Origin of the sequence: Enterococcus pernyi (genome assembly GCF_045371165.1) — a bacterium.
In the GTDB taxonomy this organism is placed as follows: Bacteria; Bacillota; Bacilli; order Lactobacillales; family Enterococcaceae; genus Enterococcus_B; species Enterococcus_B pernyi.
This window is the reverse complement of the sequence record NZ_JBIQDM010000001.1, coordinates 172,640-230,310: the sequence shown is the minus strand read 5'-3', so window position 1 is coordinate 230,310 and position 57,671 is coordinate 172,640. Positions and strand designations below refer to the sequence as shown.

The following is a 57,671-nucleotide window of genomic DNA, read 5'->3' as shown; positions in this document are numbered from 1 at the left end:
CATCCATTCTTAGCCCCTGTGGCACCACCGAAAAATCACTTTGCGAAGTTTAGGCATTAGAAAAGCCAAACGGGTCGCGTTCAGCTTTATCATTGTTATGACATCTGGCTTTCGCATTTCATCATCAAGCCAGTCCAATTTCTCTTCATCTTTCGGCAATAGGTTATTCTAGCATAATTTATTGTTTTCTGCAAGTTTACAGTTTTTATTTCATTTCTTGTAGTCGTTCGACCACTTCAATCAAGCCCATACTATTACTACCTTTTAGTACAATCGTGTCATCTGGCTGGATCTCAGCAATCACCGCTGCAATCAATTGCTCTTTATTTTCTTCGGTATAATAAACCGGCAAATCAGGATATTTCTGAGCCAAAGCATCTTTTAACGCCTGCATTTCTTTTCCATACAAAAAGATCATCGAGAAGATGTCTGAAGAAATATGTTCACTCATTGAAGCATGCATGAGAGGCGAGTCTACTCCTAGCTCCAACATATCGGCTAAAACGGCAAGTTTTCGTCCCGCTGCTGGGAGGCTTGCTACAGTATCTAAGACTAATCCCATGGCTGTAGGATTGGCATTATAAACATCACTTAAGATCGCTGCCCCATTTCCAGCAGTCAGCCATTCTGTTCGATTTTGTGTCACTGAGACAGTTGCTAGACCTCGTCGGATTTCCGACAGAGACAACCCGAAAAACTGCCCGATCGCATAAGCAATCAGCGCGTTCGTCACATTATACTTACCAGGTAAAGGGATCGTGAATGATTCGCCTTCAACGATAAATGTCGTTTGTTGCTTTTCTTCGATGATTTGTTGTGCAGAAATATCGCCTTGTTCGATTCCAAACGTCTTGATTTTTTGAGACAATGGAGCAACCAACGGTTCTAACAATGGTTCATTATTCGGTACGATCAATAATCCGTCTGGTAGCAACCCGTCAGCAATTTCCATTTTTGCTTTGGCGATACCTTCTCGTGACCCTAAATTCTCGATATGAGCCTCACCGATCATCGTGATTGCTGCAACTTTTGGTTGTGCCAGCAACGAGAGTTCCGTAATTTCATTGGCATGATCCATTCCCATTTCTAAAACGATTTTTTCAGTATCCTGAGGCATATGCAAGATCGTATAAGGCATGCCAATATTATTATTGTAATTTCCTTGTGTTTTATAAGTTTTATATCCTTGCGCTAAGACAGAAGCTGTTAGATCCTTTGTGGTCGTCTTCCCATTACTACCGGTAACAGCCACTACATCCGCCCCAACTTTTTTTAAATAATACTGCGCCAACTCTTGCATTGCTTTTAAAGGATCAGAAACTGGTATGATCTCGATCCCCTCTGGTGCCTTTTCGGCTGCCCAACTCCAAAAAGAAGCAACTGCCCCATTTGCGATAGCTTGTTCAATAAATTCATGCCCATCTCTTGTGCCAGCTAAAGGAACGAACAAATCGCCTTCTTTGATTTTGCGGCTATCAAATTCTACTCCTGTGATTGATTGGGTTGACTCACGATGACTGCCAACTGCTTGAGCAATTTCTTGTATTGTTATGTTCATCCATTCTCTGTCCTTTCGATTTAGACCAGTAGTCCTATAGGAATAGGAACAAAAAAGGTGGTGAAAATCGCCAATACTGATAGCGTCGAATAGTAAAAATCTTTCGCTTTCAATCAGTACCAGATGATCATCCACAACCTTTATTTTGCTATACATACTACTTCGACACATTCATACTTGTGCTGATTACGTTTCAATTAGTCAAAGAAACTTTGTCTTTGATTATGACGGTTCAAGCCTAATTGGATCAACTCTTCAATCAAGTCACCGTATTTCAAGCCCATATTTTCCCATAGCAAGGGGTACATGCTGAATGCTGTAAATCCAGGCATTGAATTTAATTCATTAAGGAATAATTCATTTTTATTCGTCAAGAAGAAATCACAACGGCTCAAGCCACTTCCACCTAACATCGTATACGCTAATTTTGCGTACTCTTGTGCTTTTTGATGGACTTCTTCTGGTACTTCTGCTGGAATCTGCATCTCGATGCGATTATTGATGTACTTCGCATCATAATCGTAAAATGCCACGTCTTTTACCACTTCACCAGGCAAGGTCGTGCGGACGTCTTCATTCCCTAAAACAGCGACTTCGATCTCCCGTGCTTCGATTCCTTGTTCAACGATGGCACGTGAATCGTATTGGTAAGCTGTTGCTAAGGCATTCTGTAATTCTTCTCGATTTTCAGCCTTAGTGATCCCCACGCTTGATCCCATATTTGCTGGCTTCACGAACATCGGATAAAGCAATGAGCCTTCACATTGGTCAAATACCTTTTTAGGATTTTCTTTCCATTGATTCTTCAAAACTGGAACATAAGGTACTTGCGGTACACCGGCTGCTTGTAAAATATATTTTGTCATGATCTTATCCATGGCACAAGCACTTGTCAGTACACCCGCACCGACGTAAGGCATATTCAAGGTTTCTAAGAATCCTTGGATCGTGCCATCCTCGCCATTTGGACCGTGAAGAACTGGGAAGACGATGTTTCCTTCTTCTTTGATCTCTCCTGGATTGATGACAGTACCCGTAAATCCTTCTGTCATTTTCCCACTTGGGTCCCACGTCAAGTGCAATTCTTCTTCACTTGTAGGTTTTTCAGTCAACAACGGGCCTTTGACCCATTGTCCGTCTTTACTAATAAATACGAGCTGTACTTGATAATAAGCATAATAAATAGCATTTAAAACGGAAAACGCTGAAAGAATCGAAACTTCGTGTTCCGCACTGCGTCCACCATATAATAAAGTAATCTTCAAAAGATTTTCCTCCTGTATTCGATATCATTCATTTTTACTTCATATTTTAGCACAAAAACAAAAGATGCAAACAGCTTATTTGAAAAAAGGTGAGGTACATGTCATTTTATTCAAAAAACAGCGGAATAGTTGTCGCTTTTTTTCTTTATCGTTATGATAAGAGAAAGGAGGCATAGTTATGACCAAAACTACTTCTCGAAGCCGGTTAACAGAAATCATTCACGTATTCATCAAAGAAAATGTTCTGCCTAATCTGATCCAACAAAAAAATCCTGAACAAGTAAAAAAAGCCTTTGAAGAACTTGGCTCAACCTTTATAAAAATTGGGCAAATGCTTTCTGTCCGTGATGACTTACTCTCTGCTGAGTTTACTAAGACATTCAAAACATTGCAAGACAATGTACCAAGTGATCCCTTTGTCACGACGAAAAAAACGATTGAACAGGAATTAGACGCATCCTTAGAAACGATTTTTACTAGCTTCAATAAAGCACCTTTCGCTTCTGCCTCTATGGGTCAAGCGCATCGTGCAACGTTAAAGAATGGCGATGCAGTCGTTGTAAAAGTCCAACATCCAAATATTGCGAAGGAAATCATGATGGACTTACAGTTATTCGAACGGGCGATTCCTTTGATCAAATATATTCCTGAAACAAGCGTCATCGATTTAAAAGGCGTGTTGCAAGAAGTCAAACGTTCATTGACAAACGAATTGGACTTCTACAAAGAAAGTCAAAATGGTGCACGTTTCTATAATCTAAACAACCATTGGTATGAAATTAGATCCCCTAAAATCTATGAGGCACTTTGCACAAAAAAAGTTATTGTGATGGAAGAAATGTCTGGAAAGAACTTCAACCAATTGATGAATCTTGAAGAAACGGATGAACGCCTCATTGAGACACTTACGAATACTCAATTGAAACAACAAGTGGCTAAACGATTGATCGAACATTTTATGAAGCAAATCTTTGACGATGGCTTTTTTCATGCCGATCCACATCCTGGGAATTTATTGTTCCATCCTTTAAGCGTTGAAGAACTTTCAGAAAATGTAACGACAGACACAAAAGAACACCAAAAACAACTAGGCTCGATTTCTTTCAAAACGACTGCTACTGTCACTGAACCATTGCAACCATATACAATCAGTTATATTGATTTCGGTATGATGGGTAGTCTCTCCGCTTCGCTAAGACAAAAGCTGATGGAAATCGTTTTAGCGATTTATACACGAGATATTTACCGTATTGAAAAAGCCGTCATCAACTTATGTCAACAAGAAGGGCCTTTTGATGAAAGTGAATTCCATCAACAACTCGCTAGCTTTTTGACGCAATATTTAGACCTCCCCATTGAAGAAATCGACTTGCAAGAAGTCTTTGCGCAGATCGTCTCGATTTGCCACCAGAACAACTTACAAATCGATCGTGATATCACGTTATTGCTTAAAGCGTTTAGCACATTAGAAGGAGTGATTCGTGTCCTTGATCCTGAAGTATCTTTGATGGAAGTCGCTACGCCCATTGCACAACGATATTTCTTAGCACATCTCTCTGTCGAAGATACCTTGAAGCAAGCGGGCTTAGATATACTCGATGGTATCAAAACCGTACCGAAAATCCCGCAACAAGTCTATCACCTTCTAGAAACTTGGCGTTCTGGACAAGGAAAAATCAATTTGGAACTAAAAAAACAAGACCAACTGATGAACCGGATCGAAAGTATGGTGAACCGTTTAGTATTTGGTGTGATACTCGCCGCATTGATCGTCGGCTCTTCGTTGCTTGTCCAAGCTGCACCAGACGATCAAATCAATTTTATTACACTATTAGGTATATTCACGTATACGATCGCAGCTGTGGTCATTCTCTTTTTAGCCATTGATACACTGATCAACTATTATAAAAAAAGACGAAAATAAACGAAAACATCCCAAAATATGAAACTATTTTCGGATGTTCTCGTTTATTTTTTTAGCTGTGTACTTTTGACACAACCTCATTGCTTGATGATTAGAGTTGCGGATACGACTATTCCTGTTTTTTAGTCTGTAGCCTTTTACTCGCTATCTATTTGATAATTTTAGCTTTTTTGGTTTGATTATTTCATTTTTCGTTCATCTGGTACGATTCTTTGCGAGAGCAACCACTTATGGAAGAACCATTCAGCGATCCCGATCAATACCGCCGGTACTAAAACCTTCATCCAAATATCCGTCATATCGTTCATAAAATAAAGATATAACCATAGAATGGCTGCAGCTGAACCAGCATCTGCAATTGTAGCCGCGATATTTCCTACTTTTCGTAAAATCAATAAATCACCTAATACATAGATCATGACAACAATGATTACTCCGACAATCGTTGAATCCATGAAACTAACACCATACAGTCCCGTTAAAACGATCCACAAAATTGCCCAAATCATGATTGCTTTTACCACCAACGCCTTCACATGTTTCATTTTCTGCACTCCCTTCTTTTTTGGTTAAAAATATATGATTATATAATTAAATAATCTTCATAATTATATCTTTTGTTATAGAATCAATCAAAGATATCGTACTTTTTTAGTAATAAAAAAGAGGAACACCGCTTCTGTTTAGTTAGAAACAATGTTCACCTATTTTATATTCTATTCAAATTTCTGCAAGCGCTCGGATCAACGCTTTTTTGAACCTTTGGTGATCTTCATGAGTGAAAGGCTTCGGCCCTTTCGTCCGAATGCCCGCTTTTCTCAACTTACTGCTTTGATAACGTTGTTCTAATAATCCATCAATGTTCGTGGTATCAAATTCCTTCCCCGATTGATGAAAGACTCGAACACCTTTAGGTAAGACCAATGAAGCTAAGCCATAATCTTGAGTGATCAAAAAATCACCTTTTTTGATCAGCCCGACGATTTTATAATCTGCACTGTCTGCCCCTTTATCGACGTATACAAACTGTACATAGCTTGGATACTCTTTATTGGTATAGTGATCGACACTTGTCACGATCATCACCTCTAATTGAAAAGATGCCGCAATTTCAATCACGTCATTTTTCACTGGGGAGCCGTCACCATCAATGAATATTTTTTGCATGTTCTTTCCTCCATAAAAGATAAACAGCGATTACTCCCAGGATCAATACACTGACATTTATCCATTTTACGTAAACTAACAATTGGATCATCGCTTTTGGTACGCTCAGACTACCAGTCAATTGGAGCAATACACTCACAGGTTCGTCCAACCATCGTGCCGTCACCAACAGCAATGACATCAATAAAAATTGATGGGTCACACTTCCTTTGTTTTGTGTCGTAAACTTTTTGATCACACGATTATCCATCGGTATTTCTGTATCGATCTCATAATACGTACGATTCAACCAACTACCTACTACCGCGTGCCAAAAACTTAATAAGAATAAACCAACCACAAAGCCGATTTGTGGAAGTAACAGAACCATCAACGAACTAAATAATCCAGCTAATTGAATGAGGACTGGTTCGATCGTGGGAATCTGGATTGCTTGATTGCCAATGATTTTGGCTAACACCATGCCTGCAATATAAGGTAAATACATATATACGCCTAAATAGTCGAAACCATAGACACGGCCGATATAAAGTGTCCCGAATAAAAAAAGAAAATTACCTAACATGCCATTCAGAAAAGTAAAACTATTTAACCAAGTAGGTAATTTCCACTGCTTTCTAGCCCTTCCAAGATAAAAAGCTGCAAATAGAAACAACAGCATAAATCCATAGATTGCTACGTCAAATAATGCAGGATCAATCAACAAACGAGCATTTCTCAAAAGAAACAACAAAACGAAAAAGCCGATAAATAAAAGCAACTCTTTGGTCACTACCACATTCGACTTCATCTCTTTAAAATCCAATTCATAGCGAGGATAATGACTGATCGTATGGTATGCCATAATGTAGAACAATGTATATAACGCTAACGTCATCACGACTTGCGTCGACCCGGGAAGCTCGATCACCCGAAACAAAACAAGCAACAACAGGATCGCAAATGGAAATTTATTTGCTGACATGTTCGTGAATCCCTGTTGTTTTTCATGGTAATTCACTGTGATATTTGTGGGGATCAGCCATGCCGCACTTAGTCCTAAAAGTACACTTGACAGATAATACAGCGGGAAATAAAGGACGCCAAAAATCCCGATCAACGAACCTGCGCCACCCATCAATAAAGAAATCATCAACAAGGTATAACTATCCAGACCAAAGCGAATACTACTAACTAAAAACAGACCTGTCATTCGAAAGGTATAGAACAAAGTGAAGGGTAAAATCGACAACCATTGGTTCCCATCACTCAAACTTAAAAATAAAAGATACGGCACCAAGATAACCGTATTACTCAAAATAAAAGGTGTCGTCTGGGTAAAGTTCCGCCCAAATCGTTTGATATTATCAATCATATAAAAACTCCTTACGTGTTAAACATGAGTTACTTGTCATGTCAACGCATCATCTCTATAGGCATACCCATATGTCTGTAGGTACAAAACTGATTATACCATAGGAGCAAAGCAGCCAACACCCTATAGAGGTTGTGAAAGCAGCCCACTGATCCGCAGCCAACCGATAGACAAAAAAGCAGGAACTCCACAAAATTTGACTAGCAAATTTGGGAATCCCTGCTTATTTTTGAGTGCTGAACATTTCTGTTCGCCACTCACTGGTGCCTGAAAGAATCAGACAGACAAGTCCTTCTCCACAAAAGTCTTGTCCAGCACGCCTACATCCGGTAGGTGATCCGTGGATCATGTGCCGCCAAAATCAATTAGACCTCTAACGTTCAGAGATCTTCTCGACCCGTCGCATAACGTATACTTTAACACAAGCTACCATTTTATGCGAGTCTTTTTTTCATTTTATAATCAACCATTTGAAATCCTTCGCCGATATCGCTGATCAATTCTCCCTCAATGACAAATCCCTGATGTTGATAGACTGCGATTGCTTGTTGATTTCCTTGATTGACACGCAAGAAAATCTCCTGTGCTTCTGTTTCTTTTGCTAATTGTTCGTACCAACGAAAGACTTCTGAGGTCAAACCTTTCCCTCGTACGTCTCGAAGAATATAGAGTTTACTTAAATAGATCGAAGAACCCATCTTTTCATAAGCAGTATAGCCAATCGTTTTTCCCTCTAACTTCAATAAGAAATAGTTGACCCCTGCTGCACATTCTTTTCCGATCTGTTCTTTCGATTGATACGTCTCCAACATATAAGCGACTTGCTTTTGACCGATAATCGGCGTAAAGGCTTCGGGCCATACTTCATGGATAACTGTCACGAGTTCATCGAGTTCTTTCTCAGTTACTACTACTTTCTCCAACATTTTACTTCCTCCATTCAATGAACTAAAAATGCCCTTGTGCTTGCTGGAATAAAAACAACATGATCATACTATATACAGCGACCGACCAAGGTTTTAAAAGAATAACAATTTGCATGTATTCTCTAAATGAAAGCTTCGTCAATCCAGCGACGAGACAAATCAAATCATCTGGCGCAAAAGGTAAAAGTAAGGTAACGATCAATACCTTTTTGATATTGTTTGTTTTTTCAATGACTAGCTGTTCAAATTTTTGGAATTTTTTTGGTGATAAGATAAAACGGACAAAACTCGTACCATAATAACGCACGAATAAAAAACCGATTGCTTCACCAATAATCAAGCCAATACAACTATACAGCAACCCAAAGACATTTCCAAACATCAACATCCCTGCAACAGAAGAAATCCCTCCTGGCAGAATTGGAATGATCACTTGGATGATTTGGATAAGAATAAATAAAATGATCGCATAGCTCCCAAACTGTTGCATGAATTGTTGCAAAGAATCTGCTGATTGAAAGATTCCATGTCGATAGCCATACATGATCAATATGAAAAAAATACTTAATCCAACGAGTGGTGCGACTTGGATGGTTCTATGTACCCATGTTTTCTTCTCAGCCATACGCTTCTCCTACACTTTTCATTTTTCTATGTTTCATAAAAGAACAAGTAATGAACAACTACAAAATCGTCGTATGCAACTTCGAACAACAGAAGCTTGATCCTCTTGTGCCTCCTAAGCCCGAGTAAACAACGTGAAGTAGCTCCTTCAGAAATAAGCGTGAAATCCCAAAAATTTGAAGAAAAATTTTCGGTTTTTCACGCTTATTTCTCGGATTTGAGCACTTCCTTTATGGCTGATTACCCGCAGAAGTTACTTATAAAACGCCGTTTATTTGGTTTTAGAAGATAGGCATAACGGCTACTTCAGTTCTAACACCTGTTCTTATCTTTTTACTGGTGATTCAAAAAACTAGCAACTTTCGTTGTGATCAAGTCAATAGCTACGTGATTTTCGCCACCTTCTGGAACGATAATATCAGCGTAACGTTTTGTTGGTTCAATAAACTGATGATACATCGGCTTAACGACTGTTAAATATTGTTCGATCACAGAATCTAAGGTACGGCCGCGCTCTTCCATATCACGTTTGATCCGGCGAATGATCCGAATGTCATCGTCTGTATCTACATAGATCTTGATATCCATCAAATCACGTAAACGCTCGTCTTCTAAAATCAAGATACCTTCCAAAATAATCACTTCTTTTGGTTCTTGGATGATTGTTGCTTGACTTCTCGTATGAGCAACATAATCATAGACTGGTTTTTCAATGGCTTCATAGTTCAGTAGTTTTTCAACGTGCTGGATCAGCAGTTCATTATCAAAGGCAAAAGGATGATCGTAGTTTGTATTCAACCGTTCTTCAAAGCTAAGATGACTTTGATCTTTATAATAAGAATCTTGTTCAAGCATCATGATGGAGTGGTCTGGAAAGTGACTAAAAATCCCTCGGCTGACGCTTGTCTTTCCGCTTCCCGATCCGCCCGTCACACCAATGATAATTGGCTTGCTTTTTGTCATTGACTAAAACCTCTTTCATATCCGTTTTTTCATTCTAATCTATTATAGCGAAAAAAAAGGAAAATGCACTATTTTTCTGAAAATTAATGAGGTGAGATTTCCAAGAGCGGGTAAAGTTCTTCTAAAGAATCAATCCGATAGGTTGGTTGGATCTCTGGTATTTCAGGCAACTTATTTTTATTGAACCAGATCGTATCGATCCCTGCTTCATTTCCACCTTTGATATCAGAAGTCAGTGAATCACCGATAATCACCGTTCGTTCTTTGTCCAACTCAGGAATATTAGCAAACACGTGATCAAAAAAAGCCTTCATTGGCTTTTGTGCGCCAATCGCTTCTGAGACAAAAATTTCTCGAAAATAATGAATCATCCGAGCATCTGTTAATCGTTGATGTTGGGTTTGAGAAACCCCATTCGTCACTATATAAAGTTCTGCTTCACTTGACACTGCTTCCAGTAATTCATGGCTTCCAGGAATCCAATGATGGCCCTGATTCAAATAATGTCGATAACGTTGATCCATTGCTTGGCTATCTACGGTCTTGCCAAACTGTTGGAACAACAGACCAAAGCGGTTGCCTGTCACTTCATCTCTTGTCATCTGCCCCTTTTCAAATTCTCGCCATAAATGATGATTCAATGCTTTATAACTTGTTCTGATCTCTGGTGTCAGTTCAATGCCTTGTTCCGCAAACAATTGGTGCAAGGCTTCTGTTTCTGTTTGTTGAAAATCTAACAACGTATCATCTACGTCGAATAATAATGTATGATATTTCATCTGATTCTCCTATTTCTTCTATATTTGATATTTCGTTTATTTGCATTTTCGTGGGTTGTTGATTGTTTATCTATAAAAGAAATAAACAAGTGCCTTAGAACCGCCGGCTGTGCACTTGCTTATTAAATGACACTAAATCATTTTAGAAAGTCCAATAATATCTTCTTCTGAGAAATGTCCAATGACTCTGTAGGGATTGAAATTACTCTTCAATTCAAATCGGTTTCCTGTACCTACCCAAGATTTCTTGTTTAATCCTGCAGAATCTAAGTCTTTTATTTCATAATATCGCTTTTTGATCGCCTTTGATTTATTCTCATATTTACTTGTAATAGGAAGAATCAAGAATGAACCTCTGCTTCGAACACGGATAGCAATAGCAGGACGAGTTTTCCCTCCACTGCCATCGTTAAAGGGAATATAGATCAAGAACACGTCATGACTATTCATCTAGATCTCTCATCCATGACACTAGATCTTCGTGGTCACCGCTATTTTCTGGCGGATTAGTTTCAACAGACTCTTCCGCAACTCTCATTAACTGCAGTTCAGCCTTCTCTTTACTTGTTAAAGATAACTCAAATGGAATTTCTCCTCTGGCAGCTACCCTTTTATATAAAGCAGTGATTAAGATTGATGGATTTACTCCTAATGAATCTAAAATGCTTTCGACGTCAGTAGCTAGATTCTTATTGATATTCACTTGGACTTTCTTTTTTTCGTTGGTTTTATCTTTTTCTTTGATTTCAGACATAGAACATCACCTCTCACTCCTATTTTACTCCTAATAGGAGTGTAAAACAAACTCATTGAATGAACGATCAATTCATGATTATTACTATTTAAAATATTTTTTTAATTTTTTTAGTTCGTCTAACGTCAATGAGCGATAAGATCCTTCAGTCAAATGCGGATCTAGTTGTAATGGGCCCATGCTGATTCGTTGCAATGCAGTGACTTTTTTTCCACAAGCTAAAAACATCTTTTTCACTTGATGGAATTTCCCCTCTTCGATCGTCAGTCGTACGATACTTTTTTTATGTTGCGCGACAAGAATCTCTAAATGTGCAGGTAAGCATTGGTAACCACCATCAAAAACAATTCCTTTTTCAAAAGCAATTCGATCAGCTTCTGTCACTTGTTCATTGACAACTGCTACATATGTTTTCTGTACTTTTTTATCAGGCAACAACATTTCATAACCTAATTGGCCATTGGAAGTGATCAACGATAAACCTGTTGTATCTCGGTCTAATCGCCCAACTGGATACAAAGGTTGTGTGCGATCGGCTGAAGCCAACAAATCGATAACAGTCGTTTTGTGAATGTCCGTCACCGCTGTTACTGCTCTTTTCGGTTTATTCAGTATAAAGTATACTTCATTTGTATGTAGCTTTACGCCATCCACTTCGATACAGTGGAGCAAACTATCCACATTACGATTCTGTTTCTGTTCCACTTTACCATCGATACGTACGAGTTTCATCGCAAAAAGTCGTTTCATCTCTTTACGTGATGTTTCTAATTCTTTTTCTATTAATTTATCTAACCGCATAACTGCTTCCTTTCCTAGCTACATAAGCATTATAACCTGAATCATACACCATGCAAAATGGAAACGCTAAGTTGTTTCCTTGACTTACTCAGTGAATCGCGTTACGGTTAAAGAGTAAAGTGAATTGGATTTCTCATACACAGCGTAATGACCTGGTGGAGAAAAGTTGAATCCTGACTTTTTAAGGGCAGATGCGCGCATCTGTCTTTTTGCGTTTTTTCGCGCTACCTGATAATGTGCAAGAGACCATGTGACATTCACTTAAATAAAATCTGTCTGACACCAAAGCAGACAGTCACATTTTAAGGAGGAATTTTGGTTATGTCAGTATCATTAGAAGTAAGTAAAAGAGAAGTACGTCCCCGTTCATTGAGAAACAAATTGCGTCATGAAGGAAAAGTTCCTGCAATCGTTTATGGCTACAATGTAGAAAGCACGCCAATTTCATTTGATAGTGCGACATTTAGTAAAGTATTGCGTGAGAATGCCGCAAACACAGTTATCACAATGAACATTGAAGGAAAAAAAGTCAACACACTTGTTCATAAAATCCAATCAAACACATTTACCAACCAATTAGAACACGTGGAATTCCTATCTGTTAATATGACAGAAGAAACAGAAGTCGAAACAGAAGTTGTCCTTGTCGGCGAATCTACTGGTGTAAAATCTGGTGGTGTATTGGCTCAAAACTTATATACTGTGATTGTTTCTGCTACGCCAGATCAATTACCAGAAAACATCGAAGTGGATATCACTGATTTAGCATTAGGTGATTCGATCACTGTAGCGGATCTACCGAAAAATGACGCATACACGATCATTACTGATGGAGAAGAACAAATCGCCGCAGTTGTTGCACCAACAGAAGAAGAAGAATCAACTGGTGAAGCAGCAGAACCAGAAGTGATTGGTTCAACTGAAGAATAAACGTCTTTTGATCAACGAAGCAGTGACTTGTGTCATTGCTTCGTTTTTTTTTAATTCCCACTTAAAAAAAAATTGTTTTAAGAATGGTATATTCCTATTTATCAACCCTTATTTGTTTTTTTGATAAGCGCAAAAACCCTTATATAATAAGGTTTCTTGAAGTCATCTTAAAAGTTTCTTATACTTTTAAAAAAAGTATGCAAATATTGTTGCATTTTGTATAAATGTTTATTAGAATGAACCAACGTTAAAAAAGTATAACTCGTTTATCCTGATAATAATATGTTGTTCTCGTCATTTCGGTTTTTTAGACAAAGGAGGCTAAGCCGATGTTTGAAAGTTTTGATAATAACCGTAATCGATACGCATCATTAGGTGTGGTATCAAGTTTACCAGATGAACTGATCGATAGTATCTGGTTCATTATTGATTTAGACCTTAAGGGTGTTATTCCGTTAGATAATATTTTAGCTTTTGATTTAATGAACAATCATGGAAAAGTAACCTTGCATTTTTCTCAAGCGGGCAGTACCGTTGAGATGGGGATTGATTTGCCATTCCCTTATTCTCCACAGTATCCGGCGCAAGTATTTGCCTATGATGATGGGACCAGAGAAACCATTCTTCTCCCAAGTGAAATTAAACAGTACTAAAATAAACCCTTTGTTTTGCACGATAGCCAAGTAGTTGACTCTTTGATTTTCATCGCAGACTCACTTCTTGGCTACTTTTATGATGACCTTCTCTGAAAATTTTCAGAAAACATAAAGCATTTTAGCTATTTATTTATCATGAGATTCTAATTGATATTCCAAGGGTAAACACTATATACTACTAACTAAATTTTAAAAGAAATAAGGAGTTTACAAGATGCGCGATTTAACAAAAGGAAGCCCAGCCAAACTGATTTTGCTATTTACTGTCCCTTTATTGATAGGCAATGTTTTTCAGCAGTTTTACAACATGGTCGATATGATCATCGTTGGGCAGACATTAGGGAAAAACTCACTAGCAGCTGTAGGAGCTACTGGTGGATTAACTTTCTTGATTATTGGCTTTGCTCAAGGTCTAACCGCTGGTTTAGCCATTATTACAGCACAACGATATGGTGCGAAAGACTTCCGTGGTTTGAAAAAAAGTTTTGCTACAAGTGTCATGATTAGTGTCATTGTTACTGTGATTTTAACCGTCCTTAGCTTAGTATTTATTCGTCCGATGCTCCAGTTGATGCAAACACCTGCAGATATCATCGATGAAGCACAAACATTCATCGTCATCATCCTATGGGGAATCTTTGCTGCCGTCAGCTTCAATTTATTGTCAAATGTTATTCGCGCACTTGGTGATAGTCGAACGCCTTTACTCTTTTTGATCGTTGCGGTAATTATCAATGTTGTCTTGGATTTGATCTTTATTATCAACTTCGGTATGGGAGTAGAAGGTGCTGCTATTGCAACAGTGATTGCGCAAATTGCTTCTAGTCTATTATGTATCGTCTATATCAAGAAAAAGATTCCGATGCTTCAATTACGTAAAAAAGATTTTTCGTTCGATAAACAAGAGATCCGCACACATTTAAATGTTGCGTTACCAATGGCTTTCCAATCTTCGATCATTGCGATTGGTGCAATCGTCTTGCAATCTGCATTAAACAGCTTAGGTACAGATGTCGTAGCTGCCCAAGCCGCAGCTGGTCGAATCGATCAATTTGCTGTTCAACCTATGATGTCCTTTGGGATTGCGATGGCAACTTTTGCAGCACAAAACTATGGAGCAAAACAATATGGACGTATCTTAAAAGGCGTTCGTCAAACATTAGTCATGAGTATTGGCTTTAGTTTCTTAGCCGGAGCAATTGTCATTTTCCTTGGCCGACCATTGGTGAGCTTGTTTGTCAGCCCAAATGAAACTGTCGTCTTTGATTTGGCGCAAACGTATTTCAACATCAACGGCTCCCTTTACTGGATCTTAGCTATCCTATTTATCTTACGTTACACTTTACAAGGGCTTGGTCAAAGTAAAGTACCGACAATTGCAGGGATGATGGAGCTGATCATGCGTTCTTTCGCTGCGATCATTCTGACTGGGATCTGGGGCTATCCAGGTGCTGCTCTTGCTTCACCACTTGCTTGGGCTGGTTCTGTCATTGTCTTGCTCTACTCTTATATCCGCGCTGTGAAACATTTGAAACAGTTAGATGCCGAACAACAGCAATTTTCAATTGAAGATGCTGAAATCAGTTATTAGATTCAAAAAAAGTGTTCCTCCTATATTATGGGAAGAACACTTTTTTTTATGGATTCGTTGGTAAAATCACCAAGCTGAAATAGTCGATATGTGCATGATCATATTCTAAAACGGTGAATTGAAATTGATCGATCGTAATCACTGTACCTGCCTCGATATCTTTTTGATAGCTCGACATAAAACCAGCCAGAGTGATGAAATTTGTTTCTTCAAATTCTGGCACATCTTCATTGAAGTAGCGCTCAAAATCATCAAGCGTCAACTTACCTGAAACAATATAGCTACCATCTTCTTGTTTCGCAATCAACGCTTGGTCCACATCTGTTTCATCTCGAATCTCACCGACGATCTCTTCTAAAATATCTTCGATCGTGACAAGTCCACTTGTCCCACCATATTCATCCTTTAAGATCGCTATATGTTTTCCTTTTCTTCGCATGATCGTCAATAGTTTTTTGATGGGGATAGTTTCTGCTGTCACGATTGGTTCTTCAATCAGAGACTCCACCGTTATCTGGTCATCTTCTAAAGATTGTTTGATCAACGCAGGTAATGTCACGTATCCTAACACATTATCTTTGGATTCCAGTATGACAGGATATCTCGTATGCCCACGTTCAATCGATTCCTTGATGGCTTGTTTGACTGTATCTGACGCATCAAAAACTTGCATCGATGTCCGATCTACTTGAATGTCTTTTGCCAGCGTGTCATCAAATTCAAAGACATTTTCTAAGTACTGGTATTCATCCTTTGTCAACTCACCTTGCTGGTAAGAATTGAGGGCAACTAAAGTCAATTCTTCTTGCGAGAGTGTCTCTTCACCTTCTGATACTAGTTTCACGCCTAGCAATTTACCTAAGCTTGCTGCCGAATGATTCAATACCCAGATGAAAGGAAACATCGCCAGATAAAAATAATGCAAGGGTCTGACTACGAATAACACCACTTGTTCCGTATTGACGATACTATAACTTTTCGGCAAAAGTTCCCCCACCACAACGTCGACATACGTCACCAGAATGAACCCTAATGCGACAGAGATCGTTGCACTTATTCCCCGTCCGATCGGAAGTTGACCGATCCAAGGTTCCAACAATGCTGCCACAGAACCTTCGCCAACCCAACCAATGATCAAGCCTGTCAATGTGATACCCAACTGACTTGCAGATAAATAATCGTCTAAATGATGGGTCACATGAAGCGCTAGTTTGGCGTTCTTCACGTCGTCTTTTTCCAATTGCTCTAAACGGGAACGTCTGATTTTTACCAAAGCAAATTCACTCGCAACAAAAAAAGCAGTGATTGCTATCATCAAAAATAATATGACAAAATTTAATACCATTTGTTTCGCCTCACTTTTCCATTTCAATTGTACAACTTTTCGTAAAAAGAGTATAACTAGGAGGCTTTTGATTTCTGCTTCTCCACTAGATCACTCTAAATAATGGGAGGATTTATTCACTTGTATCACTAGCATTCAACAGCTATTCAATAACAAGAAAATTTATAAATTAAGGTTTAAAATGTGCGCATGTGCTATGCTATTACGTGACAGTACAGTTTAATGACGGTGGCTATCCTTCGAAAGCGAGGTGGTGCGTATGCACATCCTTTCTAAATCTTACGAAAGGAGACGCCTTTTGTCGGCACTCGATACAGTCCAATTGATGCTCAGCTTTGGTATGTTTACCATCACTCTGGTCACATTGGTTGTAGCATTGCTTAGCGACGACAAAAAGAAATAACCGTCCTCGGCCTAGGACGGTTATTTTGTAAAAAATAACTTGAAATATGCCGCTGTTAATTAAGCGGTACTGTCAAAGGGGAGTTGTTGACGCAACTCCTCTTTTCAGATTTAGTATAGCATAAACTAATTTTTTATCTACTTATTTTTTCGTTCTTTCAACCACGTTTTTCTTGTTCCACCAATCAGCAAAGGTACTGTTTCATGTTTGACTTCACTGTATTCTAAACCAAACCATGTTTCTGGCGTCGTAGCGATTTTCTTGATGGCAAGTTTGGCTTGCATGATTTGTCGTTCCCATTTCCCAAGAGTTGTTACATTGGAAACTACTTCGTCGATCAAGATGAATTGGAAATCGCCGACTTCTCTTCCTGGAGTCAATGAATACGTCTGTGGTTGTTTTGGTAGACGTCCTTGTTTCATTAAATCGTGGATGATTTGTCGAACGTAGACATTGATTTCTTGTTGCACGCGGAATCCTAAGAACAGGTTCACTTGAACAACGAAATCGGTCCCCATCATATCCACTTGATATTCTTTCGTATAAGGTTCATCGGTTACTTCTACATGGACAAACCAATAGGCCTTCGCCCGCTTTGGTCGTTTATCTAAAATAGAATACACGAACTGACGACCGACCTTCCCATCTGCCATATCTGGCACTAAGAAAACCACATTTGTTTGATACATTGGTAAGGATTTGTCCTCTTTCAATGCTTGAAGTTGTGGAATATATTCTTTTAATGCCACTTCTTCTGCGACCGATTCACGAATGATATTTCCTTGTTCCCAAACAAACATGACTGCTAGAATGACTAAAGCAATCAGCACAGCGACAAAACCGCCATGGAAGAACTTCACGATACTTGAAATAAAGAAGACGACTTCGATTGCCCCAAAGAAAAAGGTAATTGTATGAGCCAACCACTTCGGATAGCCAGTTTGGAGCAAATAGAAATAAAGTAAGGCAGTCGTCATCAACATCGTTACGGTAATGGACAGCCCGTACGCAGCTTCCATATGATGTGAGGTTCTAAAGGTAACAACAACAAGTGAACAAGCAATCCATAGAATCAAATTCACTGCCGGAATATACATCTGTCCGATACTGCTTCCAGGATACATGATTTTCAATCGAGGCAATAATTTCAATTTGATTGCTTCTGAAACTAGAGTAAAGGATCCAGTAATTAGCGCTTGCGAAGCGATAACAGCCGCAATCGTTGCAAATATGACCCCAATGACAGTAAAACTAGCCGGCATCATTTGGAAAAATGGATTCAAGTTTTCGATCGCTTGTGTTTCTGGATTTTGATAGACATTCAACAGCCATGCTGCCTGCCCAAAATAATTCAATACCAAACATACTTTAACGTATGGCCAGCTTAAACGGATGTTTCGTTTTCCGACATGTCCTAAGTCAGAATAAAGCGCCTCTGCCCCAGTAGTTGCCAAAAAGATATTTCCTAGAATGAATAAACCTAGCTTATTATCAGGACTAAATAGCAACTGGATCGCATAATAAGGATTTAAGGCACGGATTACTGTCCAGTCTTGACTGAAATTAAACAAGCCCATAGCGCCTAAAAAGGTGAACCATAAAAACATAATCGGGCCAAATGCTTTCCCGACGACTTCTGTACCAAATCGTTGGACCATGAATAAAACAAAAATAATAACTAAAGTAATAATGACGATGATGTTCTGGTCATTGCCGAAACGGTCAAAGAATTGTGGAATCCCACGTAATCCTTCAATAGCGGTCGTAACCGTTACAGCAGGTGTCAGTACGCCATCTGCTAACAATGCTGCGCCACCGATCATTGCAGGTATGATCAGATATTTACCGCCTTTTCTAACCAAAGTATATAAAGAAAAGATACCACCTTCCCCATGGTTATCTGCATTTAATGCAATCACGACATATTTGATCGTCGTTAATAATGTCAAAGTCCAAAAAATCAAGGAGACTGCTCCGATAACAAAATCTGGGTTGATCCCTCGCAAGCCGCCATTGTCTTCTACGATTGCTTTCATTACATAAAGCGGACTCGTACCGATATCTCCATAAACAACTCCCATGGCTACGAGTAACCCTGCCATCGAGATTTTTTTTGTGTTATGCTTTGTTGTCACTGTTCCCCCTCATTTCTCCAATCCTATGATTGACCTAAATTTCACCTAATTATCCAAGGATTCAACCTTGGTGTCAATAAATTCGATAAAAATAACTAAGTCAACGATGCCTTCTTAAATAATCAGCAGTAAATGAGTAGAGAGCTAAACAAACGAGTGCCCCGATCAAGGATGGGATAAGATAAAAGCCACTGATCGACGGACCTAGATCGCCTAACACAAATTCACCTAACCAACTTCCAAAGAAACCAATGATAATATTTCCAGTGACGCCTCCTGGTACATCTTCATTGAGAACAGCTCCAGCAACGAATCCTAATATGCCACCTACTATCAATGAGAATAAAAAATGGATCATTTCCATTCCTCCTTTTGCACTTTAAATAACTAAGTGTTTTTTAAGAAAATTTAAATTGACCCTTTATGTCTTTTCTTTATCGATTTTAAAAAATAAGCGTACTACTTTTGAAAATATAAAATTATTTTCGTAGTAGTACGCTTATTAAAAAACTTTTATCTTAAAACGATGGAATTACTTCTTGTCCTCTTCGTTCAACATTGCTTTTCTTGAAAGATTCACGCGACCTTGTTTGTCGATCTCTGTCACTTTCACCAACACTTCATCGCCTAGTTTCACAACGTCTTCTACATTGTTTACACGTTCATTCGCTAATTGAGAAATATGGACTAAGCCGTCTTTCCCTTTGATCAAGTTGACAAATGCACCGAATTTTTCGATACGAACAACTTTACCAAGGTAGACTTCGCCAACTTTGACTTCTTTTGTCAAATCTTCGATGATCTTGATTGCTTTTTGGATCATTTCTTTATCAGAAGAAGCAATACTTACTTTACCGTCTTGATCGATATCGATCTTCACGCCTGTTTCATCAATGATTCCATTGATCGTATCGCCACCTTTACCGATGACATCTTTGATTTTCGCAGGATCGATTTGGATCATTTCGATTTTCGGTGCATATTGGCTAAGCTCTTCACGTGGTGTAGCAATCGTTGAAGTCAATTCTTCTAAGATTTCCATACGTGCTTGTTTTGCTTGTGCCAATGCTTCTTTTAAGATTTGTTCCGTGATACCTTGGATCTTGATATCCATTTGTAGTGCTGTGATTCCATCTTTTGTTCCGGCAACTTTGAAGTCCATGTCGCCTAAATGGTCTTCTAGACCTTGGATGTCTGTTAAAATCGTGTAGTTTTCACCATCAGATACTAATCCCATAGCAATACCAGCAACAGGTGCTTTGATTGGCACACCTGCGTCCATCAATGCTAAAGTACCTGCACAGATACTTGCTTGAGAAGATGAACCATTCGATTCAAGTACTTCTGCCACTAGACGGATCGTGTAAGGAAACTCTTCTTCTGAAGGAATCACTTGTGCCAATGCACGTTCACCTAATGCACCATGACCGATTTCTCGACGACCTGGTGATCCGGCACGACCAGTTGAACCCACAGAAAATTGTGGGAAGTTATAGTGATGGATGAATCGTTTGCTGACTTCTACACCTAAGCCATCAATGATTTGGTGTTCCCCTAAAGGTGCCAATGTACATGATGATAGTGCTTGTGTTTGTCCACGAGTAAATAATCCAGAACCATGAACACGTGGCAACAAGCCAACTTCTGATGCTAAAGGACGGATCTCATCTAATTTACGACCATCAGGACGGATTTTGTCAATCGTTATCAACTCACGAACGACGTCTTTTTCAAGATCTTCCGTAATTTGTTTCACTTCTTTTAGTAATTGTGCTTCCTCTTCATGACCCGCAAATTTCTCTGCATAAGCTTCGCGAATATCGATTTTCACTTGGTCGATATTATCTTCTCGAGCTAATTTTTCTTCTGTCATGACCGCTTCTTTCATCGTGCCATACGATGCATCAAAAATTTCTTTTTTCAAGTCAGCATCGACTTGTAATAAAGAAACTTCCATTTTTTCTTTGCCGACAGCTTGAACGATTTCTTCTTGGAATGCGACTAATTCTTTGATTGCGTCAAATCCAAATAATAATGCGCCCAACATATCTTCTTCTGAAACTTCTTTTGCGCCACTTTCAACCATGTTGATTGCTTGTTTTGTACCAGCTACGCTTAATTCGATATCGGTAGTCTCTGCTTGTTCAACTGTTGGGTTCAAGACATATTCGCCATTGACACGGCCAACTTCAACACCTGCGATCGGTCCATCGAATGGGATATCTGAAATCGATAAAGCTAGTGAAGAACCTAACATTGCTGCCATTGCTGGAGAACAATCTGTTTCTACACTCATCACGATATTTGTGACTTGGACTTCATTACGGAAACCTTCCGCAAACATTGGACGGATCGGACGGTCGATCAAACGAGCAGTCAAGGTTGCTTCCGTACTTGGACGACCTTCACGTTTGATAAATCCTCCTGGGATCTTACCAGCTGCATACATTTTTTCTTCATAATTGATCGTCAATGGGAAGAAATCTGTATCTTTCGCTTCTTTTGAAGCAACTGCCGCACTTAATACGACCGTATCCCCATAACGAACTAATACTGCTCCATTGGCTTGTTTGGCTAATTGGCCAACTTCGATCTCTAAGGGACGTCCGCCCCATGTCGTTTTAAAAACTTGTTTTTCTGACATAAATACTCCTTTTCTTTCTCGTGAACGCTAGACGCTACTAAACAAATGAAAACCGCGAAAGCGACCTTTTGCACCTTTCATTTGGTTAGTAGGAGTCCATCAAGCTGATTCACAGAAATGTTTGATAGTTTAAAGTAAAAAAGTGAGATTCACGCGAACCCCACTTTCTGTTAAAAATTAACGGCGTAAGCCTAGACGTTGGATCAATTCACGGTAACGTTGAACGTCAGTTTTACGTAAGTAAGCTAACAAGTTACGACGATGACCAACTTTTTTCATCAAACCACGGTATGAATGATGATCTTTTTTGTGAACACGTGCATGTTCGTTCAAGTGGTTGATTTCTTCAGTTAATACAGCGATTTGTACTTCTGGAGAACCAGTATCTCCTTCATGACGTGCGTAATCTTTGATGATTTCGTTTTTACGTTCTTTTGAAATTGCCATTTCTTTCACCTCGTTTAATTATTCCCCTGTGACTGAGTAAAACGTTGGTGATTCGTTTAACCAAGTAACAGGACATACATATGCTTTAAACATACAGCTATACTTTACCTGAATCTTTCTAATAAATCAAGTGTAGAATCCTTAAGAAAATCTAGTTGATTAAACAATCAGGCTACTACTTTTTCAAATTTATGGTAAACTATTAACCGAAAAGAGAGTGTTTGATAAGAAAGGGGTACATATTCCATGATCACAATGGATGATATTATTCGAGAAGGCAATCCAACATTACGTGAAGTAGCGCAAGAAGTCGCTCTTCCACTCAGTGAGGAAGATCTTTTATTAGGAGAAGAAATGTTGGAATTTCTTAAAAATAGCCAAGATCCAATCAAAGCAGAAGAATTAAATTTACGTGGTGGTGTCGGCCTAGCTGCGCCCCAGCTTGATATTTCAAAACGGATCATTGCGGTCCACGTACCAAATCCAGATCCAGAAAGCACAGAACCAACGTTGAGTACGGTCATGTATAACCCAAAAATCTTGAGCCATTCCGTCCAGAATGCTTGCTTAGGCGAAGGTGAAGGCTGTTTATCAGTCGATCGTGAAGTTCCTGGGTATGTTGTGCGCCATGCAAAAATCACGCTTTCGTATTATGACAAAAACGGTGAGAAACAAAAAATCCGTTTAAAAAATTATGAATCCATCGTGGTGCAACATGAAATTGACCATATCAATGGCGTAATGTTCTATGACCATATCAACGACCAAAATCCTTTTGCCTTAAAAGAAGGCGTCTTGGTGATCGAGTAATCATGAATAATCACAAAAATGAACAGAGAGTGGCAGTTGCATCTGCTTTTCTCTGTTCATTTTTTCTACCGTAGAAAATCATCTTAGCCTTGTTCCATCATTTTTATAGAAATGGAGAACCGGAGACACTTGTTCCTTGTATCGAATACTCTTACATCTTCTTTTAAAGTTAAAAAGCTTAGCGAATCAACGTTCCGACATTTTTTTATGTTGGTATGTTGTTTTCTGGTGCATCCCGAGATTCTTTCCAAATCTAGTTTGCCGAAAATCAGTTAACAATGTAGCCATCCTAACTTTTTCTGAATTGATTTGTTTGGTAGTCTCATTTTCTGCTGGAGTGCTTCTCCCTTTTTCAAATAGATTATTGAACCGAGTCACAATACTACTAAAGCAATGGGTTTTACTTTTAACTTCCTCTCTAGTGTTCGTGCTTCGATCATTCATCCCCACCACTTTTATTTGATACGATTGACTTTTTCTTTGAATTGATTGATCGGTAGCTTGATCAATCAATCGTTTTATTGGTTTGTGTAGTGGATCTAGCCTCACTTCGCCTCTGATATTAGGTGCTATTCTTCCAAATAGTGTACTTACATTTTTGTACAGCTTCAACTCATCTAAGGATTCTTCTATTACACTTTCCTTGTTTTGTGAAGTTTCTTTTCCAAATAAGCTGCTTTTGAAACTATCTAATTCATTTTTTTGTTCATTTGAACGCATTTTGGCAACTACAACTTGACCTTTTTTTACTACCGTGGTTAATTGGGTAACGACCCTCTTGAAATCTTTAAGGTCATCAGTGACTACTACTTTAGCTTTTTGTGGTTCGATCTGATCTAGCGAAGTGAATGTCCGTTCACATTTCTTGGTCTCTTCGTTTAACGGTAGAAGTACATCGATAGTTGCTTTTTTGGTCACCCCTATATGTAGATCCTCTATAGGAAAGTGTTCATTTTTGATAACTGATTTTGGCACACGATTTGCCCATAATTCCGGATCACGCTCCCATGGTGCCACTACTCTTTGCTCATTTTCCCAAAAAACCAATCTACCTTGTAGTTTATTTCTTTGAAGATACAAGACTCGCAGCGCATGATCGAACACCTCATTTCTAAAACCGTCAATTGTTTGATCCATTTGATGGCGAAGCGAATCTAATGGTATCCATAGCTCAACATCTTCTCTTTTTTTAACAGCTTCAATCAGGATCAATTCAGAACGGTGGATCAAGGGGTTTTGGCTCCCCGCATCTGCAATCTCTTCAAAGACTTGATTAGTATATTCTATTGTTTGTGTATACTCTTGCCTCTCTCCCAGTGATTGCATTGGATAAACAGCGTTTGTGTTCAAATCTATGCTATCTCTTATTACTTGAGTGATTTCTTTAAGTAGAGGATTGTTCTGTATTGCTCTTTCTAAATTCTTGGAATTAAATGAACGTTTTCTTAAGGCGTGAAAAATCATTTCTATGTAAACTTTCGCATCATGGGGTATCTTTTTTTGTCTAGGATCTAAATGATCCAATTTTTCCATTAAGCCTTTTCTATCCTGTTCGTCACCAAAAACCAATACGTGTTTTAACTTCTCGACATTTTTTTCTATTGGAGAGATCGTTTTCTGTGGGACATGAATCAAGGCAGGTTCGCTCAGTTTCTGCTCCATCTTTGTTTCTTTTGGTACTTGGCGTTGGTGTAATTCCTCTTGTACTTCCTGTTCTTTCTTTTCTAAGCTAGCTATCATTCGTTGGGTCATTTCCTTAGCTATCGGAACCTGGATAAATGGTAAACGACCATTAATTATATTGGTTATGTACTTTTGTTGATCAAGATATTCTGTTAAATCATCAGACGAAATCTCTGCAAGCTTACTCGTCGGATAAATGCCCAGTGACTTAATGATATTGTTGGATTTTTCTTGGATCAGGTTCTCATCTATAGTTGGAAGTTCTCCAGGATGATCGAATATTGCTGAAATATAAGGATCTTCCTTAAAAAGAAAATGGATTTGTAGATGCCATCGACGCTTTTTAGTATCAATGTTTTCTAAAAATTCACTTTTGAGCTGCCCTTTTTTATATAAATAATGAAAATATATATAATCAAGCTGCCGATTTAGCTCTGGATTCTTGCCTTTCAAAGCAATCAGAAATCGCTTACGCATTTCTAAAATCGATTCCGCATGTTCTGAATGCCATTTAGGTGTCACTTGCTCATTCGTATCTAAAGAAAAGATATCTTTCCTACAATGAAATAAAATTGTTTTTAGCGCAGCATCAACCTCGTTAACTGAACAATTTCCAGTCTTTTGTCCTTTCATGACGATGGTTGGTATACCGATCGATTCGTTTTGGGTGGAAAGAGCTGTTAACCTTTTCAATACATAATATGGTTTGCGAACTTCATGAAATCGCTCCTCAAGAAATAGTTGACTTAATTTCAAAATATTTGTTGGAGGAATCTCAAAATAAGAAACAGTGTGATCATCGAATTCTTTCTCTTTATCCACCTTCATCACTACAAAAGAGTCATTCTTTTTATAGACTGTTAATCCACATGCATGAGGTGAAACTTCTCCATACTCTCCTGGATAAAAAGAAGAAGGAATCAACATGAAATCTGTTGGATCATTATTTCTCAATTTTTCAAAAATCATTTGAACTTGTTCTTTTTTCTCAAAATCATAAAAATCTTTGGTCCGTTTTAGCGATTCACTGATGTTTTCTTTTTGACTTTGTTTAATAAAAAATTCGTCTTGATCCTCATGAATCATTTGGATATACGTTGAGAATAGTAATTGATAATCTTTATTTAAACCAAAATGATTGATATTTTCTTGTAGTGATAAAGACAAAGCTAACAAATCCAACTTTTTTCTAAATTCATTCGTTGAGTCAGTTGTTGTTTGATTTAACATCGTTGACCTCCATATAATTATTATTTTTTACTCTTTCGTTTTCAAATACGTATTTTTTTCTCAGTCAGCGCAAACGCTCCTTGACACGTAACGTTTGCTTGCTTTGTGATTGACTGTTCGTCTTTGCATATGTTTTCAATTGTTTAAATTCTTTTTTCTCAGTAAGCATAGACACTTCTGGTTGTGCCAGGCTCTTTGACTTAGGCTGATAGGTCGCCCAAAACTCAGGATCAGACTCCCAAGGTGGAGAAACAAATTTTTTCTTTTCAATAAAAACGACTCGCTGCTTGAACCGCTCCCAGTTTCGATATAGATAGCGTAGTTCACTTCCAGTAATGCCGGGGACTTTTTTTACTACTCTTAAATCACAAAGTTCGTCTAATAGAAAGACTACTGTTACATGTTGAGACAACAAAGTAAGTTCTAGCCCGATTTTACAGCCTTTTTTTATGAAGTGTTGTTTGATCTCTGGACGATCAAATTGGGTATAGTCTTCTGAAATGACCTCTTTAAAGATGTTTTTCAATTGAAATTTTTCAATCGTTTGTGTGACATGATAATATGTTTCCCACAATGGTAAATAGCGTTCCTTTTCGGGGAGGTAATCAATCCAATGACTAAAAAATTCTTCTCTACTTTTTTCTGTAGGATAATGTTTTATATATTCAAAAGTACTGTTCATTAAAATATCATTATACTTATCGATATTAAAATCATTTATGTCCTTATATTGGAAATGCTTTAACAAAACTTGATCTTCATAGTTAAAGTGGATACGTGCTACCCATAATCCGTAGATTAGAAGATGTCTCTCTGACGGGAAAATAGCCGCTGATTTTCTCAAATCATTTTCCACACAATTTCTCCATAATCTAGCATTTCTTTCCCAAGGAGCTGCAACGACTTGTCCATTCTCCCAAAAGACAATTGAAGCTTTTAGGTTGTCTTTTTCATGATATAAACTACGCAAAGTAAAATCGGCATACTCGTTTTGCTCCCCTCTGATCGTCGAAACAAAATCCTCTCCATAAGAATCCAAAGGTATCCAGATCGCAAGATCACTTCGCTTTTTCGCAACTTCAAGCATCAATAATTCTGTTTTTTTTAACAGTTGCATTCGTATACTGTAAATCAAAGTATCTCTCATTGAATGATTGGCAAATTGTCCTGTTTCCTTGTATTGTTGATACTCTTCAAGAAACGGCTCCGAGTAGATCCTGTGCAATTGAAACCTTGGGTCCTCCATCATGATGGCTTGAATATCTTCCCAGAGTGGGTATTTGCTGCCTGCTTTTATTTGGTCAATCAACTCTTTGGGTTGAAGAGAGAAATTCTCAAAAGGTTGTTGAATGAGATAGTCGACTAACTCTTCCATATAAACCAATGGGTCATATGGATTTGTTTTTTTCCTGAGTTCTCTATCATTCAACTGTTGTTCCAAAGTGCTTTCAGCTGCTCCAAAGCAAAGAATTGTTTTTTGATTTGTTCCTCGAAGCATTTTTCTCCCTCTTTCAATAAAAGTATTTGTAGCATTTCTGTTCATTATAGTTAAAGTTTTGCCATAGCATCAATCAATTATTTTATAAATAAAGAAAAATGAGATTGAGATAGAAGTAAAAACACTCCTATCTCAATCTCATAAAGTAAATTATTGATTCCCTTCGAACAAGATACCTGCTTCTGCCAAGCCTTGTTTGATTTGTTGCAATACTTCCTTATGTGAGTAACGGATCGTATGCAGATGGATCCCATCCGTTAATTCAGACAATAACGAAGCCTGACTTTTCCGATAACGTTTCATAAATGAACGAATATCTTCTGCTGTCTTGATATGAAGCATTCCTGTCAGTTCGCCGTACAAGGGATGCTCAACGATGACGTCTAGTATCTCGCCACCATGAGCAACGATCAACTGTAGTTCTTCCTCTGTTTGTTCTCTCTGATGTTGTACCGCAATTTTACTGATGAACCCATTTTTGTCTTGTTCATCTTCCAAAAGATATCCTCTGGCCGTCGCCACGATCGCTTCTCCTGCCGCTCGTAGCAACGCAATGTCTCCTACAATGATTTGGCGGCTGACACCAAAACGAGTAGCAAACTTACTGGCACTGACAGGTTTCTCTGCATCAACTAGCGTTTCAATAATTTCTTTTCGGCGAGTTTCTCCTTCAATCATTTATCTACTCCATTCGTTTCTTTTGATAGTTTCGTGAGTGCTTCATGATATCTGCATAAGTAGCTAAGATCGTCTCACTGTATTCTGGTGTTTTCAACCAACTGGCAACTTTATCCAACACTTGTTGTTCTCTTTTTCCATCGTAAACCGCTTGGTTAGTGGCTCGTTTGACATCACCGATCTTCGTGACGGTAGCCATTCTTTTTTCAAGTAGTTCTACTAATTGGTGATCGATTTGATCAATCGATTGTCTCAACTCTTCCAATGACTCTTCAGGCATTGGTTCATCGATGCGTTTGATGATCCGTGCCGGATTCCCTGCGATCACTACATTATCTGGGAACGATTTGGTCACGACTGCTCCCGCCCCGACCACGACATTGTCTCCTAAAGTCACTCCAGGAGTGATGATCACTCCACCACCTAGCCACACATTATTGCCGATTTCGATTGGTTTAGCAAATTCTAACCCACTATTTCGCTTCACTGGATGTAGTGGATGTGTGGCAGTATAAAGCTGAACATTAGGGGCAAACATGCAGTTATCACCAATTTTGATCGTACTGGCATCTAAGAATGTACAATTAAAGTTCGCATAAAAATTCTCACCTACGTAAATATTATAGCCGTAATCAAAATTGATCGTTGGTTCCATATAAATCTTCTCACCGGTAGCACCAAATGTCTCTTTAAGTAATTGACTGCGAAGTTCACTTGTTTCCGCTTGGTTGATGATCTGGCTTTGACTTCGAGCAAATTTTCTATCGGCTGATAATTCTGGATCACCCGCAAAATAAAGTTCACCGGCAATCATTTTTTCTTTTTCTGTTTTAGCTGTCATTTTACACTCTCCTGTACTTTTTTGAACACCTTCGTTCCATCTGTTTGGACAAATCGGTACGCCTCTGATAGATAGACAGGGGTCTGATTGATGACTAATAGCTTCGCTTGTGGTGAGCGAAACTGGATCAAATCACAAAAAGGATGGACTTGGAAACTTGTCCCTACAATCACAATCAAGTCGGCCTGACTGACAGCAAAAGCTGCTTGCTCTAATACTTCATCCTGGAACCCTTCTCCATATAACACAATATCTGGGCGGATCTGGCCACCACACAGTTGATGCTTGTCACTGGTCAGATAATCTTGCCAGTCAACAGGTTGATGGCAGTTTCGACAATAACAATGATACAGATTCCCATGAAAATTAACTAGTTTTTTACTTCCAGCTTTTTCGTGTAACCCATCGATATTTTGCGAAACGACCCATACCTCTTTTTCTTTAGCCAACTCTACGATTTCTCGATGGATGATATTCGGGCGTGCTTCGGGATGATAAAGATGTTTGAGAAACGAATAAAATTTTTGTGGTTCTTCATCCATCGCTTGATGACTCAACAAATATTCTGGACGATCCATCCCTTGGTAAACACCTGTTAGTGAACGATAATCGGGTATTCCAGAAGGTGTGGACACACCTGCCCCTGTTAGAAAGGTCAGTTTTTGACTTTCAATTATCGCTGTCGCTGCTTCTTCAATTGTTTGTTCCAACATTTATCACTCACCTCTCTTCTATTATAATCGAAATAAAATGAAACATACCCTCAATCGAATGAAAATTCAGAGATTTTTTTTGAGAAAATACTCACAAACATCACTGACAAAACAATGAAAACGTGCTACAATACCAATGATCTGTATATTTTGAGTATGAAATGAGGTGAATCAATATGGTTGCATTCTTAATTTATTGGGGCGTTATTTTAGCATGTATCGCTTGGTTAGCATTAAGTATTTATTTCTCTATCTTCTATCTAGTACGTAAAGAAAATGGAAATCTATGGGCGTTTGCCTTTTTCAATGTATTGGCAGCAATTGTTCTAGCAATTACATTAGTTGTTTATCGCACATGGGGCTGGGGGATCACACAATACTCTAGTTTGATCTATCTCGTTTTAGCTATTTATGGGGTAACAGTTATTTTACAAGCCATTCTTGGTCGTGAACCTAAGAAAGCTACAGCTTAAAATACTTTTAGATAAAAAAGGAAACAGACTGCGTGATTTTGCAGTCTGTTTTTCGTTATTTTACTATCATTTAAGTGTTGCATAAAATGTATAATTATTCTTTTTTTGAAAACATTCTCTTTTCCTTTTTTCATGAAAGAAATTAAATAAACAGGATATTTCTTTATTTATCAACTTTTTTCTGCAAAAATGTAGTTTCTCATTGACAAAGTGGCTACTCTATCGTAGACTATTTTTTGTATAAATAACTGAATACGAGATGCCTCAATCAATGAGGTAGAGGTCGCGAGAATCATTAAACCTGTGGAGTGAAGCAAACATGTGGAAGCAGGGCTAGGGAGGATCGCCGAAATGTACTTTTTTTTGCTTAAAAGGTATGTTGGGACGTAAGTTAACAGCTTACGGACTGTCTTAGCAGTGATGCTAAGTTGCGCTATGTTTTGTGAGAGGTTTATCACTCTGTGAAATTTAGCGGCCCTTTTGTACCTACAAAGCGGTCGTTTTTTATTTCTCCTTGATAAGCAACTGCAATGCATGTATTCGACCACTCGTGTCAAGGCGCTTTGGTTATCAGCCAAAGAAGCTGAGCGAACGTTGGTCTTATCAGTATATGCCTGAAGGACCACGTACGTGAACAAACAAAAAGGAGAAGACAGATGAAAAAAAATTCAGTTACACTCACTCTAATTTTTACGTTTATTCTATCGATCTTTAGCTTGACCACTTTGGCTCATGCAGATGATAAAACACCGAGCGATCAATTTCGTGTCGGAATGGAAGCTGGTTATGCGCCCTTTAACTGGTCTCAACAAACAGATGCAAACAATGCCTATCCAATTCAAGGACAAAACAGCTTTGCTGGCGGATATGATGTACAAATTGCCAAAAAGGTAGCTGAAGGTTTAGGAAAAGAACTAGTCATTGTCCAAACGAAATGGGACGGTTTACCGCCTGCCCTTCAATCTGGAAAGATCGATGCAATCATTGCCGGCATGAGTCCGACGGCAGAACGCCAAAAAGAAATCGACTTTACTGATCCATATTATGAATCAGAACTTGTGATTGTCGTACAAAAAGATGGTAAGTTTGCGAATGCGACTAGCTTAGAAGATCTTTCTGGCGCAAAAATCACTGCACAATTGAATACATTCCACTATAACGTGATCGATCAGATCCCAGGAGTGGACAAGCAACAAGCAATGGATAACTTTTCAGCCATGCGAACAGCACTAGCTTCTGGCATGATTGACGGTTATGTTAGTGAACGTCCAGAAGGGGTAACCGCCACAAGCGTCAACCCAGCCTTGAAAATGCTCGAACTAGATGAAGCAAATGGCTTTCAAACAAATCCCGAAGATGTCCAGATTGCTGTAGGGATGCGTAAAGGTGATCCTGATCTTCAACAAGTCAACCAAATATTAAGCGGCATTTCTCATGATGATCGTATTGCTATCATGGACCAAGCCATTGAAGACCAACCTGCGTCAACGGATGGAGATGCAGAAGAAACTGGCTTGCTCCATGATTTCAAGACGATTTGGGATCAATATGGCAACATGTTCTTACGCGGAGCTGGTTTGACACTATTTATCGCATTGATCGGTACAGTTGTAGGAACAACATTGGGTTTATTGATTGGCGTCTTTCGCTCAATTCCAGAATCTGATAATAAAGTGACACGCTTCTTCCAAAAAGTAGCTAATTTCTTATTATCTGTTTATATCGAAGTCTTCCGTGGTACACCAATGATGGTTCAAGCCATGGTCATCTTCTATGGATTGGCTCTAGCCTTTGGTATTTCTCTGGATCGCACGATTGCTGCGTTGTTCATCGTTTCGATCAACACCGGTGCGTATATGACTGAGATTGTACGTGGTGGGATTTTTGCAGTAGATGGCGGACAATTTGAAGCAGCCCAAGCAATCGGCATGACCCACAGTCAAACGATGCGTAAAGTAGTGATTCCGCAAGTATTGAGAAATATTTTGCCGGCTACTGGAAATGAGTTTGTCATCAATATCAAAGACACCGCCGTATTAAGTGTCATTGGTGTAGCAGATCTATTCTTCCAAGGAAACTCTGCCTCTGGTGCCAACTTCCAATTCTTCCAAACATTCACGATCGTTGGGATCATCTACTTGATCATGACCTTCACGATCACAAGAATCCTACGTGTGATTGAGAAGAAAATCGACGGACCTACTGCGTATACAAAAATTGAAGAAGTCAACAACGCGAACCTACAGGAATAAGGAGGCAGTCCTATGAGTGAGAATATCATCGAAATCAATCATTTAAGTAAAAAATTCGGCGACAATGAAGTGCTGAAAGATATTAGCATGACCGTCAATAAAGGGGAAGTCGTGACCATCATCGGTTCCTCTGGTTCAGGTAAATCAACATTCTTACGTTGTATCAATTTACTAGAAAAACCATCAGGCGGCGAGATCATTTACAACAACGAAAACGTCTTAGCACCAAAATATAATTTACCAAAGTATCGGACAAATGTCGGTATGGTTTTCCAATCTTTCAATCTTTTCAATAATATGAATGTTTTAGAAAATTGTATTTCTGGACAAACCACTGTCTTAAAAAGAGAGAAAGAGCATGCCCGTAAAGTGGCAATCGAAAACTTAGAAAAAGTCGGTATGAGACAATACATCGAAGCTCGTCCTTCTCAACTATCCGGTGGTCAAAAACAACGGGTCGCTATCGCTCGTGCTCTATCAATGAACCCTGATGTGATGCTCTTCGATGAGCCAACTTCTGCCCTTGATCCTGAAATGGTCGGTGAAGTATTGAATACGATCAAAGATCTAGCCCATACTGGACTGACAATGATCATCGTAACCCATGAAATGGAATTTGCGAAAGAGGTATCTGACCGAGTGATCTTCATGGATAAAGGTGTGATCGCGGAAGAAGGAAGTTCTGAAGATATCTTCGTTCATCCAAAAGAAACACGTACGAAAGAGTTCTTGTCACGCATTTTGAATAACTAATAAAGTATCAAATCACCCTTAGTATTCAAACTACCGCAACTTGATTGAGCAAGGTCATCCTACTCAAAAAGTTGCGGTTCTTCTTTTTATTTATTGTTTTTGTTCCGATCGCTTTATCAGTTGAACTTTTGCGCAACCTCACGTAACATGTGGTTGTGAGAAACCTCTTCAAATTAAGAAGATTCAGATATTGGAGTGATCTTTTGACTAACATTTTTTCGAGGCAGTGAAAACACGCTACTTATTCCTCTCACAGGGTTAGCAGTCGTTTCGTCAATGTGTAGCATCATTCTAGAGAATTCGATAATTTTCAGAAAATTGTTGCAATTCATCACATAATTTGTTACTTTTAACAAAATACAAAAAAGTAAAGGAGTTTTCTATGTCAAAAAAATTATCATTCAAAGAAAATCTATTCATCGGTTCCATGCTATTTGGCCTATTTTTTGGAGCTGGTAATCTTATATTTCCTGTCCATATGGGGCAAGAAGCTGGTGCGGATATCTTCTGGGCAAATCTTGGCTTTTTAGTTACAGGGATCGGTTTACCATTCTTAGGTGTCATTGCGATCGGTGTTTCAAAGACCTCTGGTGTCTACGAATTAGCACAACGAATCAATAAAACTTATGCACTTATTTTTACTGTCTTACTTTATTTAGTCATTGGTCCATTTTTTGCCTTACCACGTTTGGCAACTACTTCTTTTGAAATTGGCTTAGCACCTTTTATTCCAGCAGAAAATCAAACATTATTTTTAGCTATTTTTAGTTTCTTATTCTTTTTAGCTGCTTGGTGGTTATCCAAACGTCCAACTAAAATCTTGGATTATGTTGGTAAATTTTTGAATCCCGCATTTTTAGTATTACTAGGTATCTTGTTATTACTTGCTTTTATCAACCCACTTGGCTCAGTATCGGATGCGCCTGTCCAACCTCACTACCAAAACCAAGCATTCTTCACTGGTTTTACACAAGGATACAACACGTTGGATGCGTTAGCTGCCTTAGCTTTTGGGATCATTATCGTCACGACGATTCGTGGCATGGGTGTCACAAAGCCTTCTGATATTGCAAGAGATACGATCAAATCTGGCGCGATCAGCATCGTTTTGATGGGGATCATCTATACCCTACTTTCTTATGCAGGAACAATGAGTCTAGGAACATTCCCAATGAGTGCGAATGGTGGTATCGCCTTGGCACAAATTGCTGATCACTATTTAGGAACTTACGGGAGTATCCTATTAGCCTTTATCGTGATTCTTGCTTGTTTAAAAACAGGTATCGGACTGATTACTGCATTCGCAGAAACATTCACTGAATTGTTTCCTAAAAGAAGCTATCTATTCTTTGTAACCGGAACAAGTTTATTAGCATGTTTAGTTGCAAACGTGGGCTTAACGAATATTATTCAGATCTCTTTACCGGTCTTGATGTTTATTTATCCATTGGCAATGACCTTGATCTTACTTGTATTGTTTGGCCCATTATTTAAACAACGTACTTCTGTTTATCGAATGACCACATATTTCACATTACTCGCTTCCATCGTGGATGGACTGAATGCTTGTCCTGATTCAATTAAGCAAACAAGTTTCGTCAAAGGAATTTTAATATTCGCTGATTCCTATCTCCCATTCTTCTCATTGGGAATGGGCTGGATCACACCAGCATTGATTGGCTTTATCATCGGATTACTCTGGAGTTTCTTTAAAAATGAAAAAAAGTCTGACTTGATTGTTAGCTAACAAAAAAAAGAGATGTTTAACTTTTTGTATAAAAAAATTAACAACTTTGGTAAACTTTCGTCACAAAATATTCACAACTCACCTTTAATATATAAGTATACCAACAAACAACCCTAACAACACTTTTTCATTTTTAACTCCTTTCCTGCTAGCTCCCCGGCTAGCAGGTCCTTTTTTTTTATTCATACCGATCCAACAAATCAAGTTCTTTGAGAATCTTTAGATTCTCTCTTTAGTAAGAAAAACATATAAAAAAGCTATGAAAAAGCAATCTACTTTTTCATAGCTTTTATTCTTATTTAGATAATCGCTCTTGGTCTCCCGTAGGTGAAAGACTAGTGATTTTTTCGATTTGTTCAATTGGGACGATTCGGATTTGTTGCTCTTGGTTTTGCAAGCGAATCATCACTCGGTCATGCTCAACTGTTTTCGTTGCCACCCAACCGGAAAAGGTTTCGTACTTATTGCTTAGTGGATTCTCGCGCACTTGTAGAATCACTAAACTATTCTGAGCTGCAGCTTTCTGGAGTTCGAGAATGAACTCCCCTTGTAACCGTACATTCTCAGCTTTTTCTTCTGTGTCATTCACAAATGAATCAAAAAGTTGAAACGAAGTATTAGTCACTAACTTTGTCAGTTTCTTCATTGGTGATACTGTTTCTTCATCCATTGAATGTACCCCTCCCCTTGCTAAGAATATGTTACTTAATTACTCCTATTTTATCCAATTTTTCTTAAAAAAACAAGAATATAGTTTATTTTATACCAACTTTTACCTAAAACCGTAAAACAACACATGTGTTATTTTAAGTCGTTTTCCATCCATAATTCAAGCCATTTTTCTAAGCCTTCATTGATCAATCGATAGGTTTCTTCAAAGTTATTCGTGTAATATGGATCAGGTACATTTTGTGCTTTTTTGCCAATGACTGGACTCAAAAATAGTTGGATTTTCTCTTGCGCTTCAATCGGCGCAAGTTGCTTTAAGTCAGCCACATTTGACTGATCCATACCGATGATCCAATCAAATTTTTGGAAGTCTTCTTGACGTATTTGGCGAGCAATCATTTCTTGCGTATCAACATGTTCTTTTGCCAAGATCGCTTGTGTACCTGGATGAGGGGCACTACCTACCTCATAGGTACTTGTTGCAGCCGAATCAATGACGAAGGAATCCAACAGATCCTGTTCTGCTACTTTCTTTTTTAATAACCCTTCTGCCATAGGTGAACGACAAATGTTTCCTAAACAAACAAATAATACTTTCGTCATAGCATTCTCTCCTTTTGTATTCCTATTTTTGGAATCAATGAAAAAAGGTCATTCGTCTTTTATTTCCTGTTCTTCTTCCAATGCGTACAACCGATACGAATACAATTCAGTATCTTTGGCTAAACGAAAGAACTGCATTGCAACTTCTAAGGGTGTTTCTGTATAACCTTGTGTGATCCAATTGACTAAGACTCCACTACAGCCATAAGAGAAAAAACGAGCATAAAATAATTTATCTTTGGAAGTTAGTTGTTTTTCTTCATCCATTTGCTCAAATATTTTAATAAATGAGGGTTGGATCAACGCAGAAAATTGCTTTTGCAGAATCTCCTGTTCTGAACTAACGGTACTTGAATAGAACTGTTTATTTTCGGCAATGGCTTTTAACATCAGCAATGCTTGCTCTTCCCAATTGTCGAGAGAAAGCGATTCTGTTTTTAGGTAATGCAATGAATCTTCATAGTACACCCAACGCAATAAATCATACTTATCGGTGAAATGATAATAAAATGTTTGTCGGTTGATGCCTGCTTCGTGTGCGATCTGTTGCACACTGATTTTGCGAAAAGGCTGTGTTTCGCAAAGCGACACCAAGACTTTTTTGATCATTTGTTTCGTATGTGAAGCGTCTCCCACAATGATCCCTCCCATCTCTTCAATCATTATTCTACTATTTGCTCTTTCAATAGAAAAGAGTGATCACACTTGGTAGTCATAGCCAAAGTGTTCATACGCATAGGCGGTAGCGATCCGCCCACGAGGAGTCCGTTTCAAAAAGCCTTTTTGGATCAAAAAAGGTTCATACATATCTTCGACTGTTTCTCGCTCTTCTCCAATATTAACGGATAAAGTGCTTAGACCTACTGGACCCCCACCATACAGCTCGATCATCGTACGTAGCAATTTCTGATCGACATAATCCAATCCCGCTTGATCGACCTGTAAGAGTGTCAATGCGCGGTCAGCAATCAACTGATCGATCTTGCCATCTCCTTGTACTTGGGCAAAATCACGCACTCGTTTTAACAAGCGATTAGCGATCCGCGGGGTCCCACGGGAACGTCGTGCGATTTCTAAAGCCCCTTCGGTGATGATCTCCGTTTGAAAAATATCGGCAGATCGTAAAACGATTTCTCTTAAATCTTCTTCTTCATAGTATTCCATGTGAGCAATGATTCCAAAACGGTCACGTAAAGGTGCAGACAGCATCCCTGCTCGAGTCGTTGCACCGATCAACGTGAAAGGTGGTAACGGAAAATGAACGGGGTGAGCGGTCGGCCCTTGCCCTACCATGATATCTACATAGAAATCTTCCATCGCCGAATAAAGCATTTCTTCTGCCACGCGAGGTAAGCGATGGATCTCATCAATAAACAAGACATCCCCTGCTTCTAGTTCATTCAAAATTGCCACCAGATCTCCTGGTCGCTCAATGGCTGGTCCACTTGTCGTACGGATATTGACTTGCATCTCGTTTGCGATGACCATAGCCATCGTTGTTTTCCCCAATCCCGGAGGACCGTATAACAAGACGTGGTCTAGCGGTTCTTCACGATTACATGCCGCTTCGATGTAGATACTCAATTCTTGTTTTACTTTATGTTGACCGATATATTGCGCAAGCAATTGAGGGCGCAAAGATTTTTCTAAACTTAATTCATTCTCACCAGGTTCTGGTGAAAGAAGATGTTCATCTGTCATCAAGCGTCCTCCTTACTTTTTCATCATCAATTTCAATGCTTGCCTTAAATACTCATCCGTTGTTTGATTGTCGATTTCTTTAAGTTGTTTCTCTACACGTTTGATTTCACGCTCACTGTAACCAAGAGCAGATAGAGCTTCCATTGCCTCTGATAAGGCACTTGCATCTTGAACCGTTGCTTCATCAAATAAAGAAAATGGCATATCGATACTCAACTCGCCAAACTTGCCTTTTAGATCCAAGATCATTTGTTGTGCTGTTTTTTTACCTACACCTGGGAACTTCGTCAAGTAAGTGACATCGCCAGTTTCCACCGCTTGGATCAAGCCAGAATGATCGTCACTCGCCATGATCGCTAATGCACTTTTCGGTCCGATCCCTGAAACACTGACTAATCGTAAAAACAATTGTTTCTCTTCGAGTGAATCAAAACCGTATAGTAAATGTGCATCTTCACGGATGACTTGATGGACATAGATTTTTACTTCTTTATCTAACTTACTACTATAGCGATAAGGGTTACCTAACGCAATTTGATAGCCCACCCCTTGCGTTTCTACAACGATATAATACGGACTGATAAAAGTCACCATGCCTCTTAGATATTCATACATTGAAATTTCCTCTTTCTTTCGCACACATACGTTCCCATATTTCTATCCATTGTAGCATACTTTGCGATTTAAAAAAAGTGTTCCCAAAAACAGAACTACGAGCTTAGGTCTTTGATAAAGACCCAAACTCGTAGCATATTTTCTCTGTGTATTAGCGATTGATAGACGCTTGACCAATCATTTCTTCATGTTGTACTTGGCCTGATTTACTTAATGAGAAATCAGCCACTTTGTCCGTATTCGTTAGAACAACTAAGACATCTGTTTGTTTACCTGCTTGTTCAACGGCACTGAGATCCATCTCTGCTAGTTGTGTCGTTGGCGAGACCTGATCGCCTTCTTTCACAAGAACATTGAACGGTGCACCCTTTAATTCGACAGTATCAAGTCCCATGTGAACAAGAACTTCCACACCGGTTTCACTTAGAATACCGATGGCATGTTTTGTTTCAAATACACTAGTTACTTTACCATTTACTGGCGAATAGATTATTTGATTGTCCGGAACGATCGCATAGCCCTCACCCATCATTTTTTGTGAGAAAACTGGATCATTCACTTCTGTAATTGCTTTGATTTTTCCGTCTGCAACGGCGAATAACTCTTCATTGGCAGTGGCTACAGCAGTTGTTCCTGCGGCTTCAAAGTTTTGTGTAGGAATAGATACGCCTTCTGCAGTTTGTAATACACTTACTTCTTCTGGATTGACTGGATCTAATTTGTTCAAGATCCCTTTACGTCTAAATACTACAGTTAAACCAAATGGTACGATGATTGCGATGATCATTGCAATCGTGAATGGTAACCACGTTTGTGCTTGGATTGCTAAGATTCCTGGCAAACCACCGACACCGATCGCATTTGCTCGAACATCCATCAAGTTCGCAAACATTCCTGCTACACCAGAACCGATCATTGCAGCTACAAATGGATACACATATTTCAAGTTGATCCCAAACATTGCGGGTTCCGTTACCCCTAGATAACAAGAAATCATCGCTGGGATAGAAACTTGTTCTTCTTTTTTATTGCCACGATGCAAGAAGATGATTGCAAGTACAGCAGATCCTTGCGCAATATTTGACAATGCGATCATTGGCCATAAATTGGTTGAACCAAAGTCAGCAATCAACTGCATATCGATGGCATTTGTCATATGGTGTAATCCTGTAATAACTAGTGGTGCATATAAGAAACCAAATAACGCACTGAATAACCAGCTGATCGATGAAGTCAAGCCAGTATTCACGATTGATGAGATCCAGTTACCAATTGCCCAACCGACTGGACCTAACACTACATTAGCCGCGATAACAGTTGGTAATAGTGAAAACAGTGGGACAAAAATCATTGAGATCGATTGTGGGATATACTTACGGAAGAAAATCTCTAAATAGGCAAGTAAGAACCCGGCAAGCATCGCTGGAATGACTTGCGCTTGGTAACCAATCATTTGTACTTGTGCAAAGCCAAAGTCCCAAAATGGGATATCTGCAGCGGCAGTTGAAGCGACACTATAGGCATTTAATAATTGCGGTGAAACCAAAGTAATCCCTAAAACAATTCCTAAAATCTGTGTCGTTCCCATTTTCTTTGCAATACTCCAAGTGATCCCTACAGGTAGGAAATGGAAAATCGCTTCCCCAGGTAGCCATAAGAATGAATTCACACCATTCCAGAATGTTGAACTTTCTGCAATCGTTCCACCTAAACTCTCGAACTGAATGCCTTCCAACACGTTACGGAACCCTAAAATCAACCCCCCAACAATGATTGCTGGAATCAATGGTGTGAAGATTTCAGCTAGAACTGCAATTGCTCGTTGCAACGGATTAAGATTCTGTTTTGCAGCAGCTTTACTTTGTTCTTTTGAAACGCCTTCAACTCCTGATACCGCAACAAAGTCGTTATAAAATGTTGAGACATCATTTCCGATGATCACTTGGAATTGACCGGCATTGGTAAACATTCCTTTTACACTGTCGATGTCTTCGATCTCAGCTTCATTTGCTTTTGCAGGGTCATTTAAAACAAAGCGCATACGTGTCGCACAATGGCTGACCGCAGCAATATTTTCTTTCCCGCCGACTCCCTTTAACAGCTTCTCGGCATCTGCTTGATATTTCCCCATAACATAAACCCCTTTCATTTGACTTGTTTATACAAGTTGCTTTGTACTCACACTATAATGTTTTTCTCAACAAATTGCAAGCGTTTTATGCTAAAAACATAAATAACTTGTAATCGTTATTATCTTTGTCGTAGAAACATCTTCCTTCTATCCAAGTCCAGTTTGAAATCTCCATATAGCTGTAGTATAGTTTATAAGCGAAGAACGAACGATTGCACGTTAAACGCACATCGGACACCAAAAAATCGAAAATATTACACGGAAGATCACTATTTAACTTACATCAAAGGCGATAATACAAGTGGCAAAAAGCACATTGCTTACGCTCGAGTGTCTAATGTCGGACAAACAGATGACTTGAAAAATCAAGTTGAGTTTTTGAGAAAATATGCAAATGTAAAAGGCATAATTTTAGATTATGTAATCGTGGATATTGGCAGTGGTCTTAATTACAAGTGTAAAACATGGAATCTGTTGTTAGACGAAGTAATGGCGAAGAATGTAGACGCCATTTATGTCACATTTAAAGATAGATAAGTATAATAAAGAGATTGAAAGTGATAAAGATGTTAGTGGCGTACAAAACAGAAATTCTTCCAACAGAAGAACAAAAAAAATCATTAATCGAACCATTGGTGTTGCTCGTTTTGTAAAGAACTTTTATATTTACCACAACCAAGAAGTCTATAAATCAGGTGGGAAATTTGTCTCAGGTATAGATTTTTCAAAGTGGTTGAATAACGACTACATTCCCAACCATCCAGACAAGCTGTGGATCAAAGCTGTTTATGCGAAGTCAACGAAACACGCGATTATGGAGACAGAAAAAGCCTTTAGAAATTTTTTTCAAGGAAAAGCTAATTTTCCTAAATTTAAAAAGAAGAAGCACCAAGATGTATCGATGTATTTCGTGAAGAACGATAAAAAGACAATCATCCGTTGTGAGCGTCATCGGATAAAAGTTCCCTCTTTGAATTGGGTAAAACTGAACGAAAAAGGCTATATTCCTAAACACGATGACAAACATAGCATAAAGAGTGGCACAATCAGCCAACAAGCAAACCGGTACTACCTGTCGGTCATCGTGGAACAGGACTGTACCGCTCAAGTACTGAACGATACTCCTACCGAAGGCGTGGGTATCGACTTAGGATTAAAAGATTTTGCGATTCTTTCCACGGGGAAAACCTATAAAAATATCAATAAATCAGGAAAAATTCGTAAAATCGAAAAACAATTAAAACGACAACAACGCAAGCTGTCGAGGAAATACGAAAGCGAAAAAAAGCGTGTCAACGAAAAACAATCAAAGAGAGGAGAAGCTACTCGCAAAAATATTGAAAAACAAGTCTTGAAAGTACAAAAACTTCATAAACGGTTGACAGATATCCGTAGGGACAGAGTGAATAAAATTGTGTTAGAGCTAGTAAAAACCAAACCAGCTTATATCACAATTGAAGATTTGAATGTCAAGGGGATGATGAAAAACCGGCATCTTTCAAAAGCTGTGAGAGAGCAATCTTTCTATGCTTTTCGTAAAAAATTAGCAGACAAATGTAAAGTCTCTACTATTGAGTTAAGACTGGCCGATCGATTCTATCCTAGCTCGAAATTATGTCATGAATGTGGGCATAAGAAAGTAGCTTTAAAGCTATCAGAGCGTACCTATCGTTGTGAGAACTGTGGGTACGTAGCAGATAGAGATTATAACGCAAGCATGAATTTGAAAGATGTGAAGGAATACAATGTGATTGCATAAGCACGCAACTTTGTATATGTACCGATGGCTTAGTCGGGAATCAACGACTGTGGAGAACGAGACAAACCGTAGTAGTGTCGAAGTGACGAGGCGGCGTTCGGTGAAACAGTAATTCTACCTACGTGAGTGGTAGAGAAATCTCGATATAGGTATTTTTGTCTATATTTTGAGTAGCAGAGGAACGATGAACAAATTCAATGAAATTTTTTTAGACTTAGAAAAGAAAATCTTAGACAAAGAGTATCCTCCTCATACTTTACTACCCAGTGAAAATCAATTGATCAAAATTTATGGTGTTTCACGGGAAACAATTCGTAAAGCACTTAATCTATTGACGACAGAAGGATATATTCAAAAGAAACAAGGAAAAGGATCGATCGTTTTAGACCGAAATCGTTTTGATTTCCCGATTGCTGGACTAACAAGTTATAAGGAACTCCAAGAAAATCAACATATCCCGAGTGAAACGATCGTAAAAACACTTGAAGAAACTGTAGTCGACAACGAATTACACAAAGTAACTGGCTGGGCAGTCAATACACCTGTCTGGCATTTAGTCCGCCAAAGAAAAATCAATGGCGAAGTCGTGATTTTAGATCGGGATTATTTATTAAAAGAAACCGTACCTACTTTAACCAAGGAACAAGCAGCCAATTCGATTTATGAATACTTTGAAAATGAGCTAGATCTCTCCATTGCCTATGCCCAAAAAGAAATCACTGTCGAACCAATCGATGCCAGTATTTCAGAGTCGATGGACCTCCATGACGATCCTTATGTCGTAATTGTCCGTGGCCTCGTTTATTTAGAAAATACTGAATGCTTCGAATACACTGAATCGATCCACCGCCTCGACAAATTCCGGTTCGTGGAATTTGCACGAAGAAGAAGGTTGTGAGAAAGCCGTTCAGCTCCGAGTAGTAAGACGGAACGTGAGAAAATAGCTTCTCATATTTTTTCACGTTTTGACTTACTATTGAAGGAGTTGGCTTTCGAACACCGTTTATCTAGGTTGTGAAAGAAGCGATTAACACTAAGGCAGAAGACAGAAAAATCGAAAATGGCTGTTTCATTTTTGATTTTTTTGGCTTGTGACCGAAGTGTTGCTTCTTGAACACCGTTTATCAAGGTTGTAAGAAAAGCGTCCTGACCTGAACAGTAAGATAGGAAATTGAAAAATAGCTTCTCATATTTTTCAAATTTTTTAGCTTAATGTTGAAGGTCAGCTTTTCGAACACCGTTTATCAAGGTTGTGAAAAAGCCCAGTAGCTCAACGTAATTAGGTAGCAAGTAAAACCTGTTCGTTAAATTTCCGCTAAATTGCTAGGCTATCCTCCCTACTTAAAGCAGATTGTTTGCTTCTATTTCAGATGGCAGTATGATTAGGAGACAAAGGGGGCTGTATCAATGAGTAAACCAACCGACACAAACAAAGAGGACTTAAAAGAAACATTATCTCCGATTTCTTATGCAGTGACACAAGAAAACGCCACAGAACGTCCATTTACTGGAGAATACGACGATTTTTATGAAAAAGGGATCTATGTCGATATTGTCAGTGGCGAACCGCTTTTCAGTTCTGCAGAGAAATATGATGCAGGCTGTGGCTGGCCAGCTTTCAGCCAACCCATCAGCAGAAAAGACGTCAAAGAAAAAGCGGATTTTTCTCACGGGATGCACCGAGTCGAAGTAAGAAGTAATGAAGCCGACTCCCATCTTGGACATGTTTTTAATGATGGACCCGCAGATAAAGGTGGCTTACGCTATTGCATCAACTCTGCTGCCTTGAAGTTTATCCCTTATGAAGAAATGGATGCTGCTGGTTACAGTGAATATAAATCAATTGTCGAATAAGTCGAATGTGATAAAATCACATCGCTCCGAAAAATAAGCCTGAACCTCCGGAAATTGTTCTAATTTCTGGAGGTTCAGGCTTATTTTTGAAGGTGCGCTATAACTTTTATATGATCAAGATCCTTAATACTCGTGCCCATGGAGATTGCCCACTTCTTCAAAACCAGCAGCCTTCCCCTTTTGATGAAAGATTTCTTGCTTGTTTTCTCGGACAATCAAGGTCATCTCTGTACTCGCTTTTTCACGGATGATCCGACTCATTTGACCTTGTTGTGGCGCCATCAACGCATGCCCTTCTTTTGCTAACACTTGCATTTCTAGTTCAATATTTTTTTGCTGTATTCGAATGATCAGATGCTCCTCTTCACGGAAAATCTCCGAAATTTTAGCTCCATCATACGTGGATAAGCGATATTCTTCCCCACCGACTTGCAAAATCGAAATGATTCCTAAAAAACGAAAACCTAAAAACGGGATCTCTGCTGCGGAAAAGAAAAAGCGAGCATCCGAATCGCTAAACTGATTGCATTGGACCCATAAATAGGTTGCGGGAAAGGAACTTCCCCAGTCCTTTTCTAAATATCCGATTCCATTTGTAAAATCAATCAATTGACCGTTCCAACTCAACGTTCCTTCTAACGAATGCTTCATGCTTAAAATTCCGTGATAGCATTCCATAAAAGATAAATAAGAGAAAGGTCCCATGATACTCGGGGCATAGCGACTCCTTTTTAACGGAGTAAACTCTCCATAAGAAATCGTTCCTTCAATCGTCAATGAGGGGCTACGTAAAGCTAGTGTGATTCCTTCCTCACTAAATGTATTCTCACCGATTTTCACAAATAAACGATCTTCGCTTGCCATGAAGACTTCACGATCAAAATGAAAGACTTCCGAAGACTCATGATTGATCACTTGGATAAACGGGCACTTTTCTCCTTGTTCTCCAATGGAGTAACCCGGAATAAATGCGTAGACTTCATCGCCGATTTGATGCTTAAAATACCAACCTTCAAAGAACGGCGCTTTTTTCGTTTCACCATGATAAAACTTATCCGTTGTAATCACTTCGTCCACTCCCTTCAACTAGATTAAGTTTACCATGTTTTTTTATAGCTTCTAGCAGATACGCTTGACTCTAGGTCATGAACTAATGTAACCAGAAAAAACACATGATTCGTTTCTTGCTACTCGGATCATGTGTTTTTGATTTTATTCACCTAGATACAGTTGTCCACGATTTTAGGACAAAAGATCTGGCCATTTTTTCAACGCCTGATTGACTGCGCCAATCGGAAAGCCGACAATACTATAGTAATCGCCAGAAATCGACTCTACGAAAGCCCCTGCGTAACTTTGAATGCCGTACGCCCCAGCTTTATCACGGTGATCGCCAGTTGCTAGATAGCGCTCGATCTCTTCATCGGTCAATTCCTAAAAAGTGACTGATGCTTGGGAAAGGATGCACTCTTCTTGAGTCCCATCAGTTATTACGACGGCTGTGTAGACGTCGTGTGTCGTACCACTGAATTTGCGTAACATCCGTTTTGCCCCTTCATCATCCTCCGGTTTACCAAGGATTTCGTTTCCTAGAACTACGGTAGTATCACTAGCAATGACTAACGTTTCTTCATTATTTTGTACAGCAGCTGCTTTTTCTGCTGCCATTCGTTGGACATAAGCAACTGGGTCTTCTTTTAGCTTAGGCGTTTCATCAATATCTGCCGGTTGGATCGAAAATGCTGGCACTAATCTTCCGAGTAATTCTTTTCTTCTAGGCGACTGTGAAGCCAATACTATTTTCATCAAAAACTTCCTTTCCGAATCTCGCGGATCAATGCGGATCTTGGATTCGTTTAAACATTCGTTCCATGTCGGAATTCGTAAAGTGGATCAATACCGGACGACCATGAGGGCAGTTGAATGGATTCTCACATTTTGCTAAGTCTTTTAATAAGACCCTCGCTTGTGCTTCGTTCAAGTAGTGATTCGCTTTGATCGAGCGTTTACAGCTCATCATGATTGCTGTGGCTTCTCTGAATTTCTTCACACTTACTTCACCCGTTGTCAATAACATGTCGATCATCCCTTGAATGATCGATTCTTCTTCCCCACTTGGATACCATGTCGGATGCGCTCGCACGATAAAACTATTCTGACCAAATTCTTCCAGATAAATGCCTGCCTCTTCCAATAGTTCTTTCTTCTCTTTTAGCTTGATTGCATCACTATTAGGATAGTCTAAAACAAAAGGCACGAGTAATTCTTGCAAATCATCTGAAACATCGCCGATTTTTTCACGGAAATATTCATATTTGATCCGCTCTTGCGCAGCATGTTGGTCAATGATGTATAAGCCTTCATTGCTTTGAGCAAATAAATAGGTTCCATGCATTTGGCCAAAATATTCAAGATGTGGGAAGCGTTGTGTTGGTACTTCCTGCTCGACTTTACTGATTGCTTTCTCCAACATTCGGCTATCTTGACTCATGTCAAACTCGGGATGCAACTTGGTTTCTTCTTGCTCAAATCTTGGTTCTTCCTCTATGCTTTTCTCTTCTACTGATGCTGTTCGTTCTTCTTGTACTGAGTAGTTATCAACAGTGGATAAATGATTTTGTTGAAAGTTATCCACTAGTTTTTCTACAAAGTTATCAACACTTTCACCAGAGTTATCCACCGTTTTTTCCTCTTTTTCTGGATAATTCAGTGTATCTTCAGAAAAAACAGAAGAGTTTTCAACATTTTCCACAGACTTATCAACAGGATAGGTTGATTTTTGTGGATTTTCTTCAACGTAAAATGTACCTGTCTGGCGATCGAAATTTAAACTTTGGGGTTTCTTTGGTGGTTCCTCAAACGCATAAGAAAGATCGATTTCGATTTGTTCCGTTTTAGGTTGATCGGCGATTTTTTTCTTGAAACGTAAATTGTCTGCTGCACTAGGAATCAGATTTTCTTGACTTAGTGCTTGTTGAATCGCTTGTGCAATCAATTCAGTCAATTCTTTTTCCTTCGATAGACGAACTTCTTGCTTCGTTGGATGAACATTCACATCGACAAGCAACGGGTCCATTTTGACTTCTAAAACAGCGATTGGAAAACGACCAACCATCAGTTTAGAACCATAACCTGCCACGATTGCTTTGTTCAAGGAAAAGTTCTTGATAAAACGACCATTGATGATCGTTGAAAGATAATTACGACTCGCACGAGTGACTTCTGGTAAAGAAATGTAACCAGAAACTTCAAAATCTAGATCTTTTGCTTCAACCTTCAACATTTTTTTCGCTGTCGCCAAACCATAGATTCCGGCAATCGTTTGTTTCAAATCTCCGTTACCAGCTGTTGCTAACATCTTGTTGCCATCATGGACTAAGCGAAAAGCGATGTCGGGATGGCTCAATGCTAGTCGATTGACGATATCGCCTATATTTGCCAATTCCGTTTGTAATGTCTTGACGTATTTTAACCGTGCAGGCGTGTTAAAAAACAAATTGCTCACTGTGATTTTCGTACCTTGTCTCAATGGAGCAGGGCGATGTGTCAACACTTCCCCACCTTTTAATTCAAGATAGGTCCCTTGTGTTTCATCTTGATTGGCTGTCTCGATCGTCAATTCAGAGACAGAAGCAATACTAGGAAGAGCTTCCCCTCGGAACCCTAATGTCCGAATGCGGAACAAGTCATCACGGTTATGGATTTTACTCGTCGCGTGACGTTTGAACGCATTTTCAACGTCTTCTGCTAAGATTCCTTCACCGTTATCGATGATTTGGATTTTTCGTAAACCGGCTTCTTCTACGAGAATATCGATTTGAGAGCTATGGGCATCAATGGCATTTTCAACAAGTTCTTTCACCACAGAAGCAGGTCGTTCAACGACTTCTCCTGCGGCGATTTGATTGGCCAAGCGTTCGGATAATTCTTGGATCTTCGCCATCGATCAGCACCTTCTTCCTATAATTGTTTTTGCAGTTCGTACAATTTATTCAACGCATCCATTGGCGTCATTTCTAGTAGGTTCAACTGTTTCAATGCAGCAATGATTTGTGTTTCAGCTTCCGTTGCTTCACCAAATAAAGATAGTTGTTGACTCTCTTCATTGACCTGCTGGCTTGGTTGAGTTGTTTGTGTCATTGGATAGTCGCTTTTTTTCGTGACAGATGCTTCAAGTGCCGAGACATGGTGTGTCGTTTCTCCTGATTCTAAAAAGGCTAAGATCGCAGAGGCACGTGACAATAATTCATCTGGTAGACCCGCAATCTTAGCTACATGGATCCCGTAGCTTTTATCTGCTGGACCGTCCATCATCTTGTGTAAAAATACCACATCGCCATCTTTTTCGACTGCACCAACATGGACATTTTTCAATTGCGGCAATTCCGTATCAAGCACTGTCAACTCATGATAGTGCGTAGAAAACAATGTCTTGGCTTCAACATGTTGATGGATATACTCAATGATAGCTTGTGCTAATGCCATACCATCGTAAGTGGCTGTTCCTCGACCGAGTTCATCAAATAAAATCAAACTGTTCGGTGTCGCATGGCGCAACGCTTGGTTGGCTTCCATCATTTCTACCATAAAGGTACTTTGTCCTGCAATCAAATCATCACTTGCACCGATTCGAGTAAAGATTCGATCAAAAATCGGCAGCACTGCTTTTTGCGCCGGAACAAAACAGCCCATCTGTGCCATCAATACCGTCAATGCCAACTGTCGCATATACGTACTTTTACCAGACATATTTGGCCCAGTGATCAACAAGATCATTTCTTCTTCCGACATGATCACACTATTTGGAATGTATTCTTGATGTCCTAATACTTTTTCTACCACCGGATGACGTCCTTCTTCGATCACCAATGTTTTTTTGTTCGTTAATTCTGGACGAACATATTGATAACGTTCACTGATCGTTGCAAAACTTTGTAAGACGTCTACAGTACTCAATGATTTTGCTAAGGTTTGCAATGGCTGGATTGCTTTTTTCACTTCTTCTCTAACAGCTAAAAAGAGTTGGTATTCTAGATCTACTGATTTTTCTTCCGCTTCTAGAATCTGTGTTTCTAATTCTTTTAATTCAGGTGTGATAAATCGTTCTGCATTGGCTAAGGTTTGTTTACGTTCATATTTTTCCAGTTCAGCATTCATCAAATTCGCTTTCGTGATTTCAATATAGTAACCAAACACTCGATTAAACCCAACTTTTAAATTTTTGATCCCTGTACTTTGGCGTTCGCGCGCTTCTAATTCTGCTAACCACTGTTTGCCATTTCTCATCGCAGAACGATAGGTGTCTAGCTGTTCATTGAAGCCATCTTTGATGACGTTTCCTTCAGTGATTTGTAAAGGTGCATCCTCTTGGATCGCTTGTTCGATCAGTTCCACTAATGAATCCATTGGCTGCATATCTGTTAATAACTCTGACCATTGTCCTTGATCGATGCCTTCAATCAACCCGCGAATCATCGGTACTTGCTGCAATGATGTTTTTAACTGGATCAAATCTCGACCATTGACGTTACCAAATGCGACACGTCCAGCTAAACGTTCTAAATCATAGACTTTCGTCAACGCACTCTGTAAATCAAGACGTTCAAAATAACTATTGATCAGCGATGCCACCATTTCTTGCCGAGCATTGATTTGATGGGATTGGATCAGCGGACGATCAAGCCATTGTTTTAGCAAACGTCCCCCCATTGCTGTTTTGGTTTCATCTAATAACCACAGAAGCGTGCCATGTTTTTTTCCAGTACGGATCGACTGGCTTAATTCTAAATTGAATTTAGAATAATAATCCATCTTCAAGAAATGATCTGGTTGGTATTCGACCGCTTTTTGGATATGTGCCAAACTTCTTTTTTGGGTGACTGCTAAATAAGTAAGTAACTTTCCAGTCGCTTCCTTTTCTAATTCATCCGTCAACTCACTCGTTAGAAAATTGAATTCTGCATTTTCTTCTATACTTTCTTGTTTTGAGAAGACTAAGCCAAGTCTTGTGCTTAGTTGTTCATATAACGTTTCACTGATCTCTGTTCCTAGAATCAATTCTTTTGTTTGTAACGCGGAAGTTTCGTTCAAGACAGCTTCTTCATCAAGTAAGCGGGCTGTTTTTAATTCACCTGTACTCAAATCAGCATAAGCAAACCCAAAAGCGGAACCTTGATTAACTACTGCCGTCAGAAAGTTGTTGTCTTTGGCTGATAATCCTTTACTATCCATCACTGTTCCAGGAGTCACTAATTGCACGACTTCTCGTTTGACCATGCCTTTGGTCGTCTTTGGATCTTCGACTTGTTCACAAATCGCTACTTTGTATCCTTTTTCGATCAAACTGTCGATATATCCTTGTGCAGAATGATGCGGTACCCCACACATCGGAATTGGATCATCCGCATTACGATTTCGACTAGTTAATGTCAGTTCTAAGATTTGTGCTGCTTTGACAGCATCTTCATAAAATAATTCATAAAAATCTCCGAGACGATAGAACAAAAAAGCATCTTGGTATTGTGCCTTGATGCTTAGATATTGTTCCATCATTGGAGTGTTCTTAGTTTTTTGAGGCATTATGCTCCTCCTCTACATACTCATTGATTTCATTTTGGATCATTTGAGTCAAGTGTTGCAATAACTCATTTGCTTCCATCAATTGACGGCGGTAAGCGATCACTAAAGGATATTCGTCGATAGATTGCGTCAAGACTTCGATCCGTTTGATCGCTTCTTTTTCTGCTTCTTTTTGTCCATAATGCGCATATTGTGCGGCATCTTTTTGCGCTTGCTTCAATGCTTCTGTTTGTTGATTCAAGTAACGACTATGTTTCACTTTATGTTCCAATTCCTGATAACGTGTGATCGTTTCATTCTTCTTTAAAAGAGTCGCCAATTGGTCGACTTCTAATTGGATCGTCGTTTTGTCCTGCACATTCCCTCTCGCTTTCTATTCTCTGTAAGGGCGGTCATCGTTGATTTGGATCAATTGGATATCTTTTGCCTGTCCCGTCTGGTCGTCGATGTCCAAGATACAACCACTTAAAAGCCCTCGACCTTGTTCCACCACTTCAAAACGCTTTGGTAAAGCCGTTAAAAATTTTTCAATCACTGGTTCACGGCGCATCCCTAAAATTCCATCATATGGACCCGTCATACCGACATCCGTCAAATACGCCGTTCCTTGTGGCAAGATTCGCGCATCGTTCGTTTGAACGTGCGTGTGTGTACCGACTACAGCAGATACTTTTCCATCTAAAAACCAGCCCATTGCTTGTTTTTCACTCGTCGTTTCTCCATGAAAATCAACAAAAATGATCGGTGTTCTTTTCCGAGCTTCTTCGACTAACTCGGTCATTTTACGAAATGGATCATCTAAATCAACCATAAATGAACGAGCTTGCATATTGATGACCGCCAGTTCCAATTGATTGACTTTGACAAAAACGATTCCTTGCCCAGGCGTTCCTTCTGGAAAATTTGCTGGACGAACCATTTTTTTCGCATCATCGATAAATTCAAAAATATCACGATTGTCCCACGTATGATTCCCCATCGTCACGACATCTACGCCATCTTGCAGAAACTTTTTATAGATTTTCTCTGTGATCCCACGACCTGAAGCCGCATTCTCACCATTCACGATCGTCATTTGTGGACGATATTTTTTCTTCAAGCGAGGGAGATATTCTGTGATCATTTCTCTACCCATCGCACCTACTACATCACCAATAAACAATACCCGCACACGATTTCCTCTTCTCTTCTAACGTATCTTATATTATAAGTGTTTTAGTAAAGAAAGGAAAGAGGTTGTAAAAGAAGCTCTTTTCTAGAATATCAAGAAAGGGTATTTTGAACTAACTAGCATCAGCTTTTTATAACTTTATTCTCTAACTATGTAAATTGATCAAAATTTATTTTTTAATTCTTTTTACTAAGTAAACAATAGACAGGGCTAAACCTATGAAGAACATGAACCAAAACAGCAATTTCAAAACCAAAACGACGTGTACGATGATGGCGTATCGTTTATGTATCATACAAAAACCATAAGAAGAGAGGGCATTCCATCAGAAAAATCCTGTTGCATGCCCTCTTTTTAACTAAAATTATTGTTGTATGATGTTTATGACCTAAATCAAAGCTAACTCTTTCAATGCCTTCCAAATACCATCTTGATCATTCGTATCTGTCACCATTTTTGCTTCCGCTTGGACTTCTGGTACGGCATTCCCCATTGCCACCCCAATGCCAGACATACGAAGCATTTCGCGATCATTTTGTCCGTCACCAAAACTGATGACGTCTTCTGGCGCAATCCCTACTCGATTGGCTAGGTTCATGATCGTTACCGCTTTGGAACCATCGTGTGGCACCACATCGACACTATTTTCGTGCCAGCGAACAAAACGGATACGATCGTAAGCGCTGAATTGTTGGTCATAAGAGTGATCAAAGAAAGCTAACGCTTGATACACATCCTGTTTTTCAACAAAGTATTCGTCCAATTCTGGTAAGTGTGCACCAAATGAATGCATCGCATCTTCCATCATATCGATACGATTAGATGAAAAGCGTTTGATTGAATCTAAACTAACAAATGCGGTATCAATAGCCTTTTCTTGTGCTTCTTGAATAAATTTGTGTAATTGTTCTTGATCCAGCAAATTTTTATAGACTTGTTCATGATCCAAAAATCCGGCTGCACCGTTACATAGAATATAATTGCTAAATGCTAGATCACGGATAACTTCTTGTGCGTGAAAGCGACTACGCCCTGTAGCAATCGTCACTAAATGTCCATCTTTACGTAGTTTTTCCAAGGCTTCCCTTGTACTATCCAACGCCTGTTTGTTGGAATCTAACAACGTGCCGTCGATATCAAAAGCAATTAATTTGCGTGTCATTCTATCTCGCCTCTCTATAAATACTTACTTGCTTCTCTCGTTGCAAGCTTGCTTAATTCTTTTGTCAATTGTTCTTTTACCCAAAGTGGATTTGTTTTGCTATAGTCCCGCAACGCCCAACCAATAGCCTTTTGAATAAAAAATTCCTTTGTTGAACGATCTGCATCAATCGCTCGTTCGAGTAGAGCGACATCTGTCTGTTCTTTAAACCCTAGTTGCAAGGTGATCGCAATTCGTCTTAACCAAAAGTCTTCTTGACCTTCAAATAATTTGAAAACCGCCTCAACTTCTTGGTGAAGTTTTCCCCACGTGCTGTAGACTTTTTGCCAAGAATCGATACTGTCCCACCATTCCTTCTGTGAGACAAGCTCAAGTAACCATACTAAGTTATCAAAAGAAAGACGTTTGACGTTCTTTTGGACTAAATCGATCGCTAAATACTGATACTCACGTTCTTCCTGCATATAATAATCTTTTACTAATAAAAGTAAGTCTGAAATAGGTATCTTCTGGCTTTCTTTTAAAAGAGCCTTTTGTAGTAACGCTCTTTCTGGCTTAGGAACTCCTGCAAATCGGAAATGATGCTTCATGTAAGCTTCCATCTGCTGAGCTTTTTCTTTATTATTCGGGAAAACAATTGTCTCCAAGGGATGGCCTCCTTCGATTTTTAAAGGAACGAACTAGTCAACATAGGATGATTTTGATTGATTCAACCATGCATAACCTAAACCAATGACTAAACCACCACCAACGTAATTCCCAATCAACGCAAAGGATAGATTGTGGATCACATTACCAACAGTCATCGCATCCATCTGCCCACCTGAAACAAAATAAGCTAATGTAAATGCCGGGAAGTTGGCAATAACGTGTTCATAGCCTAAAAAAGCAAAAATGAAAATAATGAAAACAATCGCTAAGACTTTCCCTGCATCATCTTTCATTCGCATACTAATCAATACCGCTGTATTTACTACAATGTTGGCAAACATTGCCTCCACCAAAATAGTTGTTGTCGGTTTCGTCAATTTGACTGCAATCGACTCTAACATATAATTATCCATGGGCAGATCTTGGAATGGTGTTGTCAAGGAAATTAAAAAGCCAAATAATACCCCACCAATCAAGTTAAATAAAATACAAGTAAACAGAATTTTTGCAGCTAGACCTAATTTTAACCGCTTACGTTGGACCCCGACCGACATATAAAGCATATTTGAGGTACCAAGTTCAGCATTCATGTATAAAATCATGACTAACGACCAACTAAACATAAACGCATAAAGTATCTTTCCAAATCCATGAGCAATATGCTCACCTTTGATCGCAATCGAAAAAGCAACAGCAGTTCCAAGTGTCAAGAACAAACTGGCTAATAAAGCACGCACGGCATACCGGGCGTAACTATTTCCGATCAAATCAACTTTCTTTTCGATTGATGCCTCAATCTTTTCAAACAACGGTGATACTGGGTTCATCTCTTTTCTCCTTTAAGATTTGTTCAATTATTTTCATGCTTTTGGCATATACCCTCTTATTCTATAGACAGAACTGGGGTTTGTAAAGCTTTTTTGCTACTTATTCTCTTGACATTGATAGGTCATATCGCTTATACTGTAGTTCGTGTAAAATAATGCAGCAGAAAAATAATAACTCGTCCCTAGTTTGTTGCCCCGCTTCGGGTTCAATTGTGTAACCGCGGCTGCAAAGGTGAAGATTGAAGAACAAACTATACGATTATGAATTTTTTAACGGATTATTTTACTCCAAAAAATATAGTTATCTATTGGAGGAAATTTTAATGTCTCGTTATACAGGACCATCATGGAAAATTTCTCGTCGCCTAGGTATTTCATTATCTGGCACAGGAAAAGAATTAGCACGTCGCCCTTACGCTCCAGGTCAACATGGACCAAACAGCCGTGGCAAACAATCAGAATACGGTATGCAATTAACTGAAAAACAAAAATTACGTCATATGTACGGTATGAACGAACGTCAATTCCGTAACTTGTTCGTTAAAGCAAGCAAAATCAAAGAAGGTAAACACGGGGTTAACTTCATGATCTTACTAGAACAACGTTTAGACAATGTTGTTTATCGTTTAGGTCTTGCAACTACTCGTCGTCAAGCACGTCAATTAGTTAACCATGGTCATATCATGGTTGATGGCAAACGTGTTGATATCCCTTCATACCACGTTGCAGTTGGTCAAGTGATTTCAGTTCGTGAAAAATCACAAAACATCTCAACTGTAAAAGAAGCAGTTGAAGCAACTGTTGGACGTCCAGCATTCGTAAGCTTTGACGCTGAAAAATTAGAAGGTTCATTGACTCGTTTACCAGAACGTGACGAATTGTACCCAGAAATCGACGAAGCACTTGTCGTTGAATACTACAACCAAAGCCTATAATTCAAAAAACTTTGGTACAAAAAAACCGGCTATCTTTTGGATAGCTGGTTTTTTTTAGGTTGCGAAAGAAGCGCTCAACACTAAGGCATAAGCCAGAAAAATCGAAAATGGCTGTTTCATTTTTGATTTTTTTGGCTTATGTCCGAAGTGTTGCTTTTTGAACACCGTTTATCAAGGTTGCAAAAAATCCGATTAGCTCCAAGTAATAAGAAATAATGTCCCCGTGTCTTTTCTTCGCTCGGACACACATAAAAAGATAGACCTCAAAACAACGTACGTATTTCGTTGAGTCGAGTGTTATCTTTTTATGTTGGCTTTAGCAGGTTCAGGTGCATCCATGACTCGAACAATAGCAAGAGAAATCAATTTGTATTCGCTACTTGGGTGATAAAACAGCGAAGTTTTTGATATTCTCAATTGTTCTCTGAAGATACAGCTTTTAACTGCCACTTCCCACTTGATTTAGACGAGGAAAAGAACATGTCCTCTACAGTGTGATGCTTCAAATTTCATAAACTGTCTCGCATCATTGTTTTTCCAATGAAATGTCTCCTTTAAGCAAGCAACTGCTTAATTTCTCCCTTTATCAATGGTGGATAGACATGTTAACTTGTCACTTTCACAGTTGCTGATTATTGGCACATTCATTCGTCAAACAGCTTTTTGTTACCCATGGCAAATCGATGAATGTTCACTGGCCGTTTCAACCAACAAACCAGTTCATTGACTAGGTTGGGCACCTATCTGTAGAAAGATCATGAATGATCATCCTCATTTTTCTATGTGCCAAAATATAGTTGATTATGTTATATAAAAATTATATCACGTATCAAAACACTTGCTATTCATACTTTTTCTCACATTTGGAAATATTTTTGTACTCTTACTTCTTATGTGCTTTTTCAAAATATATCATAAAGAGACTTTACATTTATTTTCTCTTCCTCTATAATTTCGTTAACTACAAAAATAAATAAGGTTAACGAAAGGAGAACGGATGACAAAATCATTAAAAGAACTTATACTCGTTGCCGAATTTGCTGCAATCATTGCAGTTCTCTCACAATTTGTTATTCCATTAGGATTGATTCCACTTACTGGTCAGACTTTTGCGATTGGCTTGACCGCCACGTTTCTTGGGAAACGTGCTGGTACTCTCGCAGTTTGTATGTACCTCTTATTAGGCTTGATCGGACTTCCCGTCTTTTCTGGCATGACTGGGGGAATGGGCATCTTATTCGGACCATCTGGTGGCTACCTTTTTGGTTTTATTCTTCAGTCTTTCGTAATTGGTTGGTGGATTGAGAAGACTAATTCTCGCTTTTTCCATGCTTGGTGTGCCAATCTATTTGGCTCTCTTCTTGCTTTATCTGTAGGAACTCTTTGGTTATCGTTTAGTAGTCATTTGTCTATTCAAACTGCTCTATTGAGTGGGTTCTTCCCCTTCTTGTTACCAGAGTTGCTCAAAAGTACGGGAGCAGCTTATGTTGGCACTACTTTAAGAAAAAGATTACGATTCAACATTCAAAAATTAGTTTAAAAAATTAATAGGATAAAAAAAGAAAAACTTTAAAAATAAGCGATATCCGCTAAATAGAGCAACTATTTTTTGGCGGATATCGCTTATTCTCATAGCCAGACACTTCTATAATCATCCAGTTATACCATTTCATTTTTCACTATCAGCTTATTATTCGTCGTATAGATGAAGGACAGAAAGAAAACAAAGGCTTGCAGTGGGAAGATCACCATTCGCTCCGTCAACCCTAAAATATTCCATCCTTGTGCCATTCCAATTGGATTCAATGCGCCAAAAAAAGTGATCAATATGGCGGTAGCAATACATATTTTTCCTAACGTACGTAGTTTTTCTTGTTTAAGATAACCAAATCCAATAAGGAATAAAGACGATATAGTAGTAAATACGACAATGATCGTCACAACAATATGCATCGTATTTTGGGAATTCATATCCGCCTTATCGCCTGTCAATGGAAATAGTTTATAGCCTACCACTGTAGTGCTTGCCATCACAAGAAAAATCAGATAACCGATCCGAGTCATCCCATG

Annotated in this window: 52 protein-coding genes, 2 pseudogenes and 1 riboswitch (1 of these 55 cut by a window edge); of the genes and pseudogenes, 16 read left to right on the top strand and 38 right to left on the bottom strand. The window is 38.9% G+C overall.

Annotation, left to right across the window (positions count from 1 at the left end):
* Positions 1-205: 205 nt before the first annotated feature.
* Together ACH0AK_RS01170 and ACH0AK_RS01165 are read right to left on the bottom strand one after the other, a co-directional pair.
* Entirely contained in the window at positions 206-1,558 is a 1,353-nt protein-coding gene (locus tag ACH0AK_RS01170; protein WP_226075876.1) for a UDP-N-acetylmuramoyl-tripeptide--D-alanyl-D-alanine ligase, read from the bottom strand.
* A 197-nt stretch (positions 1,559-1,755) separates the two neighbouring features.
* Positions 1,756-2,823 (bottom strand): D-alanine--D-alanine ligase, encoded by a 1,068-nt coding sequence (locus tag ACH0AK_RS01165; RefSeq protein ID WP_010734355.1) that lies wholly within the window; start codon positions 2,821-2,823, stop codon positions 1,756-1,758.
* Between the two features lie 178 nt (positions 2,824-3,001).
* Between ACH0AK_RS01165 and ACH0AK_RS01160 the strand changes: the two genes are divergently transcribed.
* A complete protein-coding gene (locus tag ACH0AK_RS01160; protein ID WP_010734356.1) occupies positions 3,002-4,747 on the top strand; it encodes an ABC1 kinase family protein in 1,746 nt (581 codons plus the stop codon).
* Between the two features lie 179 nt (positions 4,748-4,926).
* Here the strand turns inward: ACH0AK_RS01160 and ACH0AK_RS01155 are convergent, their stop codons facing one another.
* The 10 genes from ACH0AK_RS01155 to ACH0AK_RS01110 form a co-directional block, all read right to left on the bottom strand.
* Positions 4,927-5,292: a DUF2512 family protein gene (locus ACH0AK_RS01155; RefSeq protein WP_010734357.1), complete on the bottom strand. Its 366-nt coding sequence runs from the start codon at positions 5,290-5,292 to the stop codon at positions 4,927-4,929.
* Between the two features lie 175 nt (positions 5,293-5,467).
* Positions 5,468-5,914 (bottom strand): YaiI/YqxD family protein, encoded by a 447-nt coding sequence (locus ACH0AK_RS01150; RefSeq protein ID WP_010734359.1) that lies wholly within the window; start codon positions 5,912-5,914, stop codon positions 5,468-5,470.
* Positions 5,895-7,268 (bottom strand): hypothetical protein, encoded by a 1,374-nt coding sequence (locus ACH0AK_RS01145; protein ID WP_023518946.1) that lies wholly within the window; start codon positions 7,266-7,268, stop codon positions 5,895-5,897. Before ACH0AK_RS01145 ends, ACH0AK_RS01150 begins: the two co-directional genes overlap by 20 nt.
* Positions 7,269-7,702: 434 nt before the next feature.
* A complete protein-coding gene (locus tag ACH0AK_RS01140; protein WP_175401354.1) occupies positions 7,703-8,191 on the bottom strand; it encodes a GNAT family N-acetyltransferase in 489 nt (162 codons plus the stop codon).
* A gap of 25 nt (positions 8,192-8,216) precedes the next feature.
* Positions 8,217-8,819: a TVP38/TMEM64 family protein gene (locus ACH0AK_RS01135; RefSeq protein WP_010734362.1), complete on the bottom strand. Its 603-nt coding sequence runs from the start codon at positions 8,817-8,819 to the stop codon at positions 8,217-8,219.
* 332 nt (positions 8,820-9,151) lie between these two features.
* Complete coding sequence (gene udk, locus ACH0AK_RS01130) at positions 9,152-9,781, bottom strand: uridine kinase (RefSeq protein WP_010734363.1); 630 nt, start codon at positions 9,779-9,781, stop codon at positions 9,152-9,154.
* A gap of 83 nt (positions 9,782-9,864) precedes the next feature.
* The gene (locus ACH0AK_RS01125; RefSeq protein WP_010734364.1) at positions 9,865-10,560 is read right to left on the bottom strand and encodes a YjjG family noncanonical pyrimidine nucleotidase; all 696 of its coding nucleotides are present in this window, start codon (positions 10,558-10,560) and stop codon (positions 9,865-9,867) included.
* Between the two features lie 132 nt (positions 10,561-10,692).
* Positions 10,693-11,010 (bottom strand): putative type II toxin-antitoxin system PemK/MazF family toxin, encoded by a 318-nt coding sequence (locus ACH0AK_RS01120; RefSeq protein ID WP_010734365.1) that lies wholly within the window; start codon positions 11,008-11,010, stop codon positions 10,693-10,695.
* Positions 11,003-11,314, bottom strand: coding sequence for a type II toxin-antitoxin system RelB/DinJ family antitoxin (locus ACH0AK_RS01115; protein WP_010734366.1), 312 nt, complete (start codon positions 11,312-11,314; stop codon positions 11,003-11,005). Before ACH0AK_RS01115 ends, ACH0AK_RS01120 begins: the two co-directional genes overlap by 8 nt.
* 84 nt (positions 11,315-11,398) lie before the next feature.
* The gene (locus ACH0AK_RS01110) at positions 11,399-12,115 is read right to left on the bottom strand and encodes a 16S rRNA pseudouridine(516) synthase (protein WP_023518944.1); all 717 of its coding nucleotides are present in this window, start codon (positions 12,113-12,115) and stop codon (positions 11,399-11,401) included.
* A gap of 321 nt (positions 12,116-12,436) precedes the next feature.
* On the opposite strand from ACH0AK_RS01110, the gene ACH0AK_RS01105 reads away from it, so the two are divergent.
* From ACH0AK_RS01105 to ACH0AK_RS01095, 3 genes are all read left to right on the top strand, one after another.
* Positions 12,437-13,045: a 50S ribosomal protein L25/general stress protein Ctc gene (locus ACH0AK_RS01105; RefSeq protein WP_023518943.1), complete on the top strand. Its 609-nt coding sequence runs from the start codon at positions 12,437-12,439 to the stop codon at positions 13,043-13,045.
* A gap of 329 nt (positions 13,046-13,374) precedes the next feature.
* The gene (locus ACH0AK_RS01100) at positions 13,375-13,698 is read left to right on the top strand and encodes a DUF960 domain-containing protein (protein WP_019722687.1); all 324 of its coding nucleotides are present in this window, start codon (positions 13,375-13,377) and stop codon (positions 13,696-13,698) included.
* A gap of 217 nt (positions 13,699-13,915) precedes the next feature.
* On the top strand, positions 13,916-15,292 hold the full coding sequence (locus tag ACH0AK_RS01095) for an MATE family efflux transporter (protein ID WP_010734370.1): 1,377 nt from the start codon (positions 13,916-13,918) through the stop codon (positions 15,290-15,292).
* Between the two features lie 46 nt (positions 15,293-15,338).
* Here ACH0AK_RS01095 and ACH0AK_RS01090 read toward each other — a convergent pair whose 3' ends face one another.
* Positions 15,339-16,637, bottom strand: a complete 1,299-nt coding sequence (locus ACH0AK_RS01090) for a hemolysin family protein (protein WP_010734371.1) — start codon at positions 16,635-16,637, stop codon at positions 15,339-15,341.
* A gap of 259 nt (positions 16,638-16,896) precedes the next feature.
* Here ACH0AK_RS01090 and pepG1 point away from each other — a divergent pair, with 259 nt between their 5' ends.
* Entirely contained in the window at positions 16,897-17,040 is a 144-nt protein-coding gene (gene pepG1 / locus ACH0AK_RS01085; protein WP_077151249.1) for a type I toxin-antitoxin system toxin PepG1, read from the top strand.
* 137 nt (positions 17,041-17,177) lie between these two features.
* On the opposite strand, the gene ACH0AK_RS01080 is transcribed toward pepG1, so the two are convergent.
* The 4 genes from ACH0AK_RS01080 to rpsO form a co-directional block, all read right to left on the bottom strand.
* On the bottom strand, positions 17,178-19,175 hold the full coding sequence (locus tag ACH0AK_RS01080; RefSeq protein WP_010734372.1) for a KUP/HAK/KT family potassium transporter: 1,998 nt from the start codon (positions 19,173-19,175) through the stop codon (positions 17,178-17,180).
* Positions 19,176-19,275: 100 nt separating this feature from the next.
* Positions 19,276-19,533, bottom strand: coding sequence for a GlsB/YeaQ/YmgE family stress response membrane protein (locus ACH0AK_RS01075; protein ID WP_010734373.1), 258 nt, complete (start codon positions 19,531-19,533; stop codon positions 19,276-19,278).
* 174 nt (positions 19,534-19,707) lie between these two features.
* Positions 19,708-21,819: a polyribonucleotide nucleotidyltransferase gene (gene pnp / locus ACH0AK_RS01070; RefSeq protein ID WP_019724328.1), complete on the bottom strand. Its 2,112-nt coding sequence runs from the start codon at positions 21,817-21,819 to the stop codon at positions 19,708-19,710.
* Positions 21,820-21,996: 177 nt separating this feature from the next.
* The gene (gene rpsO / locus ACH0AK_RS01065; RefSeq protein WP_010734375.1) at positions 21,997-22,266 is read right to left on the bottom strand and encodes a 30S ribosomal protein S15; all 270 of its coding nucleotides are present in this window, start codon (positions 22,264-22,266) and stop codon (positions 21,997-21,999) included.
* A gap of 246 nt (positions 22,267-22,512) precedes the next feature.
* On the opposite strand from rpsO, the gene def reads away from it, so the two are divergent.
* Positions 22,513-23,076 (top strand): peptide deformylase, encoded by a 564-nt coding sequence (gene def, locus ACH0AK_RS01060; RefSeq protein WP_153829968.1) that lies wholly within the window; start codon positions 22,513-22,515, stop codon positions 23,074-23,076.
* A 186-nt stretch (positions 23,077-23,262) separates the two neighbouring features.
* Here the strand turns inward: def and ACH0AK_RS01055 are convergent, their stop codons facing one another.
* The 5 genes from ACH0AK_RS01055 to ACH0AK_RS01035 form a co-directional block, all read right to left on the bottom strand.
* Positions 23,263-25,728: a hypothetical protein gene (locus ACH0AK_RS01055; protein ID WP_226075878.1), complete on the bottom strand. Its 2,466-nt coding sequence runs from the start codon at positions 25,726-25,728 to the stop codon at positions 23,263-23,265.
* A gap of 325 nt (positions 25,729-26,053) precedes the next feature.
* Positions 26,054-27,487 (bottom strand): hypothetical protein, encoded by a 1,434-nt coding sequence (locus ACH0AK_RS01050; RefSeq protein ID WP_194179629.1) that lies wholly within the window; start codon positions 27,485-27,487, stop codon positions 26,054-26,056.
* 150 nt (positions 27,488-27,637) lie between these two features.
* Positions 27,638-28,165, bottom strand: coding sequence for a transcription repressor NadR (locus ACH0AK_RS01045; RefSeq protein ID WP_010734380.1), 528 nt, complete (start codon positions 28,163-28,165; stop codon positions 27,638-27,640).
* A gap of 4 nt (positions 28,166-28,169) precedes the next feature.
* On the bottom strand, positions 28,170-29,006 hold the full coding sequence (locus tag ACH0AK_RS01040) for a chorismate mutase (protein WP_023518938.1): 837 nt from the start codon (positions 29,004-29,006) through the stop codon (positions 28,170-28,172).
* A complete protein-coding gene (locus ACH0AK_RS01035) occupies positions 29,003-29,719 on the bottom strand; it encodes an NAD-dependent protein deacylase (RefSeq protein WP_023518937.1) in 717 nt (238 codons plus the stop codon). The genes ACH0AK_RS01040 and ACH0AK_RS01035 overlap by 4 nt, the downstream gene beginning before the upstream one ends.
* A gap of 176 nt (positions 29,720-29,895) precedes the next feature.
* On the opposite strand from ACH0AK_RS01035, the gene ACH0AK_RS01030 reads away from it, so the two are divergent.
* The 4 genes from ACH0AK_RS01030 (at position 29,896) to brnQ (ending at position 34,944) form a co-directional block, all read left to right on the top strand.
* A complete protein-coding gene (locus ACH0AK_RS01030) occupies positions 29,896-30,192 on the top strand; it encodes a hypothetical protein (RefSeq protein WP_010734383.1) in 297 nt (98 codons plus the stop codon).
* Between the two features lie 269 nt (positions 30,193-30,461).
* Positions 30,462-30,636: riboswitch (Lysine riboswitch) on the top strand.
* 212 nt (positions 30,637-30,848) lie between these two features.
* Positions 30,849-32,444 (top strand): ABC transporter permease subunit, encoded by a 1,596-nt coding sequence (locus ACH0AK_RS01025; protein WP_010734384.1) that lies wholly within the window; start codon positions 30,849-30,851, stop codon positions 32,442-32,444.
* Between the two features lie 12 nt (positions 32,445-32,456).
* Positions 32,457-33,197, top strand: a complete 741-nt coding sequence (locus ACH0AK_RS01020) for an amino acid ABC transporter ATP-binding protein (protein WP_194179628.1) — start codon at positions 32,457-32,459, stop codon at positions 33,195-33,197.
* A 382-nt stretch (positions 33,198-33,579) separates the two neighbouring features.
* Positions 33,580-34,944, top strand: coding sequence for a branched-chain amino acid transport system II carrier protein (brnQ, locus tag ACH0AK_RS01015; protein WP_194179627.1), 1,365 nt, complete (start codon positions 33,580-33,582; stop codon positions 34,942-34,944).
* Between the two features lie 295 nt (positions 34,945-35,239).
* Here brnQ and ACH0AK_RS01010 read toward each other — a convergent pair whose 3' ends face one another.
* The 6 genes from ACH0AK_RS01010 to treP form a co-directional block, all read right to left on the bottom strand.
* Positions 35,240-35,614, bottom strand: a complete 375-nt coding sequence (locus tag ACH0AK_RS01010; protein WP_019724219.1) for a hypothetical protein — start codon at positions 35,612-35,614, stop codon at positions 35,240-35,242.
* Positions 35,615-35,745: 131 nt separating this feature from the next.
* Positions 35,746-36,216: a low molecular weight protein-tyrosine-phosphatase gene (locus ACH0AK_RS01005; protein ID WP_010734388.1), complete on the bottom strand. Its 471-nt coding sequence runs from the start codon at positions 36,214-36,216 to the stop codon at positions 35,746-35,748.
* A 48-nt stretch (positions 36,217-36,264) separates the two neighbouring features.
* Complete coding sequence (locus ACH0AK_RS01000; protein ID WP_010734389.1) at positions 36,265-36,879, bottom strand: TetR/AcrR family transcriptional regulator; 615 nt, start codon at positions 36,877-36,879, stop codon at positions 36,265-36,267.
* Between the two features lie 36 nt (positions 36,880-36,915).
* Positions 36,916-37,917, bottom strand: coding sequence for a Holliday junction branch migration DNA helicase RuvB (ruvB, locus tag ACH0AK_RS00995; protein WP_023518933.1), 1,002 nt, complete (start codon positions 37,915-37,917; stop codon positions 36,916-36,918).
* Between the two features lie 12 nt (positions 37,918-37,929).
* Positions 37,930-38,532 carry a Holliday junction branch migration protein RuvA gene (gene ruvA / locus ACH0AK_RS00990; RefSeq protein WP_010734391.1) on the bottom strand — a complete coding sequence of 201 codons (603 nt, stop codon included), beginning with the start codon at positions 38,530-38,532 and terminating at the stop codon, positions 37,930-37,932.
* A gap of 151 nt (positions 38,533-38,683) precedes the next feature.
* Complete coding sequence (treP, locus tag ACH0AK_RS00985; protein WP_226075893.1) at positions 38,684-40,663, bottom strand: PTS system trehalose-specific EIIBC component; 1,980 nt, start codon at positions 40,661-40,663, stop codon at positions 38,684-38,686.
* A 222-nt stretch (positions 40,664-40,885) separates the two neighbouring features.
* Between treP and ACH0AK_RS00980 the strand changes: the two are divergent.
* The 4 genes and pseudogenes from ACH0AK_RS00980 to msrB form a co-directional block, all read left to right on the top strand.
* Positions 40,886-41,197 (top strand): annotated as a pseudogene (locus ACH0AK_RS00980) (recombinase family protein); the annotation flags it as partial.
* Positions 41,178-42,422, top strand: coding sequence for an RNA-guided endonuclease InsQ/TnpB family protein (locus ACH0AK_RS00975; protein ID WP_194179624.1), 1,245 nt, complete (start codon positions 41,178-41,180; stop codon positions 42,420-42,422). The pseudogene ACH0AK_RS00980 and the gene ACH0AK_RS00975, both read left to right, overlap by 20 nt.
* A gap of 184 nt (positions 42,423-42,606) precedes the next feature.
* Positions 42,607-43,320: a trehalose operon repressor gene (gene treR, locus ACH0AK_RS00970; RefSeq protein ID WP_010734394.1), complete on the top strand. Its 714-nt coding sequence runs from the start codon at positions 42,607-42,609 to the stop codon at positions 43,318-43,320.
* A 509-nt stretch (positions 43,321-43,829) separates the two neighbouring features.
* Positions 43,830-44,276, top strand: a complete 447-nt coding sequence (gene msrB, locus ACH0AK_RS00965) for a peptide-methionine (R)-S-oxide reductase MsrB (protein ID WP_010734395.1) — start codon at positions 43,830-43,832, stop codon at positions 44,274-44,276.
* Positions 44,277-44,399: 123 nt separating this feature from the next.
* On the opposite strand, the gene ACH0AK_RS00960 is transcribed toward msrB, so the two are convergent.
* The 9 genes and pseudogenes from ACH0AK_RS00960 to ACH0AK_RS00920 form a co-directional block, all read right to left on the bottom strand.
* A complete protein-coding gene (locus ACH0AK_RS00960; protein ID WP_010734396.1) occupies positions 44,400-45,344 on the bottom strand; it encodes a tocopherol cyclase family protein in 945 nt (314 codons plus the stop codon).
* 174 nt (positions 45,345-45,518) lie between these two features.
* A pseudogene (locus tag ACH0AK_RS00955) lies at positions 45,519-46,082 on the bottom strand (Maf family protein).
* Between the two features lie 28 nt (positions 46,083-46,110).
* Complete coding sequence (gene mutL, locus ACH0AK_RS00950) at positions 46,111-48,219, bottom strand: DNA mismatch repair endonuclease MutL (RefSeq protein ID WP_023518928.1); 2,109 nt, start codon at positions 48,217-48,219, stop codon at positions 46,111-46,113.
* A 17-nt stretch (positions 48,220-48,236) separates the two neighbouring features.
* Positions 48,237-50,825 (bottom strand): DNA mismatch repair protein MutS, encoded by a 2,589-nt coding sequence (gene mutS / locus ACH0AK_RS00945; protein WP_409335022.1) that lies wholly within the window; start codon positions 50,823-50,825, stop codon positions 48,237-48,239.
* Positions 50,826-50,838: 13 nt separating this feature from the next.
* Positions 50,839-51,213, bottom strand: coding sequence for a YlbF family regulator (locus ACH0AK_RS00940; RefSeq protein WP_023518926.1), 375 nt, complete (start codon positions 51,211-51,213; stop codon positions 50,839-50,841).
* Positions 51,214-51,228: 15 nt separating this feature from the next.
* Positions 51,229-52,026 carry a TIGR00282 family metallophosphoesterase gene (locus ACH0AK_RS00935; protein ID WP_023518925.1) on the bottom strand — a complete coding sequence of 266 codons (798 nt, stop codon included), beginning with the start codon at positions 52,024-52,026 and terminating at the stop codon, positions 51,229-51,231.
* A gap of 388 nt (positions 52,027-52,414) precedes the next feature.
* Positions 52,415-53,188, bottom strand: a complete 774-nt coding sequence (locus ACH0AK_RS00930; protein ID WP_023518924.1) for an HAD family hydrolase — start codon at positions 53,186-53,188, stop codon at positions 52,415-52,417.
* 14 nt (positions 53,189-53,202) lie between these two features.
* The gene (locus tag ACH0AK_RS00925; protein ID WP_010734404.1) at positions 53,203-53,835 is read right to left on the bottom strand and encodes a DNA alkylation repair protein; all 633 of its coding nucleotides are present in this window, start codon (positions 53,833-53,835) and stop codon (positions 53,203-53,205) included.
* A 33-nt stretch (positions 53,836-53,868) separates the two neighbouring features.
* Positions 53,869-54,666, bottom strand: coding sequence for a formate/nitrite transporter family protein (locus tag ACH0AK_RS00920; protein ID WP_010734405.1), 798 nt, complete (start codon positions 54,664-54,666; stop codon positions 53,869-53,871).
* A 323-nt stretch (positions 54,667-54,989) separates the two neighbouring features.
* Here ACH0AK_RS00920 and rpsD point away from each other — a divergent pair, with 323 nt between their 5' ends.
* Positions 54,990-55,601, top strand: a complete 612-nt coding sequence (gene rpsD / locus ACH0AK_RS00915; protein ID WP_010734406.1) for a 30S ribosomal protein S4 — start codon at positions 54,990-54,992, stop codon at positions 55,599-55,601.
* A 997-nt stretch (positions 55,602-56,598) separates the two neighbouring features.
* Positions 56,599-57,141, top strand: coding sequence for a biotin transporter BioY (locus ACH0AK_RS00910; protein ID WP_010734407.1), 543 nt, complete (start codon positions 56,599-56,601; stop codon positions 57,139-57,141).
* Between the two features lie 119 nt (positions 57,142-57,260).
* Here the strand turns inward: ACH0AK_RS00910 and ACH0AK_RS00905 are convergent, their stop codons facing one another.
* Positions 57,261-57,671: the 3' portion of a DUF998 domain-containing protein gene (locus ACH0AK_RS00905; protein ID WP_096081307.1), read on the bottom strand. Its footprint extends 237 nt past the window's final position; the window shows 411 of its 648 coding nt (coding positions 238-648); its start codon lies off the right edge, out of view — the gene reads right to left on this strand; the stop codon is at positions 57,261-57,263.

Coding starts and splice junctions, on each gene's coding strand:
- treR (WP_010734394.1), top strand. CDS start 42,607: ATGAACAAATTCAATGAAATTTTTTTAGACTTAGAAAAGAAAATCTTA.
- ACH0AK_RS01125 (WP_010734364.1), bottom strand. CDS start 10,560: ATGAAATATCATACATTATTATTCGACGTAGATGATACGTTGTTAGAT.
- ACH0AK_RS00930 (WP_023518924.1), bottom strand. CDS start 53,188: ATGACACGCAAATTAATTGCTTTTGATATCGACGGCACGTTGTTAGAT.
- udk (WP_010734363.1), bottom strand. CDS start 9,781: ATGACAAAAAGCAAGCCAATTATCATTGGTGTGACGGGCGGATCGGGA.
- ACH0AK_RS01050 (WP_194179629.1), bottom strand. CDS start 27,487: ATGCTTCGAGGAACAAATCAAAAAACAATTCTTTGCTTTGGAGCAGCT.
- ACH0AK_RS01115 (WP_010734366.1), bottom strand. CDS start 11,314: ATGTCTGAAATCAAAGAAAAAGATAAAACCAACGAAAAAAAGAAAGTC.
- ACH0AK_RS01030 (WP_010734383.1), top strand. CDS start 29,896: ATGGTTGCATTCTTAATTTATTGGGGCGTTATTTTAGCATGTATCGCT.
- ACH0AK_RS01045 (WP_010734380.1), bottom strand. CDS start 28,165: ATGATTGAAGGAGAAACTCGCCGAAAAGAAATTATTGAAACGCTAGTT.
- mutL (WP_023518928.1), bottom strand. CDS start 48,219: ATGGCGAAGATCCAAGAATTATCCGAACGCTTGGCCAATCAAATCGCC.
- ACH0AK_RS01000 (WP_010734389.1), bottom strand. CDS start 36,879: ATGATTGAAGAGATGGGAGGGATCATTGTGGGAGACGCTTCACATACG.
- ACH0AK_RS01025 (WP_010734384.1), top strand. CDS start 30,849: ATGAAAAAAAATTCAGTTACACTCACTCTAATTTTTACGTTTATTCTA.
- ACH0AK_RS01110 (WP_023518944.1), bottom strand. CDS start 12,115: ATGCGGTTAGATAAATTAATAGAAAAAGAATTAGAAACATCACGTAAA.
- ACH0AK_RS01160 (WP_010734356.1), top strand. CDS start 3,002: ATGACCAAAACTACTTCTCGAAGCCGGTTAACAGAAATCATTCACGTA.
- ruvA (WP_010734391.1), bottom strand. CDS start 38,532: ATGTATGAATATCTAAGAGGCATGGTGACTTTTATCAGTCCGTATTAT.
- ACH0AK_RS01135 (WP_010734362.1), bottom strand. CDS start 8,819: ATGGCTGAGAAGAAAACATGGGTACATAGAACCATCCAAGTCGCACCA.
- ACH0AK_RS01020 (WP_194179628.1), top strand. CDS start 32,457: ATGAGTGAGAATATCATCGAAATCAATCATTTAAGTAAAAAATTCGGC.
- ACH0AK_RS01090 (WP_010734371.1), bottom strand. CDS start 16,637: ATGGTATTAAATTTTGTCATATTATTTTTGATGATAGCAATCACTGCT.
- ACH0AK_RS01040 (WP_023518938.1), bottom strand. CDS start 29,006: ATGACAGCTAAAACAGAAAAAGAAAAAATGATTGCCGGTGAACTTTAT.
- ACH0AK_RS00975 (WP_194179624.1), top strand. CDS start 41,178: ATGTCACATTTAAAGATAGATAAGTATAATAAAGAGATTGAAAGTGAT.
- ACH0AK_RS01005 (WP_010734388.1), bottom strand. CDS start 36,216: ATGACGAAAGTATTATTTGTTTGTTTAGGAAACATTTGTCGTTCACCT.
- ACH0AK_RS01095 (WP_010734370.1), top strand. CDS start 13,916: ATGCGCGATTTAACAAAAGGAAGCCCAGCCAAACTGATTTTGCTATTT.
- def (WP_153829968.1), top strand. CDS start 22,513: ATGATCACAATGGATGATATTATTCGAGAAGGCAATCCAACATTACGT.
- ACH0AK_RS01170 (WP_226075876.1), bottom strand. CDS start 1,558: ATGAACATAACAATACAAGAAATTGCTCAAGCAGTTGGCAGTCATCGT.
- ACH0AK_RS01055 (WP_226075878.1), bottom strand. CDS start 25,728: ATGATTTTTGAAAAATTGAGAAATAATGATCCAACAGATTTCATGTTG.
- treP (WP_226075893.1), bottom strand. CDS start 40,663: ATGGGGAAATATCAAGCAGATGCCGAGAAGCTGTTAAAGGGAGTCGGC.
- ACH0AK_RS01145 (WP_023518946.1), bottom strand. CDS start 7,268: ATGATTGATAATATCAAACGATTTGGGCGGAACTTTACCCAGACGACA.
- ACH0AK_RS01155 (WP_010734357.1), bottom strand. CDS start 5,292: ATGAAACATGTGAAGGCGTTGGTGGTAAAAGCAATCATGATTTGGGCA.
- ACH0AK_RS00910 (WP_010734407.1), top strand. CDS start 56,599: ATGACAAAATCATTAAAAGAACTTATACTCGTTGCCGAATTTGCTGCA.
- ACH0AK_RS01105 (WP_023518943.1), top strand. CDS start 12,437: ATGTCAGTATCATTAGAAGTAAGTAAAAGAGAAGTACGTCCCCGTTCA.
- ACH0AK_RS01100 (WP_019722687.1), top strand. CDS start 13,375: ATGTTTGAAAGTTTTGATAATAACCGTAATCGATACGCATCATTAGGT.
- mutS (WP_409335022.1), bottom strand. CDS start 50,825: ATGGAACAATATCTAAGCATCAAGGCACAATACCAAGATGCTTTTTTG.
- ACH0AK_RS01150 (WP_010734359.1), bottom strand. CDS start 5,914: ATGCAAAAAATATTCATTGATGGTGACGGCTCCCCAGTGAAAAATGAC.
- msrB (WP_010734395.1), top strand. CDS start 43,830: ATGAGTAAACCAACCGACACAAACAAAGAGGACTTAAAAGAAACATTA.
- ruvB (WP_023518933.1), bottom strand. CDS start 37,917: ATGACAGATGAACATCTTCTTTCACCAGAACCTGGTGAGAATGAATTA.
- brnQ (WP_194179627.1), top strand. CDS start 33,580: ATGTCAAAAAAATTATCATTCAAAGAAAATCTATTCATCGGTTCCATG.
- pepG1 (WP_077151249.1), top strand. CDS start 16,897: ATGCACATCCTTTCTAAATCTTACGAAAGGAGACGCCTTTTGTCGGCA.
- rpsO (WP_010734375.1), bottom strand. CDS start 22,266: ATGGCAATTTCAAAAGAACGTAAAAACGAAATCATCAAAGATTACGCA.
- ACH0AK_RS01010 (WP_019724219.1), bottom strand. CDS start 35,614: ATGGATGAAGAAACAGTATCACCAATGAAGAAACTGACAAAGTTAGTG.
- rpsD (WP_010734406.1), top strand. CDS start 54,990: ATGTCTCGTTATACAGGACCATCATGGAAAATTTCTCGTCGCCTAGGT.
- pnp (WP_019724328.1), bottom strand. CDS start 21,819: ATGTCAGAAAAACAAGTTTTTAAAACGACATGGGGCGGACGTCCCTTA.
- ACH0AK_RS01035 (WP_023518937.1), bottom strand. CDS start 29,719: ATGTTGGAACAAACAATTGAAGAAGCAGCGACAGCGATAATTGAAAGT.
- ACH0AK_RS01120 (WP_010734365.1), bottom strand. CDS start 11,010: ATGAATAGTCATGACGTGTTCTTGATCTATATTCCCTTTAACGATGGC.
- ACH0AK_RS00920 (WP_010734405.1), bottom strand. CDS start 54,666: ATGAACCCAGTATCACCGTTGTTTGAAAAGATTGAGGCATCAATCGAA.
- ACH0AK_RS01075 (WP_010734373.1), bottom strand. CDS start 19,533: ATGATCCATTTTTTATTCTCATTGATAGTAGGTGGCATATTAGGATTC.